The sequence below is a fragment of the Roseateles agri genome (genome assembly GCF_034043675.1).
Lineage (GTDB): Bacteria > Pseudomonadota > Gammaproteobacteria > Burkholderiales > Burkholderiaceae_C > KK5.
In genome coordinates this window covers 109,135-163,674 of record NZ_JAXCLA010000010.1, presented here as the reverse complement: position 1 = coordinate 163,674, position 54,540 = coordinate 109,135, and the positions used below count along the sequence as shown (strand labels likewise).

At 67.9% G+C, this 54,540-nt stretch carries 54 protein-coding genes and 1 riboswitch (2 of these 55 cut by a window edge); of the genes, 24 read left to right on the top strand and 30 right to left on the bottom strand.

Annotated features, from left to right (window positions below; all coding sequences use genetic code 11):
* Window positions 1-250: the 5' portion of an Hpt domain-containing protein gene (locus SNE35_RS27945; protein ID WP_320426336.1), read on the bottom strand. It extends 134 nt beyond the left edge of the window; the window shows 250 of its 384 coding nt (coding positions 1-250); its start codon is at window positions 248-250; its stop codon lies beyond the left edge, outside the window.
* Between the two features lie 74 nt (window positions 251-324).
* Here SNE35_RS27945 and SNE35_RS27940 point away from each other — a divergent pair, with 74 nt between their 5' ends.
* Window positions 325-1,665, top strand: a complete 1,341-nt coding sequence (locus SNE35_RS27940; RefSeq protein WP_320426335.1) for a sensor histidine kinase — start codon at window positions 325-327, stop codon at window positions 1,663-1,665.
* Here SNE35_RS27940 and SNE35_RS27935 read toward each other — a convergent pair.
* The 14 genes from SNE35_RS27935 to flgB all read right to left on the bottom strand — a co-directional run bounded on the left by SNE35_RS27935 (window position 1,644) and on the right by flgB (window position 16,829).
* Complete coding sequence (locus tag SNE35_RS27935; protein ID WP_320426334.1) at window positions 1,644-2,255, bottom strand: ANTAR domain-containing response regulator; 612 nt, start codon at window positions 2,253-2,255, stop codon at window positions 1,644-1,646. The two genes, SNE35_RS27940 and SNE35_RS27935, sit on opposite strands and share 22 nt — an antisense overlap.
* Window positions 2,252-5,155 (bottom strand): PAS domain S-box protein, encoded by a 2,904-nt coding sequence (locus tag SNE35_RS27930; protein WP_320426333.1) that lies wholly within the window; start codon window positions 5,153-5,155, stop codon window positions 2,252-2,254. The genes SNE35_RS27935 and SNE35_RS27930 overlap by 4 nt, the downstream gene beginning before the upstream one ends.
* Window positions 5,113-6,303 (bottom strand): EAL and HDOD domain-containing protein, encoded by a 1,191-nt coding sequence (locus SNE35_RS27925; RefSeq protein WP_320426332.1) that lies wholly within the window; start codon window positions 6,301-6,303, stop codon window positions 5,113-5,115. The genes SNE35_RS27930 and SNE35_RS27925 overlap by 43 nt, the downstream gene beginning before the upstream one ends.
* A complete protein-coding gene (gene flgL, locus SNE35_RS27920) occupies window positions 6,300-7,511 on the bottom strand; it encodes a flagellar hook-associated protein FlgL (protein WP_320426331.1) in 1,212 nt (403 codons plus the stop codon). Before flgL ends, SNE35_RS27925 begins: the two co-directional genes overlap by 4 nt.
* 2 nt (window positions 7,512-7,513) lie before the next feature.
* Window positions 7,514-9,505 (bottom strand): flagellar hook-associated protein FlgK, encoded by a 1,992-nt coding sequence (flgK, locus tag SNE35_RS27915; RefSeq protein WP_320426330.1) that lies wholly within the window; start codon window positions 9,503-9,505, stop codon window positions 7,514-7,516.
* A 27-nt stretch (window positions 9,506-9,532) separates the two neighbouring features.
* On the bottom strand, window positions 9,533-10,417 hold the full coding sequence (gene flgJ / locus SNE35_RS27910) for a flagellar assembly peptidoglycan hydrolase FlgJ (RefSeq protein WP_320426329.1): 885 nt from the start codon (window positions 10,415-10,417) through the stop codon (window positions 9,533-9,535).
* Between the two features lie 9 nt (window positions 10,418-10,426).
* A complete protein-coding gene (locus SNE35_RS27905; protein ID WP_320426328.1) occupies window positions 10,427-11,524 on the bottom strand; it encodes a flagellar basal body P-ring protein FlgI in 1,098 nt (365 codons plus the stop codon).
* A 129-nt stretch (window positions 11,525-11,653) separates the two neighbouring features.
* Window positions 11,654-12,337, bottom strand: a complete 684-nt coding sequence (locus tag SNE35_RS27900; protein ID WP_320426327.1) for a flagellar basal body L-ring protein FlgH — start codon at window positions 12,335-12,337, stop codon at window positions 11,654-11,656.
* Window positions 12,334-13,116, bottom strand: a complete 783-nt coding sequence (gene flgG, locus SNE35_RS27895; RefSeq protein ID WP_320426326.1) for a flagellar basal-body rod protein FlgG — start codon at window positions 13,114-13,116, stop codon at window positions 12,334-12,336. The genes SNE35_RS27900 and flgG overlap by 4 nt, the downstream gene beginning before the upstream one ends.
* Before the next feature lie 14 nt (window positions 13,117-13,130).
* Window positions 13,131-13,862: a flagellar basal-body rod protein FlgF gene (gene flgF, locus SNE35_RS27890; RefSeq protein WP_320426325.1), complete on the bottom strand. Its 732-nt coding sequence runs from the start codon at window positions 13,860-13,862 to the stop codon at window positions 13,131-13,133.
* Between the two features lie 25 nt (window positions 13,863-13,887).
* A complete protein-coding gene (flgE, locus tag SNE35_RS27885; protein ID WP_320426324.1) occupies window positions 13,888-15,204 on the bottom strand; it encodes a flagellar hook protein FlgE in 1,317 nt (438 codons plus the stop codon).
* A 56-nt stretch (window positions 15,205-15,260) separates the two neighbouring features.
* The gene (locus tag SNE35_RS27880; RefSeq protein ID WP_320426323.1) at window positions 15,261-15,935 is read right to left on the bottom strand and encodes a flagellar hook assembly protein FlgD; all 675 of its coding nucleotides are present in this window, start codon (window positions 15,933-15,935) and stop codon (window positions 15,261-15,263) included.
* 39 nt (window positions 15,936-15,974) lie between these two features.
* A complete protein-coding gene (flgC, locus tag SNE35_RS27875) occupies window positions 15,975-16,391 on the bottom strand; it encodes a flagellar basal body rod protein FlgC (protein ID WP_320426322.1) in 417 nt (138 codons plus the stop codon).
* 24 nt (window positions 16,392-16,415) lie between these two features.
* Entirely contained in the window at window positions 16,416-16,829 is a 414-nt protein-coding gene (flgB, locus tag SNE35_RS27870; protein ID WP_320426321.1) for a flagellar basal body rod protein FlgB, read from the bottom strand.
* A 138-nt stretch (window positions 16,830-16,967) separates the two neighbouring features.
* Here flgB and flgA point away from each other — a divergent pair, with 138 nt between their 5' ends.
* The 4 genes from flgA to SNE35_RS27850 all read left to right on the top strand — a co-directional run bounded on the left by flgA (window position 16,968) and on the right by SNE35_RS27850 (window position 19,899).
* Window positions 16,968-17,687: a flagellar basal body P-ring formation chaperone FlgA gene (gene flgA, locus SNE35_RS27865; protein WP_320426320.1), complete on the top strand. Its 720-nt coding sequence runs from the start codon at window positions 16,968-16,970 to the stop codon at window positions 17,685-17,687.
* Window positions 17,688-17,814: 127 nt separating this feature from the next.
* The gene (gene flgM / locus SNE35_RS27860; protein ID WP_320426319.1) at window positions 17,815-18,147 is read left to right on the top strand and encodes a flagellar biosynthesis anti-sigma factor FlgM; all 333 of its coding nucleotides are present in this window, start codon (window positions 17,815-17,817) and stop codon (window positions 18,145-18,147) included.
* Window positions 18,148-18,176: 29 nt separating this feature from the next.
* Window positions 18,177-18,569 carry a hypothetical protein gene (locus SNE35_RS27855; protein WP_320426318.1) on the top strand — a complete coding sequence of 131 codons (393 nt, stop codon included), beginning with the start codon at window positions 18,177-18,179 and terminating at the stop codon, window positions 18,567-18,569.
* A 136-nt stretch (window positions 18,570-18,705) separates the two neighbouring features.
* Window positions 18,706-19,899 carry a tetratricopeptide repeat protein gene (locus SNE35_RS27850; protein WP_320426317.1) on the top strand — a complete coding sequence of 398 codons (1,194 nt, stop codon included), beginning with the start codon at window positions 18,706-18,708 and terminating at the stop codon, window positions 19,897-19,899.
* On the opposite strand, the gene SNE35_RS27845 is transcribed toward SNE35_RS27850, so the two are convergent.
* Window positions 19,892-20,710 carry a PEP-CTERM sorting domain-containing protein gene (locus tag SNE35_RS27845; protein WP_320426316.1) on the bottom strand — a complete coding sequence of 273 codons (819 nt, stop codon included), beginning with the start codon at window positions 20,708-20,710 and terminating at the stop codon, window positions 19,892-19,894. The genes SNE35_RS27850 and SNE35_RS27845 overlap by 8 nt on opposite strands.
* Window positions 20,711-20,800: 90 nt before the next feature.
* A riboswitch (TPP riboswitch) is annotated at window positions 20,801-20,918 on the top strand.
* Window positions 20,919-20,975: 57 nt separating this feature from the next.
* On the opposite strand from SNE35_RS27845, the gene thiM reads away from it, so the two are divergent.
* The 3 genes from thiM to thiD are packed head-to-tail and all read left to right on the top strand — an operon-like array spanning window position 20,976 to window position 23,297.
* Window positions 20,976-21,815 carry a hydroxyethylthiazole kinase gene (gene thiM / locus SNE35_RS27840; RefSeq protein WP_320426315.1) on the top strand — a complete coding sequence of 280 codons (840 nt, stop codon included), beginning with the start codon at window positions 20,976-20,978 and terminating at the stop codon, window positions 21,813-21,815.
* A complete protein-coding gene (gene thiE / locus SNE35_RS27835) occupies window positions 21,808-22,455 on the top strand; it encodes a thiamine phosphate synthase (protein ID WP_320426314.1) in 648 nt (215 codons plus the stop codon). Before thiM ends, thiE begins: the two co-directional genes overlap by 8 nt.
* Window positions 22,452-23,297, top strand: a complete 846-nt coding sequence (gene thiD / locus SNE35_RS27830; protein WP_320426313.1) for a bifunctional hydroxymethylpyrimidine kinase/phosphomethylpyrimidine kinase — start codon at window positions 22,452-22,454, stop codon at window positions 23,295-23,297. The genes thiE and thiD overlap by 4 nt, the downstream gene beginning before the upstream one ends.
* On the opposite strand, the gene SNE35_RS27825 is transcribed toward thiD, so the two are convergent.
* The 4 genes from SNE35_RS27825 to SNE35_RS27810 form a co-directional block, all read right to left on the bottom strand.
* Window positions 23,294-23,827, bottom strand: a complete 534-nt coding sequence (locus SNE35_RS27825) for a hypothetical protein (protein ID WP_320426312.1) — start codon at window positions 23,825-23,827, stop codon at window positions 23,294-23,296. The genes thiD and SNE35_RS27825 overlap by 4 nt on opposite strands.
* Window positions 23,828-23,860: 33 nt before the next feature.
* Window positions 23,861-26,809: a hypothetical protein gene (locus tag SNE35_RS27820; RefSeq protein WP_320426311.1), complete on the bottom strand. Its 2,949-nt coding sequence runs from the start codon at window positions 26,807-26,809 to the stop codon at window positions 23,861-23,863.
* Window positions 26,810-26,892: 83 nt separating this feature from the next.
* Window positions 26,893-28,194, bottom strand: a complete 1,302-nt coding sequence (locus SNE35_RS27815; protein ID WP_320426310.1) for a purine-cytosine permease family protein — start codon at window positions 28,192-28,194, stop codon at window positions 26,893-26,895.
* Between the two features lie 272 nt (window positions 28,195-28,466).
* Complete coding sequence (locus SNE35_RS27810) at window positions 28,467-28,871, bottom strand: SirB2 family protein (protein ID WP_320426309.1); 405 nt, start codon at window positions 28,869-28,871, stop codon at window positions 28,467-28,469.
* 128 nt (window positions 28,872-28,999) lie between these two features.
* On the opposite strand from SNE35_RS27810, the gene SNE35_RS27805 reads away from it, so the two are divergent.
* The 6 genes from SNE35_RS27805 (at window position 29,000) to SNE35_RS27780 (ending at window position 34,514) form a co-directional block, all read left to right on the top strand.
* A complete protein-coding gene (locus SNE35_RS27805; protein WP_320426308.1) occupies window positions 29,000-29,722 on the top strand; it encodes an SDR family NAD(P)-dependent oxidoreductase in 723 nt (240 codons plus the stop codon).
* A gap of 16 nt (window positions 29,723-29,738) precedes the next feature.
* Entirely contained in the window at window positions 29,739-29,972 is a 234-nt protein-coding gene (locus SNE35_RS27800; protein ID WP_320426307.1) for a tautomerase family protein, read from the top strand.
* Window positions 29,973-30,044: 72 nt separating this feature from the next.
* The gene (locus SNE35_RS27795; RefSeq protein WP_320426306.1) at window positions 30,045-30,977 is read left to right on the top strand and encodes a LysR family transcriptional regulator; all 933 of its coding nucleotides are present in this window, start codon (window positions 30,045-30,047) and stop codon (window positions 30,975-30,977) included.
* A 1-nt stretch (window position 30,978) separates the two neighbouring features.
* Window positions 30,979-31,980: a pyridoxal-phosphate dependent enzyme gene (locus SNE35_RS27790; RefSeq protein WP_320426305.1), complete on the top strand. Its 1,002-nt coding sequence runs from the start codon at window positions 30,979-30,981 to the stop codon at window positions 31,978-31,980.
* Between the two features lie 29 nt (window positions 31,981-32,009).
* Entirely contained in the window at window positions 32,010-32,522 is a 513-nt protein-coding gene (locus SNE35_RS27785) for a GNAT family N-acetyltransferase (protein WP_320426304.1), read from the top strand.
* A 54-nt stretch (window positions 32,523-32,576) separates the two neighbouring features.
* On the top strand, window positions 32,577-34,514 hold the full coding sequence (locus SNE35_RS27780; protein ID WP_320426303.1) for an RDD family protein: 1,938 nt from the start codon (window positions 32,577-32,579) through the stop codon (window positions 34,512-34,514).
* A 4-nt stretch (window positions 34,515-34,518) separates the two neighbouring features.
* Here SNE35_RS27780 and SNE35_RS27775 read toward each other — a convergent pair whose 3' ends face one another.
* The 3 genes from SNE35_RS27775 to kefF are packed head-to-tail and all read right to left on the bottom strand — an operon-like array spanning window position 34,519 to window position 37,451.
* Window positions 34,519-34,953 (bottom strand): DUF1841 family protein, encoded by a 435-nt coding sequence (locus tag SNE35_RS27775; protein ID WP_320426302.1) that lies wholly within the window; start codon window positions 34,951-34,953, stop codon window positions 34,519-34,521.
* Between the two features lie 18 nt (window positions 34,954-34,971).
* A complete protein-coding gene (kefC, locus tag SNE35_RS27770) occupies window positions 34,972-36,828 on the bottom strand; it encodes a glutathione-regulated potassium-efflux system protein KefC (protein ID WP_320426301.1) in 1,857 nt (618 codons plus the stop codon).
* Complete coding sequence (gene kefF / locus SNE35_RS27765) at window positions 36,825-37,451, bottom strand: glutathione-regulated potassium-efflux system oxidoreductase KefF (RefSeq protein ID WP_320426300.1); 627 nt, start codon at window positions 37,449-37,451, stop codon at window positions 36,825-36,827. The genes kefC and kefF overlap by 4 nt, the downstream gene beginning before the upstream one ends.
* A gap of 88 nt (window positions 37,452-37,539) precedes the next feature.
* Here kefF and SNE35_RS27760 point away from each other — a divergent pair, with 88 nt between their 5' ends.
* The 3 genes from SNE35_RS27760 (at window position 37,540) to SNE35_RS27750 (ending at window position 39,402) form a co-directional block, all read left to right on the top strand.
* Entirely contained in the window at window positions 37,540-38,163 is a 624-nt protein-coding gene (locus SNE35_RS27760; RefSeq protein ID WP_320426299.1) for a ParA family protein, read from the top strand.
* 24 nt (window positions 38,164-38,187) lie between these two features.
* Window positions 38,188-38,640 carry a MaoC family dehydratase gene (locus SNE35_RS27755; RefSeq protein ID WP_320426298.1) on the top strand — a complete coding sequence of 151 codons (453 nt, stop codon included), beginning with the start codon at window positions 38,188-38,190 and terminating at the stop codon, window positions 38,638-38,640.
* 72 nt (window positions 38,641-38,712) lie between these two features.
* The gene (locus tag SNE35_RS27750) at window positions 38,713-39,402 is read left to right on the top strand and encodes a response regulator transcription factor (RefSeq protein WP_320426297.1); all 690 of its coding nucleotides are present in this window, start codon (window positions 38,713-38,715) and stop codon (window positions 39,400-39,402) included.
* Here SNE35_RS27750 and SNE35_RS27745 read toward each other — a convergent pair.
* The 4 genes from SNE35_RS27745 to SNE35_RS27730 form a co-directional block, all read right to left on the bottom strand.
* Window positions 39,387-40,232, bottom strand: coding sequence for a segregation and condensation protein A (locus tag SNE35_RS27745; protein WP_320426296.1), 846 nt, complete (start codon window positions 40,230-40,232; stop codon window positions 39,387-39,389). The two genes, SNE35_RS27750 and SNE35_RS27745, sit on opposite strands and share 16 nt — an antisense overlap.
* A 13-nt stretch (window positions 40,233-40,245) precedes the next feature.
* Window positions 40,246-40,449: a DUF3460 family protein gene (locus tag SNE35_RS27740; protein WP_320426295.1), complete on the bottom strand. Its 204-nt coding sequence runs from the start codon at window positions 40,447-40,449 to the stop codon at window positions 40,246-40,248.
* A 31-nt stretch (window positions 40,450-40,480) separates the two neighbouring features.
* Window positions 40,481-42,535 (bottom strand): methionine--tRNA ligase, encoded by a 2,055-nt coding sequence (gene metG, locus SNE35_RS27735; protein WP_320426294.1) that lies wholly within the window; start codon window positions 42,533-42,535, stop codon window positions 40,481-40,483.
* A 95-nt stretch (window positions 42,536-42,630) separates the two neighbouring features.
* Window positions 42,631-42,828, bottom strand: coding sequence for a hypothetical protein (locus tag SNE35_RS27730; protein ID WP_320426293.1), 198 nt, complete (start codon window positions 42,826-42,828; stop codon window positions 42,631-42,633).
* 532 nt (window positions 42,829-43,360) lie between these two features.
* Here SNE35_RS27730 and minC point away from each other — a divergent pair.
* The 4 genes from minC (at window position 43,361) to SNE35_RS27710 (ending at window position 45,894) form a co-directional block, all read left to right on the top strand.
* Entirely contained in the window at window positions 43,361-44,191 is an 831-nt protein-coding gene (gene minC / locus SNE35_RS27725) for a septum site-determining protein MinC (protein WP_320426292.1), read from the top strand.
* Between the two features lie 23 nt (window positions 44,192-44,214).
* Entirely contained in the window at window positions 44,215-45,033 is an 819-nt protein-coding gene (gene minD / locus SNE35_RS27720) for a septum site-determining protein MinD (protein ID WP_320426291.1), read from the top strand.
* Window positions 45,034-45,046: 13 nt separating this feature from the next.
* Window positions 45,047-45,304 carry a cell division topological specificity factor MinE gene (gene minE / locus SNE35_RS27715; protein ID WP_320426290.1) on the top strand — a complete coding sequence of 86 codons (258 nt, stop codon included), beginning with the start codon at window positions 45,047-45,049 and terminating at the stop codon, window positions 45,302-45,304.
* Between the two features lie 194 nt (window positions 45,305-45,498).
* Window positions 45,499-45,894 carry a DUF488 domain-containing protein gene (locus SNE35_RS27710; protein ID WP_320426289.1) on the top strand — a complete coding sequence of 132 codons (396 nt, stop codon included), beginning with the start codon at window positions 45,499-45,501 and terminating at the stop codon, window positions 45,892-45,894.
* Here the strand turns inward: SNE35_RS27710 and SNE35_RS27705 are convergent.
* From SNE35_RS27705 to SNE35_RS27695, 3 genes are all read right to left on the bottom strand, one after another.
* A complete protein-coding gene (locus tag SNE35_RS27705; protein ID WP_320426288.1) occupies window positions 45,891-46,139 on the bottom strand; it encodes a VF530 family protein in 249 nt (82 codons plus the stop codon). The genes SNE35_RS27710 and SNE35_RS27705 overlap by 4 nt on opposite strands.
* 111 nt (window positions 46,140-46,250) lie before the next feature.
* The gene (locus tag SNE35_RS27700; RefSeq protein WP_320426287.1) at window positions 46,251-51,026 is read right to left on the bottom strand and encodes an SIR2 family protein; all 4,776 of its coding nucleotides are present in this window, start codon (window positions 51,024-51,026) and stop codon (window positions 46,251-46,253) included.
* Window positions 51,027-51,268: 242 nt separating this feature from the next.
* On the bottom strand, window positions 51,269-51,574 hold the full coding sequence (locus SNE35_RS27695) for a 2Fe-2S iron-sulfur cluster-binding protein (RefSeq protein WP_320426286.1): 306 nt from the start codon (window positions 51,572-51,574) through the stop codon (window positions 51,269-51,271).
* A 47-nt stretch (window positions 51,575-51,621) separates the two neighbouring features.
* On the opposite strand from SNE35_RS27695, the gene SNE35_RS27690 reads away from it, so the two are divergent.
* The 3 genes in view from SNE35_RS27690 to SNE35_RS27680 are tightly spaced (at most 17 nt apart) and all read left to right on the top strand, a layout consistent with a single transcriptional unit that may run on beyond the window.
* Window positions 51,622-52,119, top strand: coding sequence for a M48 metallopeptidase family protein (locus tag SNE35_RS27690; RefSeq protein ID WP_320426285.1), 498 nt, complete (start codon window positions 51,622-51,624; stop codon window positions 52,117-52,119).
* On the top strand, window positions 52,116-53,051 hold the full coding sequence (locus tag SNE35_RS27685) for a tRNA dihydrouridine synthase (protein WP_320426284.1): 936 nt from the start codon (window positions 52,116-52,118) through the stop codon (window positions 53,049-53,051). The genes SNE35_RS27690 and SNE35_RS27685 overlap by 4 nt, the downstream gene beginning before the upstream one ends.
* A gap of 17 nt (window positions 53,052-53,068) precedes the next feature.
* On the top strand, window positions 53,069-54,540 hold the 5' portion of the coding sequence (locus SNE35_RS27680) for a S9 family peptidase (RefSeq protein WP_320426283.1). The gene runs 733 nt beyond the window's last position; the window shows 1,472 of its 2,205 coding nt (coding positions 1-1,472); its start codon is at window positions 53,069-53,071; the stop codon falls past the right edge of the window.

The window sequence follows — 54,540 nt, the reverse complement described above, 5'->3', positions numbered from 1 at the left end:
GGAGGGCGCCAAGGCTGGCGGACGACGACTTCAGCGTGTGACTGACGTGCCGGACGACGTTCAGATTGAGCGCCTCCCCGCTACGCGCCGCGGCCAAATCCGGCAGCATCCGCTCCAATGAGGTCTCATAGGCGGCGACCACGCGAGGTAGCAGCCGCGCGGTGCCGCCGGGATCGAGTTCACGCAGGCGATCCAGCGTGGGCTGGTCGAGCATCGTGGAGCCGGAGGGGGATTCGGACATCGTGGACATGGTTGTTCATCATGCCCGAGGCGGACGGGCGCGCCAAGGATGGATACCTAATGGCCGCTCCTACAATGCCGCGCATGAACAGCAGTCTCAGCGACGCGAGTGGCGGCAGAGCAGGGTGGGGCCGAGGCGCGACCCTGCTGCTGGCGCTGACCCTCGGCGGCTTCGCCGGGCTGGCCGCGATGCTGCTGCTGGCGCTGCCGGACGGCACCGAGAACAACCTCGGCGTGGTGGGGCTAACGGCGATCTTCAGCGGTGTGCTGGTGCTGGGCGTCGGCGGGCTGGGCTGGCACTTCGGCGTGCGGCTGGCACGTCGCCAACTGGGCGAGTCCCTGCGCGATGCGCGCCAGCAGGCCCAACTGCTCACCCAGCTCCAGCCCGATTGGCAATGGGCCACCGACGCCGGCCACCACCTGACCCGCTGGCAGGCGCCGCAGGGCGCGCTGGCCTCCTCATGGGTGGGCAGTGGCGGCGCGGCAGCGGCTACGCAGGCGCCTTGGGACCGTTTCGAGCTGGTTGCGCCCGAGGGCGGTGCCACCTTGCGTGCTCGACTGGAGGCCGGCGTGAGCTTCGGGCCGCTGGCCGTTCGGGCGCGCGACGGCGAACCCTGGCTGCTGCGCGGCATCGCCTGCCTAGACGCCAAGGGCCGCTTCACCGGCTACCAGGGCACGGCACACCGGGTCGAGGTGCCGCCCGCGCCTGAGGCCGCCGACCCATCGGAGCCCCCACCGGCAGCGCTGGCGCTGATCGAGGAGCATGCGGCCTTCAGCTACACCGTCTCGCACGACCTGCGCGCGCCGCTGCGGGTCGTCGAGGGCTTCGCGAAGATCCTCAAGGAAGACTACGGCCGCTCGCTGGACCGCATCGGCAACGATCACCTGGACCGCGTGATGGCCGCCGCCGGCCGCATGAACGGCATGATCGACGCGCTGCTGTCGCTGGCTCAGCTGTCGGCCCGGCCGCTGGCCTGCGAGCCGGTCGAGCTGAGCCAGCTCGCCGGCCTGGTGATCGAGGACCTGCGCCGCGCGACACCCGAGCGGCCCGTGGAGGTGCGGCTGCAGTCACCGCTGCCGGTGCGGGGCGACCCGACCTTGCTGCGCATGCTGCTGGAGAACCTGCTGGGCAACGCCTGGAAGTACACCGGCAAGTGCGCTGCGCCCTGCATCGCGCTCGATGCCCAGGACGACGGCAGCGGCCGCTGCGTCTACTGCGTCAGCGACAACGGCGCCGGCTTCGACATGCGCTTTGCCGACCGCCTGTTCGGCGCCTTCCAGCGCCTGCACAGTGCCAGCGATTTCCAGGGCACCGGCGTCGGCCTGGCCTCGGTGCAGCGTATCGTGCGCCGACACGGCGGTGAGATCTGGGCCGAGGCCGAGGTCGGGCAGGGCGCCCGCTTCTACTTCACATTAGCCGGCTGAGCCAGCAACTCCACCGCTTCCACCAGCCGCAGCGCCTGCTCGGCCAGTTCGCGGTTCTCCGCCTCGCTGAGCTTCTTCAACCGCTCCAGTGCGGCGCCGCGCGATAGCGAATAGCGATGCATCAGCACGCCGACGGCGATCGCGACGACCTGTTGGTCGAGCACCGGTGACGGCGCGGTCGCCACGGTCGGAGCCAGCGGCACCGGGGTCAGATCTTGCGGCTGCGGACGGTGCGCGAACGCGGCCTCGACGGCCGGAACGATCTGCTGCATGTCCAGCGGCTTGACGAGGTAGGCCAGTGCGCCGAGCGCCCGGACCTTGGCGATCGTCTCGTCGTCGGAGAAGGCCGAGAGGAACAGGAAGGGCACGCGCAGGTGGTCGCGCAGGTAGGCGGCGACATCGAAGCCCGACAGGCCTTCCATCCGGATGTCCAGTAGCGCCAGCTCGGGCCGGTGCTCGCGGGCCAGCAGGATCGCGTCGTCGCCGTTGTCGGCATCCAGCACGTCGTAACCGGCCTGCGCCAGGCCGTAGGCCAAGGTCGCGAGCACCAGCCGGTCGTCGTCGACGACGAGGATCTTTCCCTTGTTCATGGCTCGGATTGTGTACTTTGCAGCGAAACGCTGGGCGGCCACAGTTCCACCCGGCACAGCACGCGGTCGCCCTGCTGGGTCAGGTCCAGCAGCGCGCTGCGCCGCGGCAGCAGCGCGCGCACCAGGCCCAGGCCGCTCACGCCGCCGGCCAGCGCGTTGACGTCGAAGCCCGGCGGCAGGCGGCCAGGGTTGTCGATCTCGACGGCGACGCTGTCCTGGTGGCAGATCAGCGAGCAGTTGACCTGGCTGTCGATCGCGCTGTGCTTGATCGCATTGGTCAGCAGTTCGTTGAGGGTCAGGGCGATCGGGATCGATTCGGCCTCGGGCAGCACCCACTGCAGCGATTGCGCGGCGGTCTCGCCATTGATGTGGGTCAGGATGCGCCGGCCGGACATGCGCTGCACCGAGCCGACGATGGCTTCCATCACCCGGTGGATGCGCAGCAGGCCCTGGGCGCCGACCTGCAGGCCGTAGACCTGCGCGATGGCGTTCACCTGGCCGACCGCCTCGCTGATCACGCCGGCCACCTCGGGCCGCCGCGTGGCGATCTGCTGCAGCAGGCCCGCCACGCCCTGCAGATTGTTCTTGATCCGGTGGTGAACCTCGCGCACCAGCAGTTCGCGCTGCGAGATCGCCGCCTCCAGCCGTGCCTCTTCGGCAGCGCGGTGCTCGGTGACGTCGCTGGCCACCAGCAGCAGTTGTTCGGGCGCCGAGGCGCCGCTGCCGCCGGCCAGCCGCAGGAAGCGGGCGTCCCAGACGCGCTGCGAGCCGTCCTCGCTCTCCAGCCGGTACTCGCGCTGCGTGATGACGGCCTCGGGCTCGGCCAGCGCGGCGCGCATGTCCTCGCGCAGTTGGCCGCCCTGCGCGTGCAGCGCGGCCGCGCCCGGGTTGGCCTGCACCAGGGCCAGCGTCTTGGCGTCGTGCAGGCTGATGGCCAGCGGCGCGGCCTCGATGATGCGGCGCAGCGAGGCCTGGGCCTGTACCGATTGAGCCTCGGCCTGGCGGCGCCGTTCGATGTCCAGCAGCGCATAGGTCAGTTGCCTCCCGCTCGGCGCGACGCCGGTGACGACCGCATTGCCGACGACCCAGAACTCGCGCCCGTCGCGCGCCTTCAGCCGGCACTCGAAGGTCTCGGCTTCCGCCTCGTTCAGCTCGTCGAGGTAGTGGGTCTGGCGCAGCGGATGGTCGGGGTCGTCGGTGGCGACGATGGCCATGTCCTTGCCGACGAACTCGCTCAGGTCGCCGCCGAACATGCGCCGCGCCGAGCGGTTCATCCACTCGATGCCGCCACGGCCCACGGTGACGATGCCGACCAGCACCGAATCGAGCACCGCGCGCTCGCGCTCGGTCTGCAGCATCAGCGACTGCTGGGCGCGCCAGCGGTCGTCCACGTTGACGTAGGTGGCGATCTCGCCGCCGTCCGGCTCGCCGGGGCGCATCGCGCGCTGGCTGACCTGCATCCACAGGCCTGTGCCGTCGCGCCGGCGCACGCGGCGCTCGCCGTACCACTGACCGCTGGTGCGCAGCGCCTGCTGCACCTGGTCCTGCTGGTGGCGGTACTCATCCACGCTGTCGAACAGCGCGTGGTGCGGCAGGCCGTCCAGTTCGTGGATGCGGTAGCCGGTCAGCTCCGCCAGCGCGTCGTTGGCGCGGGCGATGCGGCCGCCGCGCAGGATCGCAATACCGACGTCCGAGAGGCTGAACATCAGCTCGCGGTCCTGCACCAGCGATTCCAGCTCCGCCTGCTGAGCCTTGAGCCGGCTGATATCGCTGATGACGGCCACGGTCTCCTCGGCGCCGGCGGATTCCACGCGGCGCAGGGTCAGCGCGAGCCAGCGCGATTCGGCCTCCGCGACCTGTTGTTCAAACTCCGCCTCGAAGCTGCCGGCCAGGTGCGGCAGCACCTGTTGGACCTGGGCGGCGAGCGCGGGCTGAGCCTTCAGCAGCGCGGACACCGGCGTGCCGAAGGGCACGCCCGGCGACAGGCCCAGCAGCGACTCGAAGGCGGCGTTGCAGCGCACCAAGGTGCCGCCGCGCAGGTAGGCCAGGCCCAGACCCGCGCCGTCCATGATCGTCGTCAGCTCGTGCAGCAGCAGCTCGCTACGCTTCTCGGCCTGCTGCTGGGCGGTGACGTCCAGGGTGACGACCGAGGTCGTGCGCTGGCCCGAGGCGAGCTGGCCGGGTTCCACCCGGGTCAGCAGCCAGCGGCGGCCCAGCTCCGGATGGCGCACCGCGTAGCGCACCTCGATGCGGTCACCGTTCTTCAGCGCCTGCTGCAGGCGCTCGAACTCGGCCATCGAGCCCGGCTCGACGATGTCGCGGCCCACGCCCTGCAGGCTGGCCAGCGCGCTGCCCTTGCCCTTGGCGGTGGTGCTGCGGGCTGGCGCGCGCGGCTTCAGCCAGCCCGCGTCCTGCTGGAAGGTGGCCAGGCCAACGCCGGCGGTGTCCATCAGCGCGTCCAACTGCTGATGCGCCAGGTCACGCTCCTGCTCGGCGCTGAGGTCTTCCAGCACGGCCATCACGCGCCGGCCCGGCAGCGCGCGCAGCCGGCCCTGCAGCCAGCGGGTGCGGCCGGAGGCGTCGATCAGCTTGGCCTGGGTGTGCAGCGGCTCGGGGCTCTGTCCGGCGGACGGGCGCAGCGCCTCGACCGGGCGACCGTCTTCCCAGCCCAGCAGCGCCTGCAGGCCAGGGCCGGCGTCCGGCAGCCGGGCGACCGCGCCGCACAGCGCTGTGAAAGCGGCATTGCGCCGCTGCAGCTTGCCGGCGCCGTCGAACAGCACCATCGGCAGCGGGCTCAGCTCCAGCCACAGGCGGAGTTCCTGCTCCGCGGTGCTGCCCGAAGTACTGCCCGCGGGGTTCACTCGAGTTGAGCCGCCTTCGCCAGCGCCCGCAGCACGCATTGGTTGATCTCCTCGGCGCCGAGCATCAGTTGCTCGGCCGAGCTGCGATAGTCCCAGACGGACTCGTTTTCGATCGCGCGCACCAGCTCCAGGTAGGGTTGGTAGGGGCCGACGCCATCGACCAGCGCCTGGCGCACGCGCTCGGGCACGGGGATGGATTCCAGCAGCCGGGCGAAGGGCTGCTTGATCATGTGGTCCAGCAGCGAGAACAGGCCGCAGACGAACATCTCGTCTCTCATCTCGGCGTCGTCCATGCCGTGGGCGAGCTCTTCCATCAGCAGGCCGCGGCGCAGCGCGCCGTGCATGATGGGACGCATCGCGTGGTCCTTGCTGGCGGTGATCAGCAGCAGGGCCAGCCAGCGCTTCAGGCGCGAGTAGCCCAGCAGCATGATCGCGTGGCGGAAGGAGCTCACCTCCACCGTCAGGCCGAAGGCGGCCGAATTCATGTAGCGCAGCAGCTTGAAGGCCAGGCTCGGATCGCGCTTGAGCGTCTGCTCCAGCCGCTCGATGTCCTCGCCCTGTTCGACGCGCGACATCAGCTCGACGATCACCTGCAGGTCGGTCTGCAGGTCCGGCTTCGGCGCGTTGGCCGGGGCCTCGTAGCCGCCCGCGAAGGGCCAGCCGAGCACGCCCGCAGCACCGCGCTGGAAGGCTGCGTCCACGTCGGCGGCACCGCGCAGGCCGGAGATCAGCTTGGGCAGGGCGATGCCGTTGCCGCCGCGGGCCTCGTCATCGGCGTCCAGCACCGCGGACTTGAAGCAGCCCAGCAGCTCGGCCGGCACCGGCGCGCTGGGCACGCCCTTGAGCAGCAGCGCATTGCCGTTCTTCTTCAGCGCGAGCAGGGCCGGCGCAAGCTCGGCCTTGCCGGTCATGAAGGCCGGCAGTTCGATGGACAGGTTGGACGAGGGCGCCGACTGCAACAGGCCTTCGAGCAGGCCTTCGCTGGCGATGTTGAGGATGGCCTGGTTTGTGGAGCCGGAGCCGCCGGCGGGCCAGATGTCCGACACCGCGGTCAGCAGGTCGACGGCTTCGAGCTTGGCATCCGGGCGCAACGGGATGACGGTGAGCCGGGTGGCGGTGACCTGACGCTGGCGGTCGATCAGTGGTGCGTAACCCAGCGCGACGGCGCCCAGGATCGGTGAGTTCATGAGGGCGATAGGTACTGAAACAGGGACATCCTCTGCACCATCGCATAGGTCTGCAATGCTGCCTGGTAGCCCGATTGCTGATTCTGGAAGTTGGAGATGCCCTGGACCATGTCCAGGTCTTCGGCATTGCTCTGCGTCGTCTGGCTGTTCAACTTCTGGGTCGCCATACGCTGCTCGGTGCCGTCGAGATTATTCATCGTTTCTCCGACCTGACTCCGGACATTTTGCAGGTTGCCCATCACGGCGTCGAGGTCGCGCAGGTTGCTGGAGTTGGCCTGGGCGATCTGCGCGCCGCTGCGCAGCGGCGTGTTCAGCGCGGCGATGGCGTTGTCCAGCACGTCGAAGACCTTCAGCGTGTTGGTGGAGGGGGCGACGCTGAACTGGTCGCCGTCCACCGGGCCGCCGGCGATCGTCAGCGACATGCCCTCGAACTGGATCGCCTTGCCGGGGCTGAAGACATCGCTGCTGGAGGTGCCGGTGTCGCTGTTCGAGATCGTGTAGGTCTGCGAGGGCGCGGTGCCGGCGATCTGGATCACGTAGTTGCCGCCGGTGATCTGCGCCGGATCGGTGACGGTGCCGGAATCGATCCAGCCGCCCGCCGCGGCGCCGGTGTTGACGTTGGGCAGGGTGCCGGTGACGAAGGTGCCGTTGCCGCTGCGGGCCTGCTCGAAGGCAGCGCCGCCGTCGATGCTGAGCTGGAAATTGTCGCTGTTGCCGGTCTGCAGCACGCCGGGCGTGCCCTTGAAGACGACGCCGCCGTTCTGGTCCAGGAAGGGCGCGCCGCCGCTGCCCTGGCCGCCGAAGATGTAGCCGTTGGCGCCGTCGCCGCGGTTGGCGATGGCGAGCAGTTGCTGGCGCAGGCCGGAGATCTTGTTGGCCAGGCCGGCGCGCTCGGCGTCGCTGTAGCTGGCGTTGCCGGCCTCGACCAGCGCCTCGCGCACCTGCTGCAGCAGCTCGATGCCGTCGCCCAGCGCCGATTCGCCCAGGGTCATCGCATTGCGGCTCGCGTCCAGCGCGCGCTGGTTGGCGTCGATGCGGCCGGTCTGCGCGTAGGCGCGCTCGCCGATGCCGGCGGCGGTCGGGTCGTCGCTGCCCCAGGCCACGCGCTTGCCGGTCGTGAGCTGCTGCTGGCTGTTCTGCATCTGCTGCTGGCGCTTCTGCAGCGCCGCGATCGTTACCTCGTAGGTATTGGCAGTCGATACGCGCATGATTATTGGCCTGCGAGTTGAAGCGTTTCGTTGAACAGCGTCTGCGCCGTCTGCAGCACCCGGGCGGCGGCCTGGTAGGCCTGCTGGAACTGCATCATGCGCGCGGCCTCTTCATCGAGGTTGACGCCGGCCTGGGAGGTGCGGGCGGTCTCTGCGTCCTGCGCGGCGCTGGTGGAGACGCCCGACAGGTAGTTCGCGCCCTGCACGCGTGCGCCGATGTCGCTCATCGCGGAGGCATAGGCGTCGTTGATCGTCTGGCCGGGCCGGGTCGTGCCGTCGGGCATGGTCTCCTGGCCGACGAACTTGCTGGTCTGCAGGTTCAGGAAGGCCTTGGCGTTGCCGTTGTTGTTGGCCGGGAACTGCGTGGCGGTGATCGAAATGGAGTCGCCGTCTTTCGGCACGCCGGACAGGCTCAGCTCGAAGCCGAGGTCGATGCCGGCGGCCGGCTGGTTGCCGATCGGCTGGCCGGCCTGCCAGCTGCCGCTTACCGAGCTGCCGTCGGCCAGCGCGATCGTGTAGGTCACGGCGGCGCTGTTGCTCGGGTCCGGCGGACCGAAGGTGACCGTCATCGGCGCCTGCGTGGAGGGGTTCAGGTTGCTGTTGACGGCGTACAGCGAATCGATCGTCGCGGTGCCGGTGTTGGCGACGTTGGTGCTGCCGGTGATCGGCGAGGACGCGGCGATGCCGTTGATGTTGTTCAGCGCCAGTTTCATGCCGGACGCGGCGCTGGCCACCGGCTCCAGCAGGTAGGTCTCGGTGGGGCCGGGCGCGGACGGGCTGAAGTTGATCTGGAAACCGTCGACGATCGAGCCGTCGGTAACCGAAGTAACCTGGCCATCGGTCAGCCGCGTCATCAGGTAGCTGCCGGGGTTGGCCGGGTCGCCGGCCAGGCGGTAGGAGCTGGCCTGCAGCTTGCTCGGGTCGGTGATGGTGAGCTGCACGCCGTTGACGAAGCTGCCGTCGGGGTTGCGCGCATTGGTGCTGGCGGGCAGGGCGTTGGGCGCCGGCACGGAGAACATCGGCGCACCGCTGCCGGCCGGGCTCGAAAGATCCACGCCCAGCGACTGCTGCTTGTTGACGGCGCCGGCGACGGCGGTCGCCATCTGGCCCAGCATGTTGCGCGCGTCCTGCAGGTCCCCGTTCTGGTACATCAGCAGCGCGGTGATCGAGCCGCCGGTCATCACGCTTTCGTCGAGCTTGCGCGAGCCGCTGGCCTCGACGATGTTGAGCTGGGCGCGGCTGCTGTCGTAGGGGTCGGGCGTGACCGAGAGATGCTGCGCCTGGTTGCCCAGCACGAGGCGCTGGCCGCCGCCGATGAAGACGCCCAGCGAGCCGTCGTCGGCCGGCAAGGTCGTCACCTGCACGTACTGGCTCAGCTGCGAGACGAGCTGCTCGCGCTGGTCCAGCAGGTCGTTGGGCTGCTGACCGCTGCCGTTGGCGCGCGAGATCGCGTCGTTGGCCTTGGCGATCTGGTCGGCCAGCTGGTTGACGGTGTCGACGCTGGTCTTCATCGTCGTGACGACGCCGCTCTGCAGGTCCTGCAGCTGCTGGCCGGCGCTGGCGAAGCGGGTGGCCAGGTCGTTGGCACTGCTCAGCACCACCTGGCGGGCGGACGGATCGGACGGGTTGTTCGACACGTCGATCATCGAGTTGAAGAAGGTGCTGGCGGCGGCGCCCAGGCCGCTCTCGTCCGTGGGGAACAGCTTCTGCAGCGCCGTCATCTGGTCGACGCGGGTGGAGTCCATCGAGGCCGTGGCCTTGGCGCTCATCGACTCGCTGGTCAGGAAGGCGTCGTGCACGCGCGAGACCGTCTCCACGCTGACGCCGCGGCCGAAGAAGCCGGCGCCGGTGTACTGGCCCGGCGGCGTCGTCAGGATCACCTGCTGGCGCGAGTAGCCCGGGGTGTTGGCGTTGGCGATGTTCTGGCCGACCGTCTGCAAGGCGGCCATGTTGGCGAACATCGCCGTCTTGCCGATGGACAGTAAGGAACTCATGCCGTCAGTCTCCCGCTGATGAGCGCGTTATGCCAGCGCGCGCTGCACGCGCACGGTGGTGTTGATGACCTGGGCCAGCTTGGTGGCGTACTGCGGGTCGGTGGCGTAGCCGGCCTTCTGCAGGCCGCGGGCGAAGCCCTCGGCGCCATGCGTCTGGGCCTGGGCCACGGCGCTCTGGTAGCGCTCGTTGCCGCCGATCAGATTGGCGTAGTCCTTGAAAGCGTCCGCGTAGTTGTCGTAGGCGCGGAACTTGGCGGTGACCTTCTGCGGCTGGCCGTTGACGTATTCGGTGGTCGTCACCTCGGCCACCTTGCCGGTCCAGCCCGGCGTGGCCTTGATGCCGAACAGGTTGTGCGACTTGGCGCCGCCCTTGGCGGTGATCTCGTGCCGGCCCCAGCCGGACTCGTGCGCGGCCTGCGCGATCATGAAGCTGGCCGGGATGCCGGTGGCGGCCTCGGCAGCCTTGGCGTCGCCGTCGTGCTGCTGAATGAAGGCCTGCACGTGCGGTGCGATGTTCTTCTTGGCCAGCGGCGGTACCTGCTGGTTGCCGGTCGCGCCGGCGGCCTTGGCGGTGGCCGCGGCGTCCGGCTGCACGCCCATTTGGCGCTGCAGCTGCCGCGTGATCGCGTCGGAGAGGCCGCCGGGCAGGCCGGTCAGCTTGCCGGCGTACTGCGTGTCCAGCATCTCGGTGCCCATCTGCGTGGCCGAGTTCTCCATCATCCCGGAGGCCAGCGTCGACGCGCGCATGCTCTTCATCACCTCCTGCATGAAGAGGGATTCGAACTGGCGCGCGGTTTCCTTGATGCTGGACTTCGGGTCGCGCGCAGCGGCTGCCTTCAGCGCGTCGATCGAGCGCGTGTCGGTGTTGAAGCTGTTGGTGGCGTTCAGGCCACTTTGCGCGGTACTGCTCATGTCTTCACCTCAGATCACCTCGATCTCGGCGTTCAGCGCGCCTGCGCTCTTCATCGCCTGCAGGATGGCCAGCAGGTCCTGCGGCGTGGCGCCGAGCGCGCTGAGCGCCTTCACCACGTCGGCCAGCTTGGCACTGGCCGGCAGCTGGATCAGCGCGCCGGGCTCCTGCTTGATCGAGATGTCGGTCTTCTGCGTGACCACGGTCTGCCCGTTGGACAGCGGGCCGGGCTGGCTGACGACCGGGGTGGCGTTGATCGTCACCGACAGGTTGCCGTGCGCCACCGCGCAGGGCGAGAGCGTCACCGACTGGTTCAGCACGATCGAGCCGGTGCGCGCATTCAGCACCACGCGCGCCGCCGGGTCGGCCAGGGTCAGCGGCAGGTTCTCCAGGTCGGCGAGGAAGCTGACGCGCGCGTCCGGGCTCGTCGGCGCGCGCACGCGCACGACGCGGCCGTCCAGCGCCTGGGCCGTGCCTTCGCCCTTGGACTTGTTGATCGACTGCGCCACGGCGCGGGCGGTGGCGAAGTCCGCCGCGTTCAGGTCCAGCTGAATGAAGTCGCCGCCGTTCAGCGCCGTCGGCACGCTGCGTTCGACCAGGCCGCCACCGGGGATGCGGCCGGCGCTCAACTGGTTGATCTGCACCTTGGAGCCGCCCGCCGATGCGCCGGCACCGGCGATCACCAGGTTGCCCTGGGCGATCGCGTAGACCTGGCCGTCGGCACCGCGCAGCGGTGTGGCGACCAGCGTGCCGCCGCGCAGGCTCTTGGCATTGCCGATCGAGGAGACGGTGACGTCCAGCGCCTGGCCGGGCTGGGCGAAGGCTGGCAACTGCGCGGTGATCATCACGGCGGCGATGTTGCGCGGCTGCATCTGCACGCCCTGGGGCAGCAGCACGCCGAACTGCTGCAGCATCGCGGTGAGGCTCTGACCGGTGAACGGCGCCTGCGTCGTCTGGTCGCCGGTGCCGTCCAGGCCCACGATCAGCCCGTAGCCGGTCAGTGGGTTGGAGCGCACGCCGGCAACGGTGGCGACTTCCTTGATACGCGCGGCCTCGGCTCCTCCGAGGAGGCTGCAAAGCAGGAAAAGCAGGGCGAGTAGGTGTTTCATGTCGGTCGAGGCGGGGGACTACGCTCGACCGATTCTGAAGAAACTTGAGCCCGCAGAGGGCTCGATAAGGAAGGTGTTGTGACCGCTTATCGCGCTGCCCGGTAGTCCGGACAGCGCGTCGGGTTCACGTCAGGTTGGCGAGAGGTTCAGGAAGAACCGCGACAACCAGCCGATGCCTTGGGCGTCCGACACGGCGCCGCGACCCCGCTGCTCGATGCGCACATTGGCGACGCTGGTGGAGGGTACGACGTTGCCCTGCACGATCGCCCGCGGGTCCACCTGGCCGGAGAAGCGCAGCACGTCGACGTTGTGGTTGACGCCGATCTGCTTCTCGCCCGAGATCATCAGGTGGCCGTTGGGCAGCACCGAGGTGACGACGGCGGTGATGCTGCCAGAGAAGTCGTTGGTGTTGGCGTTCGTGCCCTTGCCGGCGGAGCTGATCGTCGAGTCCGCCGCCGCGGAGGCGCGGCCGAAGGCCTTGGACGAGATGCCGGGCAGTGCGGTGACGCCGGCCGACAGGCTGCCGGACTTGTCGAGCGCGCTGGTGGAGCTCTGCGTGGCGCTGACCTTCTCGACGATGTTGATCGTCACCGTGTCGCCGATCAGGCGGGCGCGGTAGTCCTCGAACAGCGGCCGGTAGCTGGACGCCTGGTAGATCGCGCCGCTGGTCGTGGCGCTGGGCGGTTGCACGGGGATCTCGACGACCGGCGTGTGCTGAAGCTCCACGCGCGGTTCCGGATACATCGTGCTGCAACCCGTGAGAGCGGCCAGCGCGGCCAGCGTGACCGGGATCAGGAGGCTTCGCTTGCTCATATCTGTGCCAGCTTCTGCAGCATCTGGTCGGAGGTCTGCACGGCCTTGGAGTTCAACTCGTAGGCGCGCTGCGTCTGGATCATGCTGACCAGTTCCTCGACCACGTTGACGTTGGAGGTCTCGACATAGCCCTGCTTCAGCTCGCCCAGGCCGTTCGCGTTCGGCGCGCCGGCTTGGGGCGTGCCGGAGGAGGCCGTTTCGGTGTAGAGGTTCGCGCCCTTCGGGTCCAGGCCGGCCGGATTGATGAAGTTGGCGAGCTGGATCTGACCCAGCGTCTGCGGCTGGGCCTGTCCGGGCAGGGTGATGGTGACGGTGCCGTCCGCACCGATCGTGATGTTCTGCGCCTGCGCCGGCACGGTGATGCCAGGCAGCACGGTATAGCCGGTGTTGGTGACGATCTGGCCGTTGGCGTCGAGCTGGAAGGATCCGTCGCGGGTGTAGGCGGTCGTGCCGTCGGGCTGCTGGATCTGGAAGAAGCCCTGGCCGTTGATCGCCAGGTCGAGGTTGTTGCTGGTCTGCTGCAGGTTGCCTTCGCTGTAGATCCGCGCGGTGGCCACCGGCCGCACGCCCAGGCCGACCTGCAGGCCGGTGGGCAGCTGCGTCTGCTCGGTAGTGTTGGCACCGGACTGACGCAGGTTCTGATACATCAGGTCCTCGAAGATCGCGTGCGACTTCTTGTAGCCGTTGGTCGCGACGTTGGCGAGGTTGTGCGAGATGGTGTCCAGCTGGGTCTGCTGGGCCTCCATGCCGGTCTTGGCAATCCAGAGCGAACGGATCATGGCGAACTTCCTTCTTAACTGCTGCCGAGCAGCTTGGCCGACTCGGCGCCCTGGGTCTGCGCGATCTGCAGCAGCTTCATCTGCTGCTCGAACTGGCGGCCGGCCGAGATCATCGCGACCATCGTTTCCACCGGGCTGACGTTGGAGCCTTCCAGCGCGCCGTCCTGCAAGGTTGCAGCCGGGTCGGCGGCGATGTCATTGCCGTCGGCGGCGCGGAACAGGCCGTCGGTGCCGCGCTGCAGCGGCGCTTCGGGCGTGACCAGCTTGATGCGGCCGATCGGCAGCGGGCGTACCGAATCGGAAGTCTTGGCGGTGACGGTGCCGTCGCTGCCGATCGAGACCTCGGCGTTCTGCGGCACGGTGATCGCGCCGCCGTCGCCCTGCACCTGCAGGCCGCTGCGCGTCACGAGGATGCCGTCGGCGTTGACGTCCAGTGCGCCGGCACGGGTGTAGGCCTCGGTGCCGTCCAGCGCCTGCACGCCCATCCAGGCCTGGCCGCCCATCGCCACGTCCAGGTTGCGGCCGGTGGCGGAGATGGCGCCGGGGTCGGGGTTGTAGCCGATCGAGGTTTCCAGCGCGAACGCGCGGGTGCTGGCGCCGTCGCCGCGCACCGGCACCGAGCGGAAGGCCTGCAGCTCGGCGCGGAAGCCCGTCGTGGACACGTTGGCCAGGTTGTTGGCGAGCACGTCCTGCCGCTGCATGGCGGCTTTCGCGCCCGACATCGACAGATAGATCATGCGGTCCATGGTGGCGTCCTGCTAGTGGCTGGCTTCAGCGCAGGTTGACGATGGTCTGCATGATCTGGTCCTGCGTCTTGATCGTCTGGGCGTTGGCCTGGTAGTTGCGCTGGGCGGTGACCATGTCGACGAGTTCGTTGGTCAGGTCGACGTTGGAGCTTTCGAGCGCGCCGGCCTGCAGAGCGCCCATATTGCCGGAGCCGGCGATGCCGACGACCGGGTCGCCCGAGGCCGCCGTGCGCGCCCAGACGTTGCCGCCCAGCGGCTGCAGGCCCTGCGGGTTACGGAAGGTGGCCAGCTCGACCTGGCCGGCCGCCTTGGACTGGCCGTTCGAGTAGTTGGCCTTGACGATGCCGGTGGAGTCGATCGACACGCCGGTCAGCTGGCCCGGCGCGTAGCCGTCCTGCACCAGGCTGGTCACGCCGAAGGCGGAGCCGTTTTCGGTCGAGTCGCTCATGTCGAGCGTCACGCCGGGGATCGCCAGTGTGGTCGAACCGGTGGCGCTGACACCGGCCGGAATGTCGATCGTCAGCGGCGTTGCCGGGTCGATCGGGTTGCCGTTGATCGCGGTCGGGTTGCCGCCGTTGGCCGGGTAGGTGATCGTCATCAGCGGCGCGGTCGGATTGCCGTTGGCGTCGGCCGCTTCGGCATCGAAGGGCGTGCCGTTGGCCGTGGCGAAGACGTTCCAGGTGGTGTTGCCGTCGGCGTCGTCGTCCTGCTTCTGGAAGTACAAGGTCAACGCCACCGGCTGGCCCTTGGCGTCGTAGACGTTCATCGAGGTGGCGTTGTTGTAGGTCGTCGGGTCGTCCAGCGTGATGCTGCCCGGCGCGGCGGCGGAGGCGGTGGTCTTCACGCGCGAGTCGACGTTGAACTCCAGCGAGATCTTGCTGGTGGTCTTCGGTGCGATGCCAGCGGTGGGCAGCTGCAGCGGCTGCGAGACGCCGGGCTGGATGGTGCCGTTGCTATCGGCCGGGTAGCCCAGCAGCTTCAGGCCGGCGTCGTTCTGGATGAAGCCGGTGCTGCTGATCTTGAACTGGCCATTGCGGGTGTACTCGGTCGGGTTGAGGCCGTCGCTCACCTGGAAGAAACCGGTGCCGTTGATCGCCAGGTCCATCGGGTTTTCGGTGGTCTGGATGTCGCCCTGGGTGAACTGCTGGGCCACCGTCTGCAAGGTGGTGCCGATGCCGATGTTGTTCGTGCCGGCGCCGTTCATCGCGGCGGCATAGATGTCGGCGAACTCCGCCCGGGAGGACTTCGTGCCGTACGTGTTGACGTTGGCGATGTTGTTGCCGATGACGTCCAGGTTCTTGCTGGAAGCGTTCAGTCCGGAGAGGCCTTGTTGGAAGCTCATGGTGCGGGTTCCTTGCTGCTGCGGGGTGCGGCGGGTTCTTCGGTTTGGGGCGTCGTTCAGTCGACGGCGGTGACGCTGGCGTAGGGCACGTTGCCCATGGTCTGGAGCTGCAGGCTCAGCGTCGTGCCGTTGGTGTTGACGGCCACCACGCGGTCGTGCGCGTAAGTGGTCGCGGTGATGGTCTGCTTCGGGCTGGTGGCGGTGATCTTGAAGGTCAGGCCCGAGGTATCGGCGGGTAACTGGTCGGCCGGCACATTGAAGGTCTGCATGCCGGTGCCCTGCGGGCCGAGCTGCTCGGTGTAGACGACGGCACCGGCGGCGTTGAGCACGTCGAGCTGAGTGGCGCTGGAGGCGGAGCTGAGCTGGTAGCCGCCTTCGCCCTTGTCGTCGATCATGTTGAGCTGGTTGCCCTGGGTGCTGACGTCGTGACCCATCAGCGAGACGCCCTGCAGCGCCTGCATCTGCGTGAACTGCGAGCCCAAGGTGCCGATGCTGGTGTTCAGCGTGTCGATGCCCGTCACCGTCTGGATCTGCGCGAGCTGCGTGGTCACCTGCGCGTTGTCCATCGGGTTCATCGGATCCTGGTTCTGCATCTGCGCCACCAGCAGCTTCAGGAAGCGGTCTTGCGTGTCGGCCGCACCGGCGGCGGCGCTGGTGGTCGAGGCGGCGTTCTTGGTGTTCAGCGCCGCGTACGGGTCCGTGGGGTTGTTGGCGACCGAGGAGGTGTCCATGGAATTGCTCCGTTATCTGGGCGGATGGGGCGGCGTGGCTCAGCTCTGGCCGAGCTGCAGGGTCTTGAGCAGCAGGCTCTTGGCCGTGCCCATCACTTCGATGTTGTTCTGGTAGGAGCGCGAGGCCGAGATCATGTTGACCATCTCCTCGACCGCGTTGACATTGCTGTAGGTCACGTAGCCATCGGCATCGGCCTGCGGGTGGTGCGGGTCGAGCACGCGGCGGCCGGGCGCCTGGTCTTCGGTGATGTTGCTGACCTTGACGCCGGCGGAGCCCTGGTCGTCGGTAGCGCCGACCAGCGCCGTCTGGAACACCACCTGGCGGGCCTTGTAGGCCGTGCCGTCCGGGCCGGCAACGGTGTCGACGTTGGCCAGATTGCTGGCCACCACGTTCAGCCGCTGGCTCTGCGAGCTGACCGCGCTGCCGGAGATGCTGAAGATCTGGAACATGGACATTTAAGGCCTCCGGTCTTCTTCAGGTCAGGACGCGTTCGGCGACTTCATCGCGTCCAGCGTCGTCTTGATCTGGCCGCTGAGGAAACGCAGCGTGGCTTCGTACTTGACCGAGTTGTCGGCGAAGCTGGCGCGCTCGCGGTCCATGTCCACGGTGTTGCTGTCCAGGCTGGTCTGCGAGGACAGCGCGTATTCCTTTTGCGCATCGCTGCGCGCGCCGGCCGCCGGGCTCATGTGGCCGGCTTGCGTGGCCGCCATGGCGCCGGGGATGGCCGTGCCGGCGGTGGCTTCCTTCAGCGCGCTGGCGAAATCCATCTCGCGCGCCTGGTAGCCGGGCGTGTCGGCATTGGCGATGTTGCTGGCGAGCAGGCGCTGGCGCTCCGACCGCAGGCTCAGGGCCTGGGACTGGAAATTCAGCGAGTCGGTCAGTCGGTTCAACATGGGGCGGTCCGGTCGCCTTTGTGGCGAGTTGAGCGGCATTGTTCGACGCGGACCCCGAAAACATTAGGGCGATAAGCAAGGGCTTTGGCATGCATTTCGGACCTAGGGCGGAGCAGCCGGACGCCTAAAGTGCTGGCCATGCTTCAAATTCGTCCGTCCTGGTTCCTGCTGCTGGCCGCCGCGTTCGCGGGGCTGTCGGCACGCGCCCAGGTGCCGGCGGCGCAGACGCTGGATCCGGCCGTGATCGCCCAGGTCCAGCAGCTCGCGCAGCTGGCCGCATCGGCCGCCGCGCCGGCGAGCGCGCGGGTGGACGTGCAGGTCGGCCAGCTCGCGCCGCAGCTGAAACTGGCCGCATGCCGCCAGATCCAGCCTTATTTGCCGCAGGGCCTGCACATGTGGGGCCGCTCGCGGATCGGCCTCAAGTGCGTGGACGGCGTGGCGAAATGGAATGTCAGCGTGCCGGTGCAGGTCAAGGTGTACGCGAAGGCGCTGGTGGCCCAGGGTCCCCTGGTCACGGGGTCTCTTCTGACTCAAGAGATGCTCGCAACGGCCGAAATAGACATAGCAGCCGAGCCCGGCGCCGTGTTTACCGACCCGGAAGACCTGGCCGGCCGCAGCCTCAGCCGCTCGCTGGAAGCGGGGCAGGCGGTGCGCAGCACCAGCCTGGCCAAGCGCCGCTGGTTCGAAGCCGGCGACACGGTGCAGGTGAAAGTTTCCGGCGATGGCTACGCGATCGCCGCCGATGGCCAGGCGCTCGGTGTCGGGCTGGAAGGCACGGACGTGCGGGTCCGCATGGAAAGCGGCCGCACCGTGACCGGCCGCGTCGTCGGCGAACGGCGGGTGGAGGTCGTGCTGTGACACACGATCGACATAAAAATTCCGAAAGTCCTAAAGTCTCCAGCATGAGGGTCGATAACACGATCAACCCCCATGGCATTTTTGGAATGGGGCGATGGGCGAACAGCCCCGCACCACGGAGAACAGCATGAAGATCGGAACCAGCCACGAATCGGCAGCAGCGGCAGTCAATGCCGAAAAGCCTGCCAGCGCCAAGGCCGGCCGCTCGGCCGGAGCGACCGGCGCGACGGCCACAGCCTCGACGCCCGCGGAGCCGGAAGCCAGCGCACAACTGGAACTGTCCCCGACGGCGACCAGCCTGATGGCCGCCTCGGACGACGGCAGCTTCGATGCCGCCAAGGTCGCCCGCATTTCCCAGGCGATTGCCGACGGCAAATTCACCATCAACGCGGATGCGATCGCCGGCAAGATGATTTCCAACGCCCAGGAACTGCTGAGCCGCGGGAACTCCTCGCACTGATTGATCCAACCCTCAACGACGTCCTAGCCATGGCCTTCGAGCAGCAAGCCGCCGATATCCCTCAGAAGCTGGAGCAACCACTGCTCGCCGTCGAGGGCTGCCTGAACCTGCTCGGCGAGGCGCTGATGAGTCGCGACAGTGCGGCCATCGAGGCCCATGCCGTCCAGTTGCAGAAGGCACTGGCGGCGGCGATCGGAAGCTTCGGCGAAGCCGCGCGCACCGGCGGCGTGCCCCCCGGCCTGCGCCAGCGCTTGGCCCAGGCCGGCGGCCGCGTGGCGGCCCAGCGCGAGTCTCTGGCCCGCGCCACCGCCTCGCTGGATCGCGCCATCGACGTGCTGATGCCCGGCGTCCCGACCGGCCTCTACTCGGCCATGGGCAAGGCCGAGCGCCGCTCGGCCTTCGGCGGCGGCATCCAGGCCTGAGCGCGTAAATAAGGCCGGGCTGAACAGAGACTTAAGACCCGGTGACGACGAAGGCCCTGCGGGGCCTTTTTCATGGCTGGCAGCAGTACAGTGCGCCCTTGAAGCACCGCCCCGGTGCCCGCAGCTGATGGATGCCATGAATCACTCCACCTCCTTCCTGTCTTTTGCCTGGCGCGCCTTGCTGGCCCTGGGCCTGGCGATGCTGGCGCTGGGCGCGCACGCCGACCCCAAGGACGACATCAAGGCCGACATGGTCGCCGGCCGCTGGCCGCAGGCCGAGGAGCGGCTGACCGAGGTGCTGAAGAAGCACCCGGACAACGCGCTTGCCTTCTACTGGTACGCCCAGGTGCTGGAGAAGCAGGGCAAGACCTCGGAAGCCCGCGACGCGCTGGCCAATGCCGAGCGCCTGGCGCCTAATGAGCGCTTTGCCGGCAACCGCGAGCAGCTGGCGCAGATGAAGGCGCGGCTGGGTGTGGGTGCCCCGACCATCACGGCGGCGGCCGAGACGCCGGCTGTTGTGGCGCCTTCAGTGGTTCCGGCGCCGGAGCCGCGGCGCGAGCCTGTACCTGAACCCGAGCACCGCAGCGGCGGCATGTTCTGGGTCTTCGTGGCGGCCGGCGTGCTGTTGGTCGTGCTGGTGATGGTGTCGCGCCGCTCGGGCAGCGCCGGGCTGAAGCAGGAGCGCGAGCGCTGGGCCAGCGAGCTGAACGACGCGAGCAAGGACCTGGCCGACGCCCAGCTCGTCAGCGATGCCAACCCCGCGCTCAGCGAAGCGCAGCGCCTGAGCAACTACGACCGCATCCGCCTGGTGAAGAGCGACCTGAGCGCGCATCAGTCCAGCCTGGCCTCGCGCAGCGACTTCGGCCCCACGCAGGCGCTGGTGCTGCGTGCCCGCGATCTGGCGGCCGAGCTGCGCGGCGAGGAACGCCCGAGCGAGCGCCTGCGCCGTGAGCAGCAGGAGCAACTGGACCGCGAGGCCCAGGTCGCCGCGGCGCGCGGGCAAGGGCAGGGCTATGGACCGGGTTACGGCCCCGGCTACGGCCAGCCCACGGCCGGCGGCAGCCTGCTGCGCGACGCCGCGATGATCGGCGGCGGCGCGGTGCTCGGCTCCATCCTGGCAGGTAGTGCCTCGGCCCATGAGCGCCGTGACGACCGCGGCAGTGCCTTCGGCGGCGGCTCGGGCTCGCTGCACGAGGTGGACGACGACCAGCGCTTCGGCCGCAACGACGGTGGCGGCATCGATGTCGGCGGCTCCGACGCCGGCTTCGACTTCGGCGGCAGCGACAGTGGCAGCGACGTCGGTGGCGGCGGCAGCGACGATTTCAGCTGAAGTCGCGGCCTGAAGCGCCGCCGCGGCGGCGCACTGCCAGCGCGACGCCGCCCAGCGCCAGCAGCGCCCACGGCGCCGGCTCCGGCACGGTGCTGATGGCCGCATAGCCCAGCAGGAAGCTGGCCCCGGCGGACGTCGTGTTGTCGCCGAGGAAGAGGAAGTTCGGCGTCCGGTAGGCGTTGGCGCCGGTGCCGGTGTAGCTCGAATAGTCGTGCAGCGCGCTGGACAGCACCGGCAGGCCGTTGACCAGCAGCTGGTAGCTGTCGCCTTGCACCTCCAGCTCCCAGCGATGGTTCGGCGCAAAAGCCGCGGCCACCAGCGCCGGGTCGCTGGTGCTCTCGCCGGCAACGAAGCTGTTGTCGACCAGGTTCTGCGCAAAGATACGGTCGCTCTGGAAGCCGATCTCCACGCCCTTGCGGTCGCTGCCGATCAGCGTCGCCGAGAAACCGGCGCGGTTGGCGTTGCCGCTGTGGTCCTCGCTGTACAGCACCATGTCGAAGCTGAGCGTGTAGCCGGCCGTGGCATCGAGCACCGGGAAGGCCGCGTTCACCGGCGGCAGCGCGCCGTTCAGCGCCAGCAGCGCCGGATAGTTGGACCAGCCCGCGATCGCCGCATTGCCGGCCGACGGCTTCACTTGCGCGCCGCTGCTGCCGTAGCTGGCGCTGGCGCCGATCAGCGATCCGTCGAGCCAGCCCGTTAGCGCCGGATTCGTCGGGCCGGTGGCGGGGTTGTAGAGCACCTGCGCCGTGGCCGCGGGCAGGCCGGCGAAGAAGCTCAGCGTGACGAGGGCGGTGCGCAGTGGCAGGTTCATCTCGAAGCTCTCCCGGACTGTGAAGAAGGCCGCGGCCATTCTTTCAAACAGACTCATAATCCGCCAGCCCCGCCCGCTACTGCGAGCGGGGCACACCGCTAGGGGTGTCGGCACGACGGGTCAACGAGGACCCGGCGGCGCCGACTGAGAAACACCCTTTGAACCTGACCTGGGTCGTGCCAGCGTAGGGAAGCGACGGCCCCTCATGGCCCAGCCCTCTCTCCGCCCGTGCCGCCCTTTGCTTTGTTGACGAAGGACGATCGCGATGGGCTCGACTTCCAATCTGATCAGCGCCGCGGACCTGTGGGCCGACCTGCAGGCCGTGCGCGCGCAGTCGCCGCTGGTGCACAGCATCACCAATTTCGTGGTGATGAACTACAACGCCAACGCGCTGCTGGCCGTCGGCGCCGCGCCGGTGATGGCGCATGCGCTGGAAGAGGTGCAGGAGATGGCCGGCATCGCGCAAGCGCTGGTGCTGAACATCGGCACCCTGGAGCCCGACTGGGTCCGCGCGATGCAACTGGCGTTGCAGACGGCGCGCGGGCGCGGCATCCCGGTCGTCATCGACCCGGTCGGTGCCGGTGCCACGCGCTACCGCAACGAAGCGCTCGCCGCGCTGATGCAGGCCGGCGCGCCGAGCATCGTGCGCGGCAACGGCTCCGAGATCATGAGCGTGGCGGGCCTCGCGGCGCGCACGCGCGGCGTGGACAGCTCCGCCGCTTCCGGCGAGGCACTGGACGCGGCGCGGGCGCTGGCCCGCGACATCGGCGGCACCGTCTGCGTCAGCGGCGCGGACGATCACGTCGTCGGCGCGCAGGGGCGACACGCGGTGCTGTCCAACGGTCACCCGTGGATGACTCGCATCACCGGCGTCGGCTGCTCGGCCAGCGCGCTGGTCGGCGCCTTCGCCGCGGTGCAGCCCGACCGCTGGCGCGCCACCTTGTCGGCGATGGCCGTGCTGGGTGTCGTCGGCGAGATGGCTGCCGAGCGCACGCAGGCGGCCGGTGCCGGCGTCGGCCGGATGCAGATCGAATTGCTGGACGGCCTGCACCTGCTGGACGAGGCCAGCTTCACCGCGCGGCTGAAGCTGAAGATCCATGGTTGAGCGAATTGATTTGCACAAGCACCTACGGCTGCACCTCGTGACCGACAGCGCGCTCTGCGGCGCGCGGGGCATCGAGGCTGTCGTCGAGGCCGCCGTGCGCGGCGGCGCCACCTGTGTGCAACTGCGCGAGAAGGCGCTGGACAGGCGGCCCTTCGTCGAGCGCGCTCGCGCACTGAAGGCACTGCTCGCGCCGCTGGGCGTGCCGCTGCTGATCAACGACCGCGTGGACGTGGCCCTGGCCTGCGGGGCCGACGGCGTGCACGTCGGCCAGCGCGACATGGCGCCCGAGGACGTGCGGCGCCTGATGCCGCCAGGCAGCATCGTCGGCCTGTCGATCGAGTCCGCCGCGCAGATGATCGCGGCCGAGCGCGCGCCGGTTGACTATTACGGACTGAGCCCCGTGTTCGACACCTCCACCAAGACCGACGCCGCGCCGCCGCTGGGCCTGGCCGGCGTGCGCCGGATCCGTGCGATGACGATGCGGCCGCTGGTGGCCATCGGCGGCATCGGCTTCGAGAACGCAGCCGCCGTGATGGCCGCCGGCGCCGACGGCCTGGCCGTCGTCAGCCTGCTGTGCAAGGCCGCCGACCCGGCGGACGCGGCCCGCCGCTTGCGACAACTGATGGACGGAACGCCATGACCGACAACATGAAGCGCTACGCCCGCGTGCTGACCATCGCCGGCTCCGACAGCGGCGGCGGCGCCGGCATCCAGGCCGACCTGAAGACCATCGCCGCGCTGGGCTGCTACGGCATGAGCGCCATCACCGCCATCACCGCGCAGAACACGCTCGGCGTCCGCGCGATCGAGCCGCTGCCGCCCGCGATCCTGGCCGCGCAGATCGACGCCGTGGCCGAAGACATCGGCGTCGACGCCGTCAAGATCGGGATGTTGCACAACGCCGAGGTCGTGCGTGTGGTGGCCGACGCGATCCGGCGGCACCGCTTCGAGCGCGTTGTGCTTGATCCGGTGATGGTTGCGACCAGCGGTGATCGGTTGATTGCTGAGGACACGCTGGCCGTGCTCGTGCGTGAGTTGTTTCCGTTGGCTACGGTTATCACGCCGAACCTCGATGAGGCGGGTTGGCTTCTAGAGCGCAAGCTGGTCGATGCTGCCGCGTTGGAGCCGGCTGCTCGCGATCTGCAGGCGCTCGGTGCCAGAGCCGTTCTGCTCAAGGGCGGCCACCTGCCGGGCGATGAAGTGATCGATCAGTTGCTGGACGGCACCACGATCCAGCGCTGGCAGGCGGCGCGAATTGCCAGCCGCAACACGCATGGCACCGGGTGCACCTTGTCCAGTGCGATCGCCTGCGGGCTGGCGCTGGGTCAGCCGCTGCGGGAGGCCGTGGTCTCGGCGCGCGGCTATGTTCGTGCAGCGATGGAGGGCGGCGCAGACGTGCGAGTCGGCAGCGGCCATGGGCCGCTGAACCACGGCTTCGCGCCGCAGGCGGCGATCAAGCGGACGTGCAGCGCTGCACGCTAGACGTCCTTGTCCGCCCAGGCCGACATGTCCGGCGGCGGCGCATCCCGCAGACGCGCGTCTTCCCGCTGCATCAAGACCAGCCGCATGGGGGCGAGCTTGCGCTCCCGGCCCTCGTCGCCCGGGAAATTCAACTCGAGCAAGTGGGCAAAACGTGCGCCGCAAGCTTCCAGCGCCACTAGTGCCGCCGCCAGCGGAAATTGGTCGCGCCGTCCATCCGGGGCCTCGATCTCCAACTGGTCGCCCTTCGGGGTCAAGGTCAGCTTCGCGGGATCAGTGAACAGAGGGATCGTCACGGCCTCGCCTTGCTCCAGCCTGGCCAGGGCCTGCAGGCACAGCCGGGGCACCAACTGCTCGAGGTCGTCGAGGATCTGCAGCGGTTCGCGGCCCTGGTCGCTGATCTCGACCTCGCCGCCCAGGTAGTGCTGGGCGCGGGCCACGCCAGCCAGCGGCTCGGCCAGCGGTTTTTTCACCAGATCGTCGTCGACTGTGATGGCTGCATCGCCAAGATTGATTCTCAGAAGGACTTGCATGGGGGATCCTGGGTCGGGGTTGATCGGGCGTGCCTACTTGATCGTGGCGTCACGCATCGCCTCCATGTCATAGCGCGGGAAGGCGGTGATTGCCGGGGTCCCGACCGATTGGACGGGGAAATACTGAACGATCTGGCGCTTGCCGTTGCGATAGTCAACGCCCAGCTGGAACTCCACGTCCCCGTACCAGAAGGTCGGCGTGATCCAGGGTGGTTCCGGCGTGTTCGGAGGTTCGGCGCCGGGCTGCGCGGGTTCCGGGCCGGGATTGTCGAAACCCTGGCCGGGCCAGGGCGGCGCCGGACCAGGGTCGGGCGGAACCGGTCCGTTCCAGACCTCGCCTTTCTCCATCTTCTTGTCGTAGATCCAGCGCTGCCGGCCTCCGCCGTTCCACCAGGCTCGGTAGTCGACGCGGGCCTGCCAACAGTCATGTGCGATCGTCCTTGCCGCCCATTCCACGTGCTTGGCGTACTCCTCGGCTTTCCTGGCTCGGTCTTCCAGGCCTAAGAGAGTCTGCTTGCCATTTGCGCTCTTGAGCGCTTCCTTCATCAGGGTGGCGATGCGCTGCGGCGTCCAGTCCACCGGAAACTGAGAGTTGTGGACGTTGATCGGCGTACTGGCCGCCTTGGCACCCTCGAACGCGAAGGACGAGGGTAGATGCCGTTCGCAGACGTGCATCAGCAGGTGATTCCAGTCCGAGTCCTTGAAACTGCCCGCGTCGGCGGGGTCGAGCTCGAACTTGTCGGCCAGCGTGGCGTTGATGTCGTCGGGCAGCACGGCACGTGTGAACTCAGGCGCCACCCGGATCATGAATTCCCGGTCCGCCTTGCCGCCCGAGCCCGGGTAGCGCTGGTTCAGCGTGGCGGTGAAGTTCTTCTGCAGCGCCTGGAAGTCGCCGTTCAGGTGACGAGCGTCCGTCAAGCCCTTGATCGCTGCACCGGAGCCGTCGCCCCATTGGCCCGTGGCTTCCTTGAGCTGGCCCATCTTGCCGTCGAAGCCGATGGCCAGTTCCTTGAGATTCTCGGCGCTACTGGAGCAGCCGGTCTTAAGGATGTCCGCCAGGCGCTCTGGCGGAGTCTTCAGATTGGCGGTGTCGAGCAGAGCTTTCATGCCAGCAAGGCCGGGCGGCGTGGTGGCCGAGAACTTTGCGTGCAGATCCTTGAGCTTGGCCGGGTCGCCGGCGCAGCCGGTGTTGACCAGATGGGCGAAGGCCTCCGGGTTGTCGTTCAGGCCACCCGTGTTCAGCAGGTTCTTGAGGTTCTCCTGGTCCTTCTGCGCTTTCAGCGCCGCGGGATTGTTCGCCTTGAGCAGATCGGGATCCGGGTTGGGGTATCCGTCCAGGAAGGTCTTGAGCTTGCCCGAGTCTCCGGCGAAACCCGTCTTAAGCAGAGTGCCCAGCGTCTTGGTCTTGCCGCCGAAACCGTCCTTGGCGACTGCCTGCAGCGGGGCCAGTGAGCCGAAGCTCGCGCGCAGCGATTGCAGGTCCGCGGCCTTGCCGCCAGCGACGTCGTCGAGCAGCGCCTTCAAACCCTTGCCGTCGCCGGCTTCCTTTTGGAGCTGCTCCATTTCGCCGACCTTGAACTGCAACGACATTTCGCCCAGCACCTTCGGACCCAGCGCTGTGGAAAGCTTCTTGACCTCGGCCGCGCCGAGCTTGTCGAGCAGGTCCTCCAGATAGGCCGCCTCGCAGTGGGTTCCAACGCTCAGCTTGACGCCATCGCGCTGCGCCTTGATCTTCTCGTCGGCCGTGCGGCGGCATTCCTCCAGCTTGGCGCCTGCGGCGACCCAGTCGCGCCCGGCAGCGAGTTGCTGGCCAGCGGCGAGCAGCAGGTCCAGCGGGGCGCGGTCGGCGGGCGCTTCGCGGGTTACGGCGAGCAGCTTCTTCTTGGTGTCCTCCTCGCTCTGGGCGAAGGCATCGCGGGCGGCCTCGCTGGCTTGTGCAGCGCGCTCCCACTCGGCGGCCAGTGTTTGCCAGGCCGTGCAGCCATCGCCGAGCTTCCTGAGACCCTGGGTGGCGATGTCGCTGGCATCGGCCGACTGGAATCGCTTGTCTTCGTCGGCGCCAGCGGCGTCGGAGACGACCAGCTTCAGCCGCGTCAGCAGGACGGTGGCCCCCTGCTTTTCCTGGCCCCAGCGCAGGCGCTCCTGCTCGCAGGCCTGCCGGGCCTGGGTAACCGCGGCCTGAACGGTCTTGCCGTCTTGGACGACGCCTTGCAGCACGCCGTCCCACTCGGCCTTGCTGACCGAAGACTCGTTGAACCACTTGTCCGAATGTGGCACGCTGGCCAGCGGCGCCTCAAGCTTCTTCAGCTCGGCGTTGGGGATGTAGACCTCGTCCTCGATGCGCTGGCGCAGCGGAACCATGCGTTGACGGCCCTGGGCTGCGACCGCTTCCTCGGCCGAGGTGAACCACTGGCTTGCCAGGCCCAGGGCGACGCCGTATTCGCCCGCCTTCATGGCCTTGTGCGTCATGCTGGCCAGCAGCGCGAACTGCACCGCTAGGTCGGCGTCCAGCTCGTCCAGTTGCGCCGCCACCTTGCCGACTTCCTCGAGCGCGCGATCGACCACCGGCCGCAGCGGTGAATCGATGTGCAGCACCACCGCGGGCTCGCGCTTCTCGGCCTCGATGGCCTTGGCCTGATGCCAGGCATCCTGCAGGACCTTCATCGCGAGCTCGTACTTGTTCAGCTCGCAACTCTTGGCCGAGAGTTCCAGCCAGGCCTTGTGCAGGGCGACTTCGTCGGGCTTGAGCACGGGCACGAGTCGGTTCAGCAGCCCCTGCAATTCATCGCGGAAATCTTCGACCACCTGCCGCTGGTCCTTGTCTTCCGGCGACGCGTCCTTGCCGACCGTGGTCGACAGCTCGGTCAGCAGTTTCTGCACGCCCGGCGGCAATGGCGAATCCCCGCCGCTGAGGCCGGCCATTTCCTGGCGCAGCTTGCCGTAGTCCTCTTCAGTCGCCTTGCCCGATCGCAAGTTCAGCAACTGCCGAAGCTGTTCGACCCACCGCGTCAGTTTTTCCACCTGTCCATCTGTCGCCATGCGCGTGCCCCGGTCCCGACAAGAAGTCACCGGGCGGAAGAATACCGCGCATGAGGTTCATTGGCTGCGAGACGAACCAGACTACCCAGCACCAGCGTGAGCGCCAGGCTCGGCAACGCCGAACCCCACTCCGGCCGTAGCTGCTCAATCGCATGGAAACAACCGATTCCCAGCAACCAAACCAGAGCCGGTCCCCAGCGCCACGGCGTCTCAACCGGCATCTCGCCCCGCCCCGCCACCTGCGACAGCACCACCCCGAACAAGGGCACAAAGACCGAACTGAGCATCAGCAAAAACGGCTCCAGGCTATGCATCGGCAGCACCAGTGCACAGCCCGTGGCGATCACCGCCAGCACCATGCCTGCGCGACGCACGCCGAAGAACTTCGCCGCCAGGAAGTTGACCGACACCGCACCCGAATGCACGTCGCCGTAGGCGTTGTCGGTCTCGTCGATCAGGATCAGGCCGAAGGCGAGCAGGCCGCCTTGGGCGAGCAGCAGTGCGGCGACGAGGTCGGTGCCGGGCGGCACGGCGCTGACGATCAGCACGCCCAGGGCGTAGCACCAGACGTTGGCCAGCACGTAGCCGAGCCAGGTGCCGCGCAGGGCGCCGCCGGGTGTGCGGCCGTAGCGTGCATAGTCGGCGACCAGCGGCAGCCAGGAGACCGGCATCGCGATGACGAGGTCCAGCGCGGCGAGCAGGCCCATCGAGCCGTCGCCCGGCCGGTGCCACCAGGCGTCGAAGCCTTGCGCGGCGATGCTGCGGCCGAACTGCCAGCTGAGCCATAGCAGCGAGAGCACGACCAGCGGCAGGCCGAAGCGGCTGACGAAGCGTCGCACCAGCGTCACCATCGAGCCTGCTGCCAGCGCCACCAGCAACGTGCCCCAGGCGAGCGTGGCCACCGTCGGCAGCCACGCCGGCTCGGCGCCACCGGCTCCGCTCAATTGACGCGTTAGGGCGACCGTGCCGTCGCGCATCACGACCAGCTCGAAGGCCGTCCAGCCGAGCAACTGGATGATGTTGAGCCCGACCGGCAGCGCGGCAAAGCGCTGGCCCAGGCTGGCGCCGATCAGCTGCGCGGTGGACAGCCCGTGTCGGCAGCCCAGCGACGCGACCCAGGCCAGCAGCCCTGCGCCGAGTGCGGAGCCGACGAGCACCACGGCCAGCGCCTGCGGCACGCTCAGGGCCGGCATCAGGTAGGCGCCGACCTGCATCACCAGCAGGCCCACGCCGAGGCTGAACCACAGGGCCATGTGGTCGCCCAGGCCGAAGACGCGCTGCTGCGCGGGAATGGAGTTCGAAGTCGTGTTGTTGTCGTCGTGTGCCATCGTCGTTTCCGTCACGGATGGCAGGAAATGGGACGAGGGGCGAGTGAGCAAGCTGCTGGAGCGACCACCCATCATTCATCCGGCTTCCCTGCGCGAGGATTACCTCAAGTCTCCCGAAGGAGACTCTGGCGCGCTTGCGCGCCAACAGGTTCAAAGGGACTCTCTCAGCCAATCCTTGCGGACCGGCACCCCTAGCGAAGCTCCGCGATTGCGAAGCGGTGTGGATTCTAGCGATCAGGTGGAAGACCGAACCGCGCAGCGACGCAGTGCCTCTACGACAGGAAACCCAGCGGGCTCTTCGTCACCGCCACCGAGACGATCCAGCCGGCCACGACGAGTGCCGCAAGCCACGCTGCCGCACGTAGCGCCGGTGGTCGGCCCGGCCGCAGCGCGACGACGCCCAGGCCGATGTAGAGCACGAGGCCGATCAGCTTGGCGATCAGCCAGGGTGCGCGATCGGGTGTGAGCCGCAGCATCCACAGCAGCGTCAGCGCCGACAGCAGCAGCACCGAATCGACGACGTGCGGCAGCGTCTTCGCGACGCGACCTTGAACCCAGCGCGCGCCGGCCAGCGAGGCCGCGCCGCGCACGAAGAAGCCGGTGATCGACAGCGCGACGGCGCTCTGGTGGACCAGCTTGACGGCGGCATAGGCGCCGAGGGATTCGGGCAGGGGCATCCGGCCATTCTCTCAGCGCGCGGAAGACTGTCTGTCGACTCGCGTCCATTCTTTCTTGCGGTGGTGGGAACTAGATTGGATTCACGGCCGATCCGGTCGCACAACACAGAAAGAAAGTGATCCCCATCATGAGCAACAGCAACAGGCAACAGAAGGTCGCCATCGTCACCGGCGCCTCGCAAGGCATCGGCGCCGGCCTGGTCAAGGCGCTGCGCGAGCAGGGCTACGGCGTGATCGCCACCTCGCGTTCGATCCAGCCTTCGGCCGATCCGGGCGTGCTCGCCATCGCGGGCGACATCGGCTCGCCCGAGACGGCCCGCCGCGTCGTCGAGGAAGGCGTGGCCCGCTTCGGCCGTGTCGACCTGCTGGTCAACAACGCCGGCATCTTCATCGCCAAGCCCTTCACGCAGTACACGGCCGAGGACTTCGCGGCCAAGATCGCCACCAACGTGGCCGGCTTCTTCCACATCACGCAGGCGGCGGTCGCGGCGATGGAGCGTGCCGGCAACGGCGGCCACGTCGTCAGCATCTCGACGAGCCTCGTGGACCATGCGAACTCGAACGTGCCCTCGGCGCTGGCCTCGCTGACCAAGGGCGGCCTGAACGCGGCGACGAAGTCGCTGGCGATCGAGTACGCCGCGCGCAACATCCGCTTCAACATCGTCTCGCCCGGCATCATCAAGACGCCGATGCACGCGCCCGAGACGCACGGCGTGCTGGCCTCGCTGCACCCGGTGGGTCGCATGGGCGAGATCGATGACATCGTCAACGCAGTGCTCTACCTCGACGGCGCGAACTTCGTCACCGGCGAGATCCTGCACGTGGACGGCGGCCAGAGCGCCGGCCACTGAACGGGAGCACGACGCCATGCCCATCGTCACCATCCAGGTCACCCGCGAAGGTACGCAGCCCGGCGCGGACTCCGTCACCGCGGCCGAGAAGGCGGCGCTGATCCGCGGTGCCACCGAGCTGATGCAGCAGGTGCTGAACAAGCCGCCGGAGAGCACCTTCGTGGTCATCGAAGAGGTCGATCCCGACAACTGGGGCTGGGGCGGGCTCCCGGCGCTGGAGTTCCGGCGCCGGCGCGCGGCCATCGGCTGACAAGGATGAAGACCGAGGCCCGTATGCTTGGTGCCTCGGCCATTCACTTGCCGGCAGGCAGACAGGAAGAACGTGGACCGCATCGATGCGATGAAGGTGTTCGTGGCAGCGCTGGACGAGGGCAGTCTCGCCGGCGCCGGGCGCAAGCTCGGCAAGTCGCCGGCGGCTGTGAGCCGGGCGATCGCGTTCCTGGAGGAACGCGTGGGCACCGAACTGCTGCACCGCACGACACGGGCCATCCGGCTCAGCGAGGCGGGCGAGCGCTATGCGCTGGCCTGCCGCCGCATCCTGACCGATCTGGAGGAGGCGGACCTGGCGGCCGGTGGCGAGCGCAGCGCGCCGCGCGGCATGCTGACGATCACCGCGCCGGTGGCGGCCGGGGAAGAGCTGATCCGACCGGTGCTCGATGCTTTTCTCGATCGCCATCCCGAGGTGTCGGCGCGGCTGCACCTGCTGGACCGCCCGGCCAACCTGATCGACGAAGGCATCGACGTGGCGCTGCGCCTGGCGCACCTGCCCGATTCGAACCTGGTGGCGCTGCCGATCGGCGAGGTGCGGCGCGTGCTCGCCGCCTCGCCGCGTTACCTGGCGCGCCACGAGCCGGTCGCGGAGCCGTCGGACCTGGAGTCACACCAACTGATCGCGATGACGCACTTCGGCCTAGACTCGTGGAGCTTTCCGCCGCTGCCGGGCTCGGCGATGGCGCGCAGCGTGCAGTTCGCGCCGCGCTTCGTCGTCAACAGCGTGCGCGCCGCGGTGGCCTCGGCGGTGGAGGGGCGGGGCATCGTGCGCCTGTTCTCGTACCACGTGGCCGAGGAGGTGGCGACCGGCCGGCTGCGCATCATCCTGGCCGGGCACGAGCACGCGCCGCTGCCGGTGCACCTGGTGGCGCCGCAGGGCCGGCTCGCCGTGCCCAAGGTGCGAGCCTTCGTGGACTTCGCGCGGCCGAAGTTGCAGGAGTTCTTCGCCGCCCGCGCCGCGGCCTGCGGCTGCAAGGATGACTGAAATGCCGGCCACCCGTTTCGATCCCTATCGGCGCGCCCGCCTGTTCGACGGGCCCACGCCGATCCAGCGCCTGCACCGGCTCGAAGCCGCGCTGGAGCCCGTGCTCCGCGGCGCGCGGCTGTTCGTCAAGCGGGACGACCTGGGCGGCATCGGCGGCGGCGGGAGCAAGCTGCGCAAGCTCGAATTCCTGTTGGGCGATGCGATGATGCAAGGGGCGGAGGTGCTGGTCGGCGTCGGCCCGCTGCAGTCGAACAGTGCGCGCCTGGCCGCTGCGGCCGCTGCGCGCCTGGGCCTGGCCTGCGAGCTGGGCCTGTGGCCGCTGGAAGGCCAAGCCGGCGAGGCGCTGGTGAGCGGCAATGTACTGCTGGGCCGGCTGTTCGGCGCCCGCGTGCAGGTGCTGCCCGATGCGTCCGCCGCGCCCGGCTTCATTGCCGCGGCGGCGCAGGGGCGCAAGAGCTATCAACTGCCGCCGGGCGCAAGCTCGCCGCTGTCGGCGCTGGGCTATGCCGATTGCGCGCTGGAGATCGCCGACCAGGAGCACGCGTTGGGCCTGCGCTTCGACCGCGTCGTGATCGCCAACGGTAGCAGTGCCAGCCAGGCCGGCCTGATCGCGGGTTTCGCGCTGCTGGGGCGGCGCCGGCTGGTGCAGGGCTTCTCGGTGCTGGCCGATGCGCCGGTTGCCGAGGCGAACACGCTGGCGCTGGCACGCGCCTGCCATGCGCTGCTGCGCGGCGAGGGCGAAATCACGGCGGCCGACATCCGCGTCGACGACGCCTGGCGCGGCCCCGGCTACGGCCGCACGACGGCCGAGTCACTCGATGCGCTGCACCTGCTGGCCCGGCACGAGGGCCTGCTGCTCGATCCGGTGTACTCGGCCAAGGCCTTCGCCGGGCTGCTTGCGCATTTGCGCGACGTCGCGCGGCCGCGCAACGAGAACCTGCTGTTCGTGATGACGGGCGGCACGCCGGCGCTATTCGGCTACCAGAGCGCGCTCGGCACCTAAACTGGCGGCTCCACCCCATGAGGTCTGCCATGCCCTACGAGATCACCGAGGGTTACGTCCCCGGCTGCATCGGCCGCGTCGTCTCGCTGCATGCTGCCTACTACAGCCGGGAGGTCGGCTTCGGCCTGCCGTTCGAGGCGCGCGTGGCCGGCGAGATGGCCGCCTTTCTGCAGCGCTTGCGCACCGGGCGCGACGGCCTTTGGCTGGCGCGGGACGAGGCGGGTGAGATCCACGGCAGCATCGCCATCGATGCGATGCATGCGGACGGAGAAGGCGCCCACCTGCGCTGGTTCATCTGCTCGGACGCCACGCGCGGCTCGGGCCTGGGCCGGCAACTGCTGGCGCGGGCCATCGCGCACTGCGATGCGCTCGGCTTCGCGCGCATCCACCTGCACACCTTCGCGGGCCTGGATGCCGCGCGCCACCTGTACGAGAGCCACGGCTTCCGGCTGATCCAGGAGCAGGCCGGCGAGCAGTGGGGCCGTGTCGTCAACGAGCAGCGCTTCGAACGCGATGCCGCAATGCGTGGACATTCACACTGACGCGCCCGTAGGTGCCCGCTACGATTCTCCGCAAAGAACGGGGATGGCTCATCGATGTGGAACGCATTCATCAAGCGGCGGCCCGCCGGCTTCGTGCCGCGCGCATTGGCGCTGGCGATCGACGCACTGCTGCTGCTCGCGCTGAGCGCGCCGCTGCTGTGGCTGGCGCATGACGGCGAGGCCATCGCCACCTGGACCGACACGCGCCCGCTGAGCCTCTTCTGCAACTGGCTGCTGCCGGCCGTCTACTTCATCGGTTTCTGGACCTGGCAGGGCACGACGCCGGGCAAGGCCGCGACGGGCTTGCGGGTGCTGGACATGCGCAGCGGCGAGCGGCCAGGCCCCTTGCAGAACCTGCTGCGCTGGCTGGGCTACTTCGTCTCGGCCGCGCCGCTGGGCCTCGGCTTCCTGTGGGCGAAGTTCGATCCGTCCCGCCAGGCCTGGCACGACAAGATCGCCGGCACCCGCGTGGTCCACAACCGCGAGGCCGACTCCGCTGAGGATGACAGTTATGTCGCCAGCCACTGGCGCGGCGAGCAGAGTCTGGCGCGCAGCTTCTGGGTCAACAACGTGCTGCTGTCGGTGCCGCTGACCTTTGCGCTGGGCGGTCTGATGAGCTGGATCGCCACCAAGGGCGATTCGCTGCAGGCCGTGGCCATCGCGGTGCTGATCGGCTGGCCGCTGGCGCTGGCGACCAACACCTGGTGCGTGATCGGCGCCTGGCGCGCGGCCGGGCGCTACCTGGCGGACGGCGGCTCGCGTCTGTGGGGGCTGCTGGCGCGGATTTCGATGGGGCTCGGGGTGCTGCAGATCGGTGCCTCGGCCCTGTTCGGCTTCGTGCCCAGCGCGGGCGAGTACCTGAAGATGGCACGCGGCATCGACCCGATCGGCCAGGCCAGCTTCACGCTCGCTGCCGATGGCCGCAGTCTGCAACTGCAGGGCGCCATCGGCATGGGCGATGCCGCGCGGCTGGCCGAGATCGCCGCCACGGCGCCCGCGCTGCGCACCATCGAGCTGGCCTCACCCGGCGGGCGGCTGGCCGAGGCGGAGAAGATGGTGGCGGTGGTGCGCAGCCGCGGCGCCACCACGCGGGCGATCGGCAACTGCGAGAGCGCCTGCACGCTGGTCTTCCTGGCCGGCGCGAAGCGGCAGCTGATGCCCGGCGCGCAGCTGGGCTTCCATCGCGCCTCCAGCGGCACCTACAACCCGGTCTTCGACGAGCTGGCGACGCAGCACCTGGTGAAGCTGTATCGCGGCATGGGCCTGCCGGAAGACTACGTGGAGAAGACGACGAAGACCTCGCCGCGCAGCATGTGGTATCCGAGCGCCGAGGACCTGGCGGCGCACGAGTTGATCTTGCCGCCGTCGCGCACCCTGGACGCGGTGCTGCCGGCCGGCGATGCGGCGGAGGTGGAGTACGTCGATGCGCTGCGCAGCAATCCTGCGTGGTTCCACGTCGAGCAGCGCAGCCCCGGCACGATCGCCGCGGCGGCGGAGCGGATGCGGGCTGCGCGCCTGGCCGGCAGCGGCGAGGACGAAGCGCAGACCGACGGCCTGCGCGTGCTGGCCGCGCAGATGCCGGCGCTGATCGTCGGCAGCGCGCCGGAGCTTCGGCGCCGCTACATCGAGATCCTGAAGGCGCAGATGCGGGCCGATCCCGCGCGCTGCCAGGCGCTGCTGGGTGGCGGGCTGGGCCTGCACCGCGGCCTGGCGCCGGAGACGTTGGCGGCCGAGGCGGCCTGGCTGATCGATGCGAGCGATGCGCCCGCACCGCGCCGTGCGCCGCAGTTGGCGCCGACGGCGGTGGAGCAGGAGGTGGTCCGGCGTTCGATGCGGGTGCCGGTGCAAGGGCTGCTGGCGGCGGTGTGGGCGGAGCCGGTTGGGAAACCGGTGCGCTGCGATGCAGCGTTGGCCGTGTTGAATCGCGTGGCGGCCTTGCCGGCAGGGCAGCGGGAGTTGGTGGAGCGGGTGTTGTTCCAGCAGCCCGGCTAGCGCGTCAGTCCGTCGTCGCTGCCCGGCGCACGCGGTCGAGGTAGGCGTGCCCATCGGGCGGCAGGCCGCTGCGCTGCGACTCCCAGATCATCTGGCCCAGCGCTTCCATCGCCACGTGGTGTGCCTCGTGCAGCGAATTGCGCTTGGCGGCCAGCAGGTCGATCGCCTGGCGCACGCCGGTGGGCTGGTCGATCGCACGCTGCTCGGTGATCGTCAGGTGCATCGACAGGTGCAGGAAGGGGTTCGTGCGGCCGTCCTCGACGCTGTAGACCGCGGCGACCGCGGCTTCCTCGTCGGCCAGATCGGCATGGTATTCGGGATGCTCGTTGATCCAGTCGGCGGCCAGCGCCTCCATCGGGATCAGCGGGGCGCCGCTCCTGAGCTTGCGGTAGGTGGCGCAGAAAAAGCGGCGGACTTCGACTTGGGACGGGGCGAACATGCCCGCAATTGTCGCCGCTCAGTCCGCGGGCTGCTCTTCTTCCTCGCTATCCCAGCTGTGGCGCTGGGGCCTTCGCGAGCGCGTCTGCTGGCGCTCTTGCGCGATCAGCTGCTCGAACTGCTGGCGGCCTTCCTTGGCCGCGGCCAGGGTGGCGGCGCGGTCCTTGTACAGCGGCAGCATCACTTCGAGCTGCTCGACGTTGTGCTGGCGGAAGCGCCAGGCGAGCTTGCGTGCGGCGTGCGGCTCCCAGCCCAGCAGTTCCAGCACCGAGCGGGCGCTCATCAGCGCGGAGTCCAGCGTCTCCCGTTCGATCAGCGTGACGCCCAGCTCGCGCAGCTGGTAGTGGTGCCGCACGTTGCGGGCGCGGGCGACGATGGTCAGCTGCGGGAAGTGCTCCTTGGCCAGCGTGGCGATCTCGATGCTCTGTTCGATGTCGTCCACCGCGATCACCAGCACTTTGGCCTTGGCCGCGCCGGCGGTGCGCAGCAGGTCCAGCCGCGTGGCGTCGCCGAAGAACACCCGCCAGTCGAACTGGCGCAGCGATTCGACGGCCTCGGCGTCGTGGTCCAGCACGGTGGCCTCCAGGCCGTTGGCGAACAGCAGGCGGCCGACGATCTGCCCGTAGCGGCCGAAGCCCGCGATGATGACCGGCGCGTCCTGCTCGCCGTCCATCTCCGCGCCCTGCGGCACGTGCTTGCGCGACAGGCGCTTGACCAGCAACCGGTCCGCGCCCTGCAGCAGCGCCGGCGTGCAGGCCAGCGACAGCGCCACAGCCGCCACCAGCGCCGAGTTCTGGCCGGCATCAATCAGGCCAGCGGCCTGCGCCAGCTGGAACACGACGAAGCCGAACTCACCCCCCTGCGCCAGCAGGATCACGAACACCGGCCGTTCCAGCACCGGCATGCCCATGAAGCGGCTCATCGTGGCGAGCACGATGGACTTCAGCAGCAGCAGCGCGACCAGGATCGAGAGCACCATCAGCGGGTGGTGCCAGATGACGGCCAGGTCCAGCCCCATGCCCACGGCCATGAAGAACAGGCCCAGCAGCAGGCCCTTGAAGGGCTCCAGGTCGGTCTCCAGCTCGCGCCGGTATTCGCTCTCGGCCAGCAGCACGCCGGCCAGGAAGGCGCCCATCGCCATCGACAGGCCCACCACGTGCATCAGCGATGCGGCACCCAGCACCAGCAGCAGCGCCGCAGCGGTGAAGATCTCCGGCGTGCCGCTGCGTGCGATCCAGCGGAAGGCGGGCCGCAGCGCCAGGCGCCCGCCGAGCACGATGACCGCGACCATGCCGATCGCCTTCAGCGCCTCCAGCCAGCCGTTGCCGCCGCCGCCCTGGGCCGTCGCCACGCCGGTGGCCGCGACGATGGGCACCAGCGCAAGCACGGGAATAGCGGCGATGTCCTGCAGCAGCGCCACGCTCAGCACGCTCTGGCCGGCTGTGGTGCGGCCGAGGTTGCGCTCGGCCAGCACCGCCATGCCGACCGCGGTGGACGACATCGCCAGGCCGAGGCTCGCCACCAGCGACACCTGCCAGGACCAGCCGAGCATCACGGCCAGGCCCATCAGCAGCGCGGCCGAGCCCAGCAACTGCACCGAGCCCCAGCCGAAGATCGGACGCCGCATCGCCCACAGCCGCTTGGGCTCCAGCTCCAGGCCGACGAGGAACATCATCAGCACGACGCCGAACTCCGCCACCTCGAGGATCGTGCCCGGGTCGTCGATGACGCCCAGCACGCTCGGGCCAACGACCACGCCGGCCACCAGATAGCCGAGGATCGTGCCGAGCTTGAGCCAGCGCGCCAGCGGCACGACGATCACCGCGGCGGCCAGGAAGACCAGCGGGAGGTGGATCCAGTTGCCGTGCTCGCTCATTGGCTTTCCCCGTCGAGCGAGCTGAACAGCGGTGGGCGTTCGTCGATCGGCACGTCCGGCTCGGGTTCGATCTGCAGGCCGCCGGTCCAGGCAGGGTAGCTCTGCAGGCGGTGCGCGAAATTGAGCGCGTGCGCCTCGATCTCCGTGTCGGCGACGCGGTGGGCGCCATGCAGCACCAGCGGCGGCAGCCAGCGCATGCCGCACAGATGGGCGGTGCGTTCGTAGGGCAGCAGGAAGGTCTCGACCGGGTGGCCGTGGTGGCCGTTGGCGCTGTAGGCCTCGACGCTACCGCCGGCTGAGGTGGCCAGCCACAGGTCCTTGCCGCGCAAGGCCTGACCCCCGGGGCCGTAGGCCCAGCCGAAGCGCAGCACCTCGTCGATCCACAGCTTCAGCAGTGCGGGCATGCCGTACCAGTGGAGCGGGTGCAGCATCACCAGCATGCGGGCGCCTTCGAGCGCGCGCTGCTCGGCGGCCACGTCGATCGCGTAGTCCGGGTAGAGGCGATAGAGGTCGCGCACCTCGATCCGCTGGTCGGCGCAGGCCTTGGCGGCGTCGAGCAGGGTGTGCGTGATGTGGGACTGGGCGAGGTCGGGGTGAGCGGCAAGTAGCAGGATGTCGGCCATGGCCGCAAGGGTAACTGAGCAGAAGCCTCGCATTGCCCCGCCGCGGACGCCGCGGCTAACATCGTTCCACAACAACGGAGGAGCCGCCATGCCCGTGATCCTGGTCGCCAACCCGAAGGGGGGCGTCGGCAAGAGCACCTTGTCCAGCAATGTCGCGGGCTACCTGGCGCGCCAGGGGCACCGGGTCATGCTGGGGGATGCGGACCGGCAGCAATCCGCGCGCCGCTGGCTGGACACGAGGCCGCCGCAGCTGCCGCGCATCGACAGCTGGGAATTCGAGGGCCGCGATACGGTCAAGCCGCCCAAGGGCGTCAGCCATGTGGTGATCGACTCGCCGGCGGGGCTCAAGGGCGGGCGGCTGTCGGCGCTGTACCGCGTGGCCGACCGGATCGCGATTCCGTTGCAGCCGAGCCTCTTTGACATCCAGGCGACATATGACTTCGTGCAGGGCCTGCATGATCTGCGCAAGGAAACCGGCCACAAGCCCAAGCTGGGCATCGTCGTCATGCGGGCCAAGGAGGGCACGCTGTCGGTCGAGCAGTTGCAGCATTTCCTGGACGAGCTGGGCGTGCCGGTGGTGGCCACCCTGCGGGACACGCAGAACTACGTGCAATTGGCGGCGCGCGGTCTCACCTTGTGGGACGTCGCGCCGAGCCGGGTCGAACGCGACCTGGCGCAGTGGCAGCCGCTGACCGCCTGGCTGGACTCCTGAAGAAGACAAAGAGAGACAAACGAGATGCGTACCTTCGAGAAACTGGCCGACCTGGCCCCGCTGGTCGGACAGGAGCTGGGCGTGACGGACTGGATGACGATCGACCAGGCGCGGATCCAGCAGTTCGCCGATGCCACCGGCGACCAGCAGTGGATCCATACCGACCCGGCGCGTGCCGCGGCCGGGCCGTTCAAGACGACGATCGCACATGGCTTCCTCACCCTGAGCCTGCTGCCCAAGTTCTACGGCGAGGCCTACAAGGTCGCCGACGTGAAGATGGGCGTCAACTACGGACTCAACAAGGTGCGCTTCCCCTCGCCGGTGCCGGTGGACAGCCGGCTGCGCGCACGCTTCAAGCTGCAGAGCTTCGAGCCGCTCGCCGGCGGCGCGCAACTGTGCGTGGAAGTGACCGTCGAGCGGGAGGGTTCCGACAAGCCCGTCTGCGTCGCCGAGTCGCTAACCCGACAATTCGCCTGATCACCACGGCGCCTCCTCGCCTATCATCGCGCCCTTCGGGAGCGCTCACAAAAAAAGAGGAGAGTGGTGAGCATGAAGGTATTGCTGGTCGATGACCATCCTTTGATCCTGTCCGCCTTGCGCGCAGTGATCGAGGGCCTGGACGAGTCCATTCGCGTGGTGGCGGTGGAGAGCGCCGCAGCCGCGCGCAAGGCACTGGCACCGGCGGGCGATTTCGAACTGGTGCTGCTGGACCTGCAACTGGGCGATGCCGACGGCTTCGAGCTGCTGGAGGAGTTCCGTGCGGCTTATCCGGGCCTGCCGGTCGTCGTGATCTCCGCCTCGGACCGGACCGGCGACGTGATCCGCGCGGTCGATCTGGGCGCGATGGGCTTCATTCCGAAGCGCAGCAGCACCGAGACGCTGGAGCGCGCGCTGCGCCTGGTGATGTCGGGCGGCATCTACGTGCCGACGATGCGCCTGGGCGACGAGGGCGAGCCTGCCGTCTGGCGCGGCCGCGGCCAGCCGCCGCTGCGCGAATCGGCGGTGAGCGCCATCCCGCAGGATCTGGCACTGACGCCACGCCAGACCGAGGTGCTCAACCTGCTGCTGCAGGGCAAGCCGAACAAGATCATTGCGCGTGAACTGGGCGTGTCGGTCGACACGATCAAGGATCACGTGGCCGCCGTGCTGAAGGCGCTGGGTGTCAGCTCGCGCACGCAGGCGGTGCTGGCCGTGGGCCAGATGCAGCGCTGGCCGGACGATCCTCAGCTCGGCGAGTAGGCCAGGCGCACGTAGATCGGCGCGAAGGCCTCGGCCTGCGTGATCTCCAGCAGGCGCTCGCGCGCCAGTTCCAGCATCGCGATGAAGGTGACGACCAGCACCTGCTGGCCGCGGCTGACGTCGAACAGTTCCTCGAACACCACGAAGCGCCGCCCCTGCAGCGTGCGCAGCACGAGGCTCATGTGCTCGCGCACCGACAACTGCTCGCGCGTGATCTTGTGATGCTGGACCAGCTTGGCGCGGCGCAGGATGTCGAGCCAGGCGTCGCGCAGGTCGTTGGTGTCGACGTCCGGGAAACGCGGGGTCAGGCTTTGCTCGATGTGGACCTGGGCGCGCAGGAAGTCGCGGCCCAGCACGGGAATCGCGTCCAGCTTTGCCGCGGCGAGCTTGATGCGCTCGTACTCCAGCAGCCGGCGAACCAGCTCGGCACGCGGGTCCTCGACCTCGCCGCCGTCCTCGGACTTCTTCGGCGGCAGCAGCATGCGCGACTTGATCTCGATCAGCATCGCGGCCATCAGCAGGTATTCGCTCGCCAGTTCCAGATTGCTCTTGCGGATCTGGTCCACGTAGCTGAGGTACTGGCGGGTGACGTCCGCGAGCGGGATGTCGAGGATGTTGAAGTTCTGCTTGCGGATCAGGTAGAGCAGCAGATCCAGCGGGCCTTCGAAGGCCTCGAGGAAGACTTCCAGCGCGTCCGGCGGGATATACAGGTCCAGCGGGAGCTGGAACAGCGGCTCGCCGTAGAGGCGCGCCAGGGCGACATGGTCGACGACGAGGGGCAGGCCGGGGGCGGCCGCCTGCTCATCGTCCTCCGTGGCCGCCGGGATCACGGCTGGTCGCCTGCTACTTGGTGTGCGTCTGGTAGACGTAGGGCTGCTGCGCGACGCGGGCGCTGCGGTAGTCGGCCTGGGCCGAGCGATCGATCGTTTTGTCCCACAGCAGGCCGCGGCCGGCGCGCTGCTCGGCTTCCAGCGTCGGCTTCTTGGCCTTCAGCTCATCGATGAACTGGGTGACTTCGGACTTGTAGGGTTTCCAGAACAGGGGCATGGGGATCTCTCGGAATGATGGGAATGATTGTTCAGCGCACGCGCATGCCAGGCTGCGCGCCGGGGAAGGGCTCCAGCACGAAGACGCCGGGGTTGGCCTTCTCGTCGGCGTGGCTGGCGGCGAGCACCATGCCCTCGCTGATGCCGAACTTCATCTTGCGCGGCGCGAGGTTGGCGACCAGCACGGTCAGCTTGCCTTCGAGGTCTTCGGGCTTGTAGGCCGACTTGATGCCGCTGAAGACGTTGCGCAGGCGGCCTTCGCCGGCGTCCAGCGTCAGGCGCAGCAGCTTGTCGGAACCTTCGACGTGCTCGGCCTTGACGATCTTGGCGATGCGCAGGTCGACCTTGGTGAAATCGTCGATCTTGATCTCGGGCGCGAGGTCTTCGCCGCCCGGGACAACCTTGGCTGGTTCGGGTTGGGGCGGCGGCTCGAACAGCGCCTCCAGCAGCTTCGGATCGACGCGCTGCATCAAATGCTCGTAGGTGCCGATCACGTGCGCGCCCAGGCGGTTCTGTGCGTCGGCGAACTGCAGTGGCGGGGTCTTCAGGAAGGCCTCGACCTTGGCGGCCAGCGCGGGCAGCACCGGCTTCAGGTAGATCGTCAGCAGGCGGAAGGCTTCGATGCAGGTGGAGCAGACGTCCTGCAGGACCTGATCGGCGCCTTCCTTCTTGGCCAGTTCCCAGGGCTTGTTCTGGTCGACGTACTCGTTGACCTTGTCGGCCAGGGCCATGATCTCGCGCAGCGCCTTGCCGAACTCGCGCTCCTCGTACAGCTCGGCAATGGTGCCGGCGTGGGCGCGCAGCGCGTCCAGCAAGACCTGACCCTCGACGCCCAGATCCGCGCTCAGCTGCCCGCCGAAGCGCTTGCTGAGGAAGCCCGCGGCGCGCGAGGCGATGTTGATGTACTTGCCGACCAGGTCGCTGTTGATGCGGGCGACGAAGTCCTCGGGGTTGAAGTCGATGTCCTCGACGCGGCTGTTGAGCTTGGCGGCGATGTAGTAGCGCAGGCACTCGGCGTTCAGGCCGAGGTTCAGGTACTTCAGCGGGTCCAGGCCGGTGCCGCGGCTCTTGCTCATCTTCTCGCCGCCGTTGACGGTCAGGAAGCCGTGCACGAATACGTGGTTGGGCGTCTTGCGGCCGCTGAAGTGCAACATCGCCGGCCAGAACAGCGTGTGGAAGTAGGTGATGTCCTTGCCGATGAAGTGGACCTGCTCGACGGACGGATCGGCCATGAAGGCGTCATAGTCGCGACCGATCTTGCCGAAGTAGTTCTTCAGCGAGGCGAGGTAGCCGATCGGCGCGTCCAGCCAGACGTAGAAGTACTTGCCCGGCGCGTCGGGGATCTCGATGCCGAAGTAGGGGGCGTCGCGCGAAATGTCCCAGTCGCCGAGGCCGCCCTGGCCGTCCTCGTCCTTGGTAAACCATTCCTTGATCTTGTTGAGCACCTCGCTCTGCAGGCGGCCCGGCGTCTGGGTCCACTGCTCGAGGAAGGCCACGCAGCGCGGGTCGCTGAGCTTGAAGAAGTAGTGCTCGGAACTCTTCAGCACCGGCGTGGCGCCGCTCAGCACGCTGAACGGGTTGATCAGCTCGGTGGGCGCGTAGACGGCGCCGCAGACCTCGCAGGAATCGCCGTACTGGTCCTTGCTGTGGCACTTCGGGCACTCGCCCTTGATGAAGCGGTCCGGCAGGAACATCGACTTCGCGGGGTCGAAGAACTGCTCGATCGTCTTGACCTCGATCAGCTCGTTCTTGCGCAGCGCGCGGTAGATGTCCTTGGAAAGTTCGTGGTTCTCGGGGCCGTCGGTGGAGTGCCAGTTGTCGAAGGCGATGTGGAAGCCGTCGAGATACTGCTTGCGGCCTGCGGCGATGTTCGCGACGAAAGCCTGCGGCGTGATGCCGGCCTTCTCGGCCGCGATCATGATCGGAGCGCCGTGGGCGTCGTCCGCGCCGACGAAGTGCACCTCCGTGCCCTGCATGCGCTGGAAGCGCACCCAGATGTCGGCCTGGGTGTACTCCATGATGTGGCCAACGTGGAAGTTCGCGTTCGCGTAGGGCAGTGCGGTGGTGACGAAGAGCTTGCGGGTCATGACGGTGCGGCCAGGCTGGCCTCGACGGCGAAACTCTCGATTTTAGGGCCGAACGCCTGGCCGGGAGGGCTGGCGAATCTCGGTCCCGGGTGATCTCAGGCGGGATCCGGGTTGCTCGCTTCCGGCGAGCCTTCGGGCGTGGCGGCGCTGTCGCCGTCTTCGCCAGCGGCGTCCGGGCTGTCGGGGCCTGCGTCAGGCTTGCCGCTGAGCTTGCGCAGCCGCTTTTCTTCGTTCTTCTTTTTCTTGGCCAGTTCGCGCTGGCGCTTTTCGTAGCTGTAGTTCGGTGTTGCCAATGGCGGCTCCCGGTGACGTCCGCGGCTTGCGAACAGCCCCGACTGTAACCGCCACACCTCATGAGGCGGCGTCCGAACGGCTCAAGCCCGTCGTCACGGCACCGTCATTTAGCGCGCAATGCTTCCCCCGTTCATTAGGGATGGGAGCTAAGTTCCTGATTCTTAAAGCTGTCTGAAGGCTATCCACCGACTTTGTGGATAACTTTGTGGGCAAGCTGCCTGCGGACGGTCTAAACCCTTGAAAATCCGCCGTCCGCCTTAGGCTGCCTCATTTCTGAGCAGCATCTGGCCGTCTATATGAATCAACAACTTAGCTCTCATTTCCGAAACTCATGTAGGAAAAGCCCCGCAAGCGATTGCGGTGCTGAGGAGGCGGGCGACCTGCCGCGGAAATGGGGATAAGTCAAGCGTTCAAACGCTGAAATCCGGCCCTCTAGCGCCTGTGAGCGGGCGCGCTGAGGGCCAACGCCTAGAAGGCGCTTTGCGCACGACCGCTAAAATCGCGCCTTTGCATAAGAACGAACGATCACTGATGGCGCAGGCACAGACGACAGGCAAGAGCAGCAGTGCACGAGGGGCAGCAGTCCTGGAATTGAAGAGCGCATCGCTGAGCCTGCTGGCACTGGTGCTGAAGTCGGCCGATCCGGCCGAGCTCGCCGCCGGCCTCGCCGAGAAGCTCGGCGACACGCCGGGCATGTTCAGCAACGATCCGGTGGTGATCGACCTCTCGCAGCTCGAACGCACGCCCGCCGTGGCGGATCCGGATGCCCAGGGGCAACTCGCGCTGGAGGCCGCTGCGCTGCAGGCCGTGGATCTGGCCGCCGTCGTCGCTCTGCTTCGCGAACATCAGATGCAGCCGGTGGCCGTGCAGGGCGCCACGCCCGAGGAGCTGGAACAGGCCCAGGCGCTGGGGCTGGCTGATGCCTCGGGCCAGGACCTGACGAGGACGCGCGGTGCCGAGCCGCGCACAGTGGTCCAGGAAGTGGAAGTCGTCCGTGAGGTGATCCGCGAAGTCGCCGTCCCCGGCGAAGCCGCCAAGACCTTGATCATCGACAAGCCGCTGCGCTCCGGCCAGCAGGTCTACGCCAAGGGCGCGGATCTGGTCGTGATGGCGCTGGTCAGCCACGGCGCCGAGGTGATCGCCGACGGCAGCATCCATGTCTACGCGCCGCTGCGCGGCAAGGCGATTGCCGGCGCGCGTGGCAATGCCGACGCGCGCATCTTCTCGCTGAGCATGGAGGCGGAGCTGATCGCGATCGCCGGCATCTACCGCACGACCGAGAACCCGCTGCCGGACAACGTCCTGCGCAAGCCCGCACAAATCCGGCTCGATGGCGAGAAGCTCGTCATGGAGCCATTCTGAATACATCAAAAGGACCTGATTCGATGCCAACCAAGATCGTCGTCGTGACCTCCGGCAAGGGTGGCGTGGGCAAGACCACCACCAGCGCCAGCTTCGCCACGGGCCTGGCCATGCGCGGGCACAAGACCTGCGTCATCGACTTCGACGTGGGCCTGCGCAACCTGGACCTGATCATGGGTGTCGAGCGCCGCGTCGTCTACGACTTCATCAACGTGATCAACGAAGAGGCCAAGCTCAGCCAGGCGCTGATCAAGGACAAGCAGATCGACAACCTCTACATCCTGGCCGCCTCGCAGACCCGCGACAAGGATGCGCTGAAGGAGGAGGGCGTCGAGCGGGTGCTCGAGGAGCTGAAGGCGATGGACTTCGCCTACATCGTCTGCGACTCGCCGGCCGGCATCGAGACCGGCGCGCTGATGGCCATGCACTTCGCCGACGAGGCGCTGATCGTCACCAACCCCGAGGTCTCCTCGGTGCGCGACAGCGACCGCATCCTCGGCATGCTCAACAGCAAGACCAAGCGCGCGATCGAAGGCAAGGAGCCGATCAAGGAACACCTGCTAATCACCCGCTACAACCCGAATCGCGTCGAAGGCGGCCACATGCTCTCGCTGGAAGACATCCACGAGATCCTGCGCACGCCGCTGATCGGGGTGATCCCCGAGAGCGAGATCGTGCTGCAGGCGTCCAACCAGGGCACGCCGGCCATCGCGATGAACGGCAGCGACGTGTCCGAGGCCTACAAGGATGTCATTCGCCGCTTCGAAGGCGAGGAGCGCCCGATGCGTTTCATCGAGGCCGTCAAGCCGAGCCTGTTCAAGCGCCTGTTCGGCGGCAAGTGAGGAGGTGCCATCGATGGGATTCCTCAGCTTTTTCCTCGGAGAGAAGAAAAGCACCGCCAGCGTCGCCAAGGAGCGGCTGCAGCTGATCCTCGCCCATGAGCGCAGCGGCCGCGGCACCAGCCCCGAATACCTGCCGCAGCTGCAGCGCGAACTGCTGGCCGTGATCTCCAAGTACGTGTCCATCAACCCCGAGGACATCCAGGTCACGACCGAAAAGCAAGGCGACATGGAAGTGCTGGCCGTCAAGATCGAACTGCCCGAAGGAAGGTGATATGAGCCCCTCGCCCAGTCTCACTGCGCTGAACGCGGGTGAGCCTGGTCGGTCCCCCGAGGGGACGGCGATGCTTGGGGCGTCGAGCCCCAAGCACATCGCCATGCGGGCCGGCTTGGGAGCGGCCCGGCGCTCGGCCCGGAATGCAACTAGGCCGGGTGGCACCAGGTTGCTCAACGTCATGGCCCACTGAGATGGCGCTGCGTGTCGTCCGCCTTGGTACTCCGCGTGCAGCGGACGAAGGCCTGCGCATCGGCACCGTGCGGCGCCCGCCGCGCGGCGTGCCGAAGGCGGAGTTCGCCAAGCGTGATTACTACGACACCTGGCTGCCGGCGCTGTCGCCCGAACCCGAACTGATGAAGGAAGCGCAGGAAGCCCAGGCTTCAGGCAGCGACAAGGGCTGGTCGGCCTTCATCAAGAAGTTCCGCAGCCAGATGAACGAGCCCGATGCGGCGCGGCTGCTGGACCTGCTGGCCGCGCTGTCGCGTCAGTCGCACATCGCGATTGGTTGCTACTGCGAGCACGAAGCGCGCTGCCACCGCTCGGTGCTGCGCGAGCTGCTCGCCGAGCGCGGCGCGGAGATCGCCTAGAAGCCCTGGCGCCGGCGCGCCTGCTCCCGCAGCGCGAACAGGTAGAGGCTCTCCACCTTGGCCCGCGCCCAGGGTGTCTTGCGCAGGAACTTCAGGCTCGACGCGACGCTCGGGTCGCTCTGGAAGCAGCGGATCGGGATCTGGCGGCCCAGTTCTTCCCAGCCATACCACTCGGCCAGGCGCGTCACGATCATCTCTAGGGTGACGCCGTGCAGCGGGTCTGGGCTCTTGGGAGTATCGATCATGGCGCCGATTGTCGCTGCAGCGCGCGCGGCTGCTCGACCGCCAGGGGGCTGCTGGCGGGACGCGGTGCGGAGATTCGCGCATAGGCCTCGGCTGTCAAGCACATTTCCCGCTCACAGCGATTGGCCGTTCTGATTGAGCCGCAGATCCAACTCCTTGAAGCCGCGCACGCAGGCGTAGTAATCGCAGGACGCGGCGATTTCACGTCCCATTGCCGCCAGGCTGCGGGCCCCATCGACTTCGCCGCGGCACAGATAGATCTCTGACAGCGTTAGCAGGCCCCGTGCCTTCTTCAATTTGAGGTCGTACATGGCAGCAATTTCCAGGCTGACGGACGCATCGTTTGCGGACAGCTTGTATTCGCCTTGTCGCATGAGGAGCCGCGCGCGCAGTTCGTGCACTTCGCAGCTCAGGCGCGGCATATCGGTCAGGACCGCGTAACGCTGCGCGAAGCTTAGGTGCTCGAAAAGACTCTCGCCCTGGATTCGCCCCGCGTCGACGCATATCCGCGCCCTCGTCAGCGTGGCCATTACGCGAAGATCCTCGTGCCCGCCCTGCTGCGCCAAGCTGATTGCTTCCTCGGCCATGCACAGGGCCGATTCCAGGGCCGCTGTATTGCCGGTGCCTTGGGCCGCCAGCTTGTTGAGGCTGTACTGCACGTCGGCTTTGTTCATCAGTGCGAACGCGGAGGCGCGCGAGCGGCCGGCCTGGCGCAACCCGGCAAGCGCAAGTTCGTAACGCGCATTGGCGGCGGCGTAGTTGCCGCCCAGGTGGTCCAACTGGCCAAGGTAGAACTCGGCGAGCAGGGGGGGCACGCGATGCTCGCCCCGGCGCTCTGCAATCGGCTGCAGGATCCGTCGCGCACGCTGGGGTCGCCCGCGTTCTATCTGCACCAGCGCGGAATGGATGCGGATACGCGTGTGGAGCGATCCGGTGTCGTCCGACTCGACCAAGCGTGCCGCAGCTTCTGCCATCGTGAGCAGTTGCTCGGCATCGTGCAGCTTTCCCTGAGCCAGACTGATGACGCCACTTTCGTTGTATAGCCAGACCAGTTCGCCGGGGAAGAAGATACCGTTCGATTTGCGTCCTCTGGACCATGCGCCTCCAGCGTCCGGCGCGCTTCGGTCGGTACCAATTCCGTAGCGCTTCTCCCAATAGCGCGCGGCGTGCGTGATCCAGCGGACGAGTCGCCGGTATTGCTCCAGGTGTCCCAGTCCACCGACGCGTTCGGCTGCTTCCGCGGTCAGGTGGCATACCACACCCAGCGAATAGGTGGAGCGCACCAGGTAGTAGGCCGCGCGGATCTGGTCTGCTTCCTGCACCATGGCCACTGGGCTCGAATCGCCCACGTCTGCCGGCCAGGCCGCCGTGCCGGCCCGACGTGGCTCCGGATATCTAGAGAGTCTGCGCACCACATCGACCAGCGTGACGTGAACTTCGGCCGGCAGGACGGGCGATTCATCCGGCTGCGAGGCATACAGCGTGGTTGTGTACTGGTCCCAACTTGTGACTTCGACATTGCGCCCTCCCATCAGTCGCTGGAAGTGGCGCTGAATGTTGCGGTGCACTGTGTACCTTATGCGTTCACTCTGGGACGTCCCTTCGGCGATGCCTGCACTCAGTGGCGACGGGATAGGACGGCTGCCGACACGAAAGGCAAGGCACCAGTGTGTGAGCAACTCCAGCATGCCCAGTACCACGGCTGTTTCGGACACCAACGGGAGCCTGTCGCGCAACTGCGCGGTAACCACACCCGCAGCTTGGAAGACGCGAGGGCATGTTGTCAGGACGCCGGTCTCCACAGGGTGGGAGAAGGCGCTGAGATGCCAGAGCAGCTCAGTCGCCAGAGTCCACGAGGCGGCCGTGGGCTTGTCCGCGAGCGTCTGTACGACGGGCACGAGCATCTCGGCCTGATGGCCCTTCTTTACCTTCGGCGAGGGCAAACTGCAGTTTGCGCGGTTGCCAGTGCGGTGCCAGCCAGCCCACTGGTCCAGGACGAATTCGACGCAAGCTTCGACGGCGGAGGCCGCCGGCGCGGATCGCAGTGCGGCGCATGCATAGTCCACCAACGTTGACCGCGCTCCCGGAGCTTGCGTTGATCCGTCGAAGACGGGCACGATCACGGAAGAGCGGTCGATCGCGGCCTCCATCCAGCTCAGCAGTAGCGTCTGCGCCAGCCGGCTCCCGCCCGTGGCGAAATAGATGCGCCGAGCGGCCTCATCGGCCGCGGATCCTCGTTCGGGAAAGCGCTTGTCGAGCGGTTTGTTGGCCAACCCCTCCGGCAGCCAGCCCATCCGTAGTGACAGTTCTGGGAAATACGCCTGGGCCAGTTCGGATACCCGTGTCTTGCCGAGCGGGTGGACGAGGATCGTTTCACTCAAGCCTGGGGGGCGACCTTCGATATTGAGGCGATGCAGCCGGCGCCGCATGCGCATGTCCATGACTTCCTTGTCGAGTGGAGGGGGCGTGGGTGATGGTTCTTCGCGTTTGGGGTCTGGTTTCGCGATGCGCTGTTTCTCGGGCATCTGCGACTCGCCGACGTACATCAGGATGTCCAGTTTTGCGTTTGCATAGCGTGGTGCCAGCAGCGTGCGCATCACACGCTGAATCTGGCCGTTCTTGGGACGCCCCTCGGCATCAAACAGCACGCCAGCATTCCCGAGGATGAGTAACACGCGTCCCGTCGTGCCCTCTAGTGACAGTGCATGCATGGCACGACCGAGAAGCTCGGCTTGATCGTGGTTGCTCGGCAGTTCAGCCTTAGGGACGGCTTTGCTGATGTCGTCCATCACGGCGATGGCGAGGCTGATGACCGGGCCGATTTCGTTGGAAAAGGTCAGGTTGATGTGTAGGACACGCACGTCGTCCGGCAGGGATTTCTTGGTGGTCTGTGGATAGTTCAGCGCGGACAGCAGCTTTGAGAGATAGGGTCGATCGTTACTAGAGCCTCCGCCTTGCGCTGTGACGAGCCGGTCGAATTGCCCGCCCTTGCCGTGCCCGCGCGCGGCGCTGACGATCAATACCCGGCGCCCTGGCAGCCGCGAGAACTGCTCGCTCTTGCGGATAGCCTTGCACAGGTCGCCAATGTGCTCGTCGAAGACTCCGCGTGCTGCCGTCGAGATTTTTTCGAACCGGCCATGGAAGTGCTGGTGCGCGAGCTTGACTGGATGCCGGGTTGCCAGCGCTTCGATGTTCTTTGTAGCGGGTGATTCGTAGGGCAACGCGAGCTTGGCATCGTCCTCGATCACGAGAAGTGCGCGTTGCCGTAACTGTATGAGTTTGGCGCAGATGAATCGGCTGGTCATCCAACTGACGGTGACGTCTAGACTCAACTGCGTGCGAGGAATCTGCAGAGGATCCGCGCCCGCTTGAACATCGGCAAGCGCCGCCAGCATCTGCGTCATCGAACTCAGCCGCGCCTTGAATGCCTCCTTGTCCTCGGGGGGAAGATCAACCTGCTCCAGGCGGGTCGGAGGGCGCAGGGACTGCATTTGCCTGTGAACCTCGGCGCGCTCTGGGGGCGTCTTTGCTTCCCGGTTCGCCTTCTGAATCCGCAACAACCTGACCAGCCACAGGTCCTGCTCATCGCTGTTCTGCTCGGAGCTGTCTGTGTCGGCGTGGCCGACATCAAGGGCCAGGATCCCGTACTTGAGCCACAGGCCCACGTTGCGCTGGGCCCTTTCCTCGCTGTTCTGAGAGTTGGCGATCAGCGCGACGGCCATCCTGTCTCCGCGATGACCGTCACCGGTCATGAATTGGCGCAGTGGCCTCAGCACGTCATCCTCGGCGACGTTGGATCCGACGAACAGAACGGGATTGGCCCCGAAATTGGCCTGCGTTGCATTGCTGACAAGGTCACGCCCGACGTGATCGTCCAGATACAGGTGTTGATAGTGGGATTCGCTGATGATCAGCGATGAAGGTTCGGCGACGTCGCCATGCAGGTGTAAGACGGCCGCATGGCGCCGCGGCCCCTCCAGCGCGAAGCGCAGCGCTGCACCGGTGTGCTTGCGGCCGAAGTTCAGTACCGCGAACTGATTGCCGTGAACTTCACCGGTGCCGCTGCAGCGCTCGGTGAAGCCCATGGCCGTCAGGCCCCGCTCGATCTCCCGGTCATAGTTGGTGGTCAGGAAACGTCGTATGCCCCATTCGTCGATCAGCAGGCGCAAGGGGCTGTCGGTATCTGTAGATTGCAGGGCGAGGGCCCGGATCAGTGTTCTACGTAGAGCCAGGGCGCTTGCGGCGCCATCGAGGGCTGCCAGTACTCCGAGCAGCCCGGCGGGCTGTGGCCCATCCGATGGCTGAGTTTCAGCCAGTTCTCGTTCGAATCGCAAGGCATCGGCGCGAACCTTCTCGCTTGCTTTGAAGCGCTTGCCAAACCATTCGGACACTAACCAGTCGATGAAGCCGTGGAAATTTTCTAGACAGAACTTGGTCTGTTCCTGCAACGGGTCCGCGCGCTCCGATGAGATGCGCATCGAAGATGTATCCGCAGCCGGGCGGGTCAGCGGTTGCAGCTTGAGCATTTCGGACAACACCTGGGCCTTTATCGGGACGTCGGAGTACGCTAGGAACTTGTCCAAGCTTCCGTCCCATAGCTGCTGCTTTAACTGCGGCCAGCCGCGCTGGTCGTCGCCGATGCGTTTGTATTCGTCGTTAGCGTGGCGCCAGAGGGCTTCCATTAGACCCGGCCATGTCATGCGTCCGTAGCTCGCCGAAACGCCGGCACCGACGAAGGACACCAGCCGCTGGCTGAGCAAGCCGCGCGCCAGCACTCTGACCGCCAAGGGCTCAATGCTTCTAAGGTCGAGGTAGGCCTTGCAGGCATCAGCAGCATGGGGCCAATGGAAGTCGGCCTGCAGATCCCGGTCGCCTGCTTTTTCCGTCATAGGTGTCTCTCGATGATTCATCGGTTGACGCTGCGTGAGAGAAGCAGAAGCGTCTTCCGACATAGCGATCGGCCATCGCATCGAGACAGCAGGCGTGGCGGCGATCGTGCCGCTTGAGGCTGAGGAGTCTAGGTAAGGGGCGCGTGCGCCGAATCATCTGATTTGCGGTAGTCACTGCCGCGCGACTTCCATACGATGCCGTCCGCCGGACGAATGGGCGCGGACCTGTGGGGGGTGTGCGATCAGCGGTCCGGCCGCTGCAGCGCGTGCGGCTGCTCGATCGTCACCCCCTCGCGCGGGCAGGCCACGCAGGGCAGGATCCAGCCGTCCTGCTTCTCGTCGAAGCTGAGCCCCGGCCACTTGATCTTGTGCTCGATGCGGCCGGCGACCAGCCTGGCGATGCAGGCGCGGCAGGTGCCGTTGCGGCAGGAGTTGGGCAGCTCGATGCCGGCGGCCAGCGCGGCCGTCAGCAGGGTCTCGTCGGGCGGGCAGTCGAAGCTCCAGCCCTGCGGTTCGATCTGGATGCGAAAGGAGTCCGGCGCGGTCATCCGCGCATGATGCGGGAGAATTGCAGCTTTTCCTCTCCGCGTTCGCGATGTCCTCGTCTCTCAAATACCTGCAAGGCTATCCGCCGGCCTTGCTGCAGCAGGTCGGCCAGCTGATGGCCGAAGGCCGGCTCGGCGAGCTGCTGCAGAAGAGGTATCCGGAGGTACACGAGGTGCGCAGCGACAAGTCGCTGTTCGACTACACGAACGAGCTGAAGCAGCGCCACATGCGCAACGCGCCGCCGCTGAACCTCGTCCGCTACGACGCCAAGCTGAAGATCATCCAGCACGCGCTCGGCACCCATACCCGCGCGCCGCAGCAGCAGGGTGCGAAGCTGAAGATGCGCCGCGAGATCCGCGTGGCCTCGCTGTTCCGCGAGGCGCCTGCGGAATTCCTGAAGATGATCGTCGTGCACGAACTGGCCCACCTGAAGGAGCTGGACCACGACAAGGCCTTCTACGCGCTGTGCCACCACATGGAGCCGGACTACGCGCAACTGGAGTTCGACACGCGCTGCTGGCTGACCTGGCGGGAGTCGGCTCAATGATTCTGCTGGCACCGATGGAAGGCCTGCTCGATCACATGCTGCGCGACGTGCTGACCCGCGTCGGCGGCATCGACCGCTGCGTCTCCGAGTTCATCCGCATTACCGACATGCTGATGCCCAACCGCGTGTTCACCCGCATCGTGCCGGAGCTGAAGACCGGCGGCCGCACGCCGGCCGGCGTGCCGGTGCGCGCGCAACTGTTGGGCGCGGACCCGGTCTGCATGGCCGAGAACGCGGCCAAGCTGGCGGCGCTGGGGCCCGAGGGCATCGACCTGAACTTCGGCTGCCCGGCCAAGTGCGTGAACCGCCACCGCGGCGGCGCGGTGCTGCTGGACGAGCCGGAGCTGCTGCACGAGATCGTCGCCACCGTGCGCCGCGCGGTGCCGGCGCACATCCCCGTCTCGGCCAAGATGCGGCTGGGCTTCAACGATGCCTCGCGTTCGCTCGACTGCGCGCTGGCGCTGGTCGGTGGCGGTGCCGGCGAGCTGGTGGTCCATGCCCGCACCAAGGCCGACGGCTACAAGCCGCCCGCCTACTGGGATCGCATCGCCGAGCTGAAGGCCGCGGTGACGGTGCCGGTGATCGCCAACGGCGAGATCTGGACGCCGGCCGATGCCGAGAACTGCCGCTCGCAGTCGCACTGCGACGACCTGATGCTGGGCCGCGGCATGGTCGCCAACCCGGGCCTGGCCCTGGCGATCCGCTCGCCCGGCGCGCCGGCCCTGAGCTGGAGCCAGCTGCTGCCGCTGATGCGCGATTTCTTCGCGCTGGTGCGCAGCCACGTCCAGCCCAAGCACCAGGCGGGCCGGCTCAAGCAATGGCTGCACTACCTGCGCCGCCACTATCCCGAGGCCGAGGAAGCCTATCTCCAACTGCGCACCGTCAACTCTGCCGAAGAGCTGCAGCAGCGCCTGTTCCCGTCGATCGCCTGATGCTCAAAAATACCCTGATGACATCCCTGCTCACTGCTGCACTCAGCCTCTCGGCGCAGGCCGCCGAGATCAGCCTTGAACGCATCACCAGCGATCCGCCGCTGCAGGGCAGCCTGCCGCAGCAGGCCGAGATCTCGCCGGGCGGCGCCTGGGTCACCTACCTGCGCCCATCGGCACAGGACAGCGAGCAGCTGGAGCTCTGGGCCCAGCCCGCGGCCGGTGGCGATCCGCAGATGCTGGCCTCCGCCGCGCAGCTGCTGGGCGGCCAGCAGCAGAAGCTCAGCGAGGCCGAGAAGATGGCGTTGGAGCGCAAGCGCATCAGCCAGAGCGGCATCACCAGCTACCGCTGGTGCGGCGAGGGCGACCAGGCGCTGGTGTTCCCGCTCTCCGGCGACCTGTACCTGCTGCGGCTGGGCCAGCCCGCCCAGCGCCTGACGCACGACCCCGACCAGCCCAAGCAGGACCCCGTCTGCTCACCCGATGGCCACAGCATCGCCTACGTGAAGGCCGGCAAGGTCTGGGTGCAGCCGCTGGACGGCGGTGGCGAGGCTCGCGTGCTCACGCCCGATGCCGCCGGTGCCGTCAGCTACGGCCTGGCCGAATTCATCGCCGCCGAGGAACTGGGCCGCCAGCGCGGCTTCTGGTGGTCGCCCGATGGCAAGCGTCTGCTGGTGCTGCGCGTGGACGAGAGCGGCGTGCCGCTGAAGACCCGTGCGCAGATCTTCGCCGACCACACGGCGATGACCGAGCAGCGCTACCCCAGCGCCGGCGAGGCCAATGCCAAGGTCACGGCCCTGTCCATCGACATCGCCTCCGGCGCCCAGACCCCGCTGCTCCTGCCCGCCGAGGCCGAGTACATCGCCCGCGCCGGCTGGTTCGCCGATGGCACGCCCTGGCTGCAATGGCTGCGCCGCGATCAGACCCTGCTCGCGCTGACCGAATTCGACCCGCGCACCGCCACGCCGCGCCTGCTGATCGAGGAGCGCGATGCCGCCTGGGTCGAAACGCATGACGACATGGTCGAGCTGAAGGGCCTGCAGCTCTCGGGCAAGCCGGCCCTGCTGTGGAGCAGCGAGCGCTCCGGCCGCAAGCAGTTGATTGCGGTCGATCGCAAGACCGGCGCGCGCCACACGCTCAGCAAGCAGGAGGAGCCGGTCGCCCACCTCGTCTGCGCGGGCCCCGAGCACATCGTCTTCGCCGGCGCGCAGGACCGCGGCCGCGCTCGCGAGCTGTTCGTGATGGACATGAAGGGCAAGACCCAGAGGCTCGACGGTGCCGCGCCGCAGCAGTGGCGCGATGCCAGCGGCGACAAGGCCTGCACCCGCGTGCTGGTCACCCGCTCCGCCTGGGGCGAGCCGCCACGTCTGGAACTGCGTGACATTGCCGGCAAGGCGCCGGCCCTCGCGCTGCCCGGCAGCGCGCCCGATCCGCTGCTGGCCCAGATCACGCCGCAGCCCCAGGTGCTGGACATCAAGGCCGCCGACGGCAC

Bases quoted from the DNA above. Each gene is read 5' to 3' on its own strand.
- SNE35_RS27780 (WP_320426303.1), top strand. From the start codon at position 32,577: ATGTGGAACGCATTCATCAAGCGGCGGCCCGCCGGCTTCGTGCCGCGC.
- flgG (WP_320426326.1), bottom strand. From the start codon at position 13,116: ATGATCCGTTCGCTCTGGATTGCCAAGACCGGCATGGAGGCCCAGCAG.
- minD (WP_320426291.1), top strand. From the start codon at position 44,215: ATGCCAACCAAGATCGTCGTCGTGACCTCCGGCAAGGGTGGCGTGGGC.
- SNE35_RS27880 (WP_320426323.1), bottom strand. From the start codon at position 15,935: ATGGACACCTCCTCGGTCGCCAACAACCCCACGGACCCGTACGCGGCG.
- thiD (WP_320426313.1), top strand. From the start codon at position 22,452: ATGACCGACAACATGAAGCGCTACGCCCGCGTGCTGACCATCGCCGGC.
- SNE35_RS27695 (WP_320426286.1), bottom strand. From the start codon at position 51,574: ATGACCGCGCCGGACTCCTTTCGCATCCAGATCGAACCGCAGGGCTGG.
- flgF (WP_320426325.1), bottom strand. From the start codon at position 13,862: ATGGACCGCATGATCTATCTGTCGATGTCGGGCGCGAAAGCCGCCATG.
- SNE35_RS27845 (WP_320426316.1), bottom strand. From the start codon at position 20,710: ATGAACCTGCCACTGCGCACCGCCCTCGTCACGCTGAGCTTCTTCGCC.
- SNE35_RS27750 (WP_320426297.1), top strand. From the start codon at position 38,713: ATGAAGGTATTGCTGGTCGATGACCATCCTTTGATCCTGTCCGCCTTG.
- SNE35_RS27810 (WP_320426309.1), bottom strand. From the start codon at position 28,871: ATGCCCCTGCCCGAATCCCTCGGCGCCTATGCCGCCGTCAAGCTGGTC.
- minE (WP_320426290.1), top strand. From the start codon at position 45,047: ATGGGATTCCTCAGCTTTTTCCTCGGAGAGAAGAAAAGCACCGCCAGC.
- SNE35_RS27685 (WP_320426284.1), top strand. From the start codon at position 52,116: ATGATTCTGCTGGCACCGATGGAAGGCCTGCTCGATCACATGCTGCGC.
- flgB (WP_320426321.1), bottom strand. From the start codon at position 16,829: ATGTTGAACCGACTGACCGACTCGCTGAATTTCCAGTCCCAGGCCCTG.
- kefC (WP_320426301.1), bottom strand. From the start codon at position 36,828: ATGAGCGAGCACGGCAACTGGATCCACCTCCCGCTGGTCTTCCTGGCC.
- minC (WP_320426292.1), top strand. From the start codon at position 43,361: ATGGCGCAGGCACAGACGACAGGCAAGAGCAGCAGTGCACGAGGGGCA.
- SNE35_RS27785 (WP_320426304.1), top strand. From the start codon at position 32,010: ATGCCCTACGAGATCACCGAGGGTTACGTCCCCGGCTGCATCGGCCGC.
- SNE35_RS27905 (WP_320426328.1), bottom strand. From the start codon at position 11,524: ATGAAACACCTACTCGCCCTGCTTTTCCTGCTTTGCAGCCTCCTCGGA.
- SNE35_RS27755 (WP_320426298.1), top strand. From the start codon at position 38,188: ATGCGTACCTTCGAGAAACTGGCCGACCTGGCCCCGCTGGTCGGACAG.
- flgM (WP_320426319.1), top strand. From the start codon at position 17,815: ATGAAGATCGGAACCAGCCACGAATCGGCAGCAGCGGCAGTCAATGCC.
- SNE35_RS27935 (WP_320426334.1), bottom strand. From the start codon at position 2,255: ATGAACAAGGGAAAGATCCTCGTCGTCGACGACGACCGGCTGGTGCTC.
- SNE35_RS27805 (WP_320426308.1), top strand. From the start codon at position 29,000: ATGAGCAACAGCAACAGGCAACAGAAGGTCGCCATCGTCACCGGCGCC.
- SNE35_RS27705 (WP_320426288.1), bottom strand. From the start codon at position 46,139: ATGATCGATACTCCCAAGAGCCCAGACCCGCTGCACGGCGTCACCCTA.
- SNE35_RS27850 (WP_320426317.1), top strand. From the start codon at position 18,706: ATGAATCACTCCACCTCCTTCCTGTCTTTTGCCTGGCGCGCCTTGCTG.
- SNE35_RS27700 (WP_320426287.1), bottom strand. From the start codon at position 51,026: ATGACGGAAAAAGCAGGCGACCGGGATCTGCAGGCCGACTTCCATTGG.
- SNE35_RS27775 (WP_320426302.1), bottom strand. From the start codon at position 34,953: ATGTTCGCCCCGTCCCAAGTCGAAGTCCGCCGCTTTTTCTGCGCCACC.
- SNE35_RS27855 (WP_320426318.1), top strand. From the start codon at position 18,177: ATGGCCTTCGAGCAGCAAGCCGCCGATATCCCTCAGAAGCTGGAGCAA.
- SNE35_RS27690 (WP_320426285.1), top strand. From the start codon at position 51,622: ATGTCCTCGTCTCTCAAATACCTGCAAGGCTATCCGCCGGCCTTGCTG.
- SNE35_RS27940 (WP_320426335.1), top strand. From the start codon at position 325: ATGAACAGCAGTCTCAGCGACGCGAGTGGCGGCAGAGCAGGGTGGGGC.
- SNE35_RS27925 (WP_320426332.1), bottom strand. From the start codon at position 6,303: ATGAACTCACCGATCCTGGGCGCCGTCGCGCTGGGTTACGCACCACTG.
- thiE (WP_320426314.1), top strand. From the start codon at position 21,808: ATGGTTGAGCGAATTGATTTGCACAAGCACCTACGGCTGCACCTCGTG.
- SNE35_RS27790 (WP_320426305.1), top strand. From the start codon at position 30,979: ATGCCGGCCACCCGTTTCGATCCCTATCGGCGCGCCCGCCTGTTCGAC.
- kefF (WP_320426300.1), bottom strand. From the start codon at position 37,451: ATGGCCGACATCCTGCTACTTGCCGCTCACCCCGACCTCGCCCAGTCC.
- SNE35_RS27815 (WP_320426310.1), bottom strand. From the start codon at position 28,194: ATGGCACACGACGACAACAACACGACTTCGAACTCCATTCCCGCGCAG.
- metG (WP_320426294.1), bottom strand. From the start codon at position 42,535: ATGACCCGCAAGCTCTTCGTCACCACCGCACTGCCCTACGCGAACGCG.
- thiM (WP_320426315.1), top strand. From the start codon at position 20,976: ATGGGCTCGACTTCCAATCTGATCAGCGCCGCGGACCTGTGGGCCGAC.
- SNE35_RS27800 (WP_320426307.1), top strand. From the start codon at position 29,739: ATGCCCATCGTCACCATCCAGGTCACCCGCGAAGGTACGCAGCCCGGC.
- flgE (WP_320426324.1), bottom strand. From the start codon at position 15,204: ATGAGCTTCCAACAAGGCCTCTCCGGACTGAACGCTTCCAGCAAGAAC.
- flgJ (WP_320426329.1), bottom strand. From the start codon at position 10,417: ATGAGCAGTACCGCGCAAAGTGGCCTGAACGCCACCAACAGCTTCAAC.
- flgL (WP_320426331.1), bottom strand. From the start codon at position 7,511: ATGCGCGTATCGACTGCCAATACCTACGAGGTAACGATCGCGGCGCTG.
- flgA (WP_320426320.1), top strand. From the start codon at position 16,968: ATGCTTCAAATTCGTCCGTCCTGGTTCCTGCTGCTGGCCGCCGCGTTC.
- flgK (WP_320426330.1), bottom strand. From the start codon at position 9,505: ATGAGTTCCTTACTGTCCATCGGCAAGACGGCGATGTTCGCCAACATG.
- SNE35_RS27825 (WP_320426312.1), bottom strand. From the start codon at position 23,827: ATGCAAGTCCTTCTGAGAATCAATCTTGGCGATGCAGCCATCACAGTC.
- SNE35_RS27930 (WP_320426333.1), bottom strand. From the start codon at position 5,155: ATGCGTGCTGCGGGCGCTGGCGAAGGCGGCTCAACTCGAGTGAACCCC.
- flgC (WP_320426322.1), bottom strand. From the start codon at position 16,391: ATGTCCATGTTCCAGATCTTCAGCATCTCCGGCAGCGCGGTCAGCTCG.
- SNE35_RS27760 (WP_320426299.1), top strand. From the start codon at position 37,540: ATGCCCGTGATCCTGGTCGCCAACCCGAAGGGGGGCGTCGGCAAGAGC.
- SNE35_RS27710 (WP_320426289.1), top strand. From the start codon at position 45,499: ATGGCGCTGCGTGTCGTCCGCCTTGGTACTCCGCGTGCAGCGGACGAA.
- SNE35_RS27740 (WP_320426295.1), bottom strand. From the start codon at position 40,449: ATGCCCCTGTTCTGGAAACCCTACAAGTCCGAAGTCACCCAGTTCATC.
- SNE35_RS27900 (WP_320426327.1), bottom strand. From the start codon at position 12,337: ATGAGCAAGCGAAGCCTCCTGATCCCGGTCACGCTGGCCGCGCTGGCC.